The sequence below is a fragment of the Streptococcus sp. AS14 genome, from assembly GCF_000286495.1.
Taxonomy (GTDB): domain Bacteria; phylum Bacillota; class Bacilli; order Lactobacillales; family Streptococcaceae; genus Streptococcus; species Streptococcus sanguinis_P.
Genome location: NZ_ALKI01000011.1, coordinates 1 through 57,671 on the forward strand (window position 1 = coordinate 1; position 57,671 = coordinate 57,671).

Consider the following 57,671-nt stretch of genomic DNA (forward strand, 5'->3'; position numbering starts at 1 on the left):
GCTACCAGGCAGGTTACCTACGCGTTACTCACCCGTTCGCAACTCATCCAAGAAGAGCAAGCTCCTCTCTTCAGCGTTCTACTTGCATGTATTAGGCACGCCGCCAGCGTTCGTCCTGAGCCAGGATCAAACTCTCATTAAAAAGTTTGAGTTCGCACTCATTACTGTCCACTGACAGATTTATTTTCGTTTTTTTGACAGGTTACATATCTCTATGTCACCCTGCACTTGGTTCGTCTTGTTCAGTTTTCAAAGGGCTTTGTCTTTCGCGACAACTATATTAGTATATCACCCAACCACACCTCCTGTCAATACCTTTTCTAATTTTTTTTCGATTTTTATTTAATAAAAAACTTGATGCTCTAACCTGTTCTAGTAAAACAGAAATAAAGTCATCAAGTTTGTTCATTACAAAATCGTATTATCTTGAAAATCTTTTAAGTGATTTTTTAAATCTTTAAGCATGGCTCTTCTTCCTTTAAAGCGCTCGTTGCTCATCAACCTCTGATAATTATCCAATCCAACATCATCAAGAGTTCTTTTATAATTGTCAATCGCTTCTCTGAAGGCAACTAACTCATCCAGAAACAATTCTTTTGATTTCAAACGATGTCCAATCTCACTCACTTCTTCATAAGGCTGGCGGTCCAATTTTCGCTTTTGGCTTTCTTGTTTACGAATTTTATCATGTATATGATTTCTGAATTTTGTTTTGAAATAACGATAGAGTTTTTCCTCATCGTTTTCAATTCCTTTTTCTTTAAGCAGAAGTTCGTATAAAACCAACATTCCTTCTTGCTCCCAATCACTATGTTCCCACAAATGAATATAATAGTCTTTCTTACACTTCCAAACTATCCATTTCACCTTCTCATAAGTAGTTCTAAAATCCATAGTTCCTCCTTAAATTTTACTTAGCTTAATTCTACTGTAAATAGAAAGCGAGGTGGGCTTTTTCTTCTAAAAAGCATCTTTTAGGAGCTCTTCTGACTCGAATAACTGTTTTTAAGTCATTTCAGGTACATATTTAGTCATTTGGGAGGATTGTGCGAAGTATAAAAGCAAGAAAAAAATCAAATGCTTACACATTTGATTTTTTAAACCTAGCTCCGCCAGTAGGACTCGAACCTACGACATCATGATTAACAGTCATGCGCTACTACCAACTGAGCTATGGCGGATTATATAGTCCGTACGGGATTCGAACCCGTGTTACCGCCGTGAAAAGGCGGTGTCTTAACCCCTTGACCAACGGACCATTTCTTGTCCCTCTGCAGAACATATTCCATTATATCAGCTTTTCTTCCTTTGTCAATAATTATTTCAGAAAAATAGAAAAAAGTTGGAATTTCTCCAACTTCTTCTACTCGGAATTTTTTTCTTCCATTTTCGTTTTAATTTCATCATAAGAAAGTGCATGAGCTTCTTTGTCTAATTCAAGTTCAGACTCTTCTGGCATTTTGCCAGTTTCATACAATGATTTAATCTGATTGCTATCCAAAGTTTCATATTTAAGAAGCGCTTCAGCAATCAATTTATGAGTTTCACGATGGGACTGAATAATCTCTGCAGCTTTGTTACGTGCTTCATTAAGAAGTTCTCTTACTTCTTCGTCAATCTCATATGCAGTCTGTTCTGAAATTGATTTTTGAGGACTGGCTGCACCAAACATAGCATGGTTTCCTTCGTATTGAACCGGACCAAGTTTTTCGCTCATTCCATATTCCGTTACCATACTGCGGGCCATCTGAGTTGCCTGTTCAAAGTCATTAGAAGCACCCGTTGTCTGCACATTAAATATAATTTCTTCAGCCACACGGCCACCCATAAGACCAGCTAATTGCTCTTTCATATCTTCTTTAGATAGAAGCATTTGGTCTTCCTTAGGCAAGGCAATCATATAGCCACCAGCGCGTCCACGAGGTACGATAGTTACCTTATGTACGACACGCGCATTTGACAATACTAAACCAACAATAGTATGTCCAGCTTCATGATAAGCAACCATTTGACGATCGCGTTCAGACACCATCTTATCTTTCTTAGAAGGTCCTGCGATTACCCGGTCTTCTGCTTCATCAATATCATCTGCATCAATGACTTTCTTGTTACGACGAGCAGCAACCAAAGCAGCTTCATTCAAGACATTTTCCAAATCAGCACCAACAAAACCTGGTGTCTGCTGAGCAACTAGTTTTAAATCAACATTTTTAGCCAGCGGCTTATTCTTAGCATGAACACGAAGAATGGCTTCCCGACCTTTCACATCAGGACGACCGACCAAGACTTTTCTGTCAAAACGGCCAGCACGCAGCAAGGCTGGGTCCAATACGTCCGAACGGTTAGTAGCCGCAATGATAATGATGCCTTCATTGCCCTCAAAACCATCCATTTCAATCAAGAGCTGATTGAGGGTTTGCTCCCGCTCATCATTACCACCGCCGAGTCCAACTCCACGCTGACGACCGACTGCATCGATTTCATCGATGAAGATAATGGCAGGGGCTGCCTTTTTCGCATCCTCAAACAAAGAACGGACACGGCTTGCTCCGACCCCAACAAACATTTCTACAAAATCAGAACCTGAGATACTGAAGAAAGGAACTCCTGCTTCTCCAGCAACAGCCTTGGCAAGCAAGGTTTTACCAGTTCCTGGAGGGCCTTCTAGAAGGACACCGGCAGGAATACGAGCACCTAACTTGGTGTAGCGTTTCCGATCTTTCAAAAACTCAACAACTTCTACAAGTTCTTGTTTCTCTTCCTCAGCACCAGCTACATCTGAGAAGCGAACCTTAATATCTTCTTTGTTAGCAGCACGCGCCTTATTGCGACCAAAATTCATGGCACCGCGGGCACCACCGCCGCCACCTTGATTCATCATGGACATAAAGAAGAAGATGACAATTACAAAAGGAACGATGGAAGTGAGGATTGTAATCCACATTCCGCTTGAACTTTCGCGCTTTATGCTGATTTCAGTGTTATGCTCAGAAGCTAATTTTTGTAAATCAGAAATTGTAATATCTGACGGTAAAATAATACTTGTAAATCTCTCTACTTTAGAAACGTTTGGAGTGAAAAATAAAATCCCTGTATCTTCTTTCGATTCCTGAGGTGTTTTGTAAGTACCTGAAATCTCAACGACGCTGCCATTTGGCTGGTAGCTCATCTCTGTGACATTATTTTCCTTAATTTCCTTCACTAATTCTGTGTAATTGATTTGTTGACTGCGACCGCCAGTATCTCCTGAGAAGAAATACTGAAACCCTGTCACTAGGACAACAATAATCAGAATATAGAGAAATGGATTTTTTATAAAACCATTGTTTTGCTTATTTTTCATCTATTAATAGTAAACCTTTATTTTGTATAAACTTCTTCTTTCAAGATACCAATATATGGAATATTACGATAGTTTTCATTGTAATCTAATCCATATCCAACAACAAATTCATTTGGAATTGTGAAACATGTATAATCTGCATCAATTTCAACAACACGCCCTTCTGGCTTATCCAAAAGTGTAGCAATTTTAACTGATGCAGCATTTCTTTCCTTAAACAAATTGCACAGATTTTTCAAAGTCTGACCAGTATCAATAATATCCTCAACAAATAGGATATCACGTCCTGTAATGTCTTGATCAATGTCTTTAATAACATTAATGACACCTGAGCTGGCAGTACCACCATGGTAGCTGGAGACCAACATAAAATCAAGCTCAATATGTGTGTCAATATGCTTTATTAGCTCAGCCATAAAAGGTACGGAACCTTTTAAGATTCCAACAAAAATTGGATTCTTACCTTGGTAGTCTTTGGTTAATTGCTGACCAAGCTTTTTTGCAGCATCCACGATTTCTTCATGGGAAATCAATATTTTTTTGATATCTTGTTCTAGCATAATTTTACCCATCTATTTTCTGAATATAAAGTACAGTACTCATTATATCACTTTTTAATGCCTTACTCAAATCACTGATAGCAATATTTAAGATCGCTAAAATTTGATGATTTTGTTCAACTACTACAGATGAATTCCGTTCTTCAAAGGAAACCTTCTTATCAATAAAAAGACGACGAAGTTTCTTGTGATGACCATTCAGCAAAATACTGTCTCTCTCTTTTCGGAAGCGGAGTGTCAGCGAAGTTTCACGCGAAACAAAAATTTTTTGAATATTTTCACCACTCAAAGGAATCCCGAATGAAAATCGATAATGCCCAAACTCGATCAGGTTCTCAAATTCTAACAAAATTGAATCCATTTTTAAATCGGGCTTACGACTGATTTTTCTAATTTCAAAACGCTGGTAATCTTTAACAAGCTCATAGTCTTTTTTCAAAGTGTGCTGATAATTAGCCTTAGTCCGCAGGATGTTTAAAACCTCCTCAAACTGCTGCTTACTCAGATTCAGACCAGGAAAGTTTTCGAGATAGTTCTGCAATAGAAAACGTTGAACCTGGGGGATTTGCTGATTAAAGGCTTGGACATTTTCTATATCTAAATCTCTAGTCAAGTGAGACAAAGCGGTCTGCCAATCTTCAATTTCCTTTCCTAGATACCGCAAAGAATCCTTAAATTGTGGATTTTCTTTTTCTAGATCCGGCAGATAAAGATTGCGAATTCGATTTCTGAGATAATCATTTTGAAAATTACTGCTATCTTCAAAATGTTGAATATCTGGAAAGTCTGACTTATGGAAGGTAAGCAAAGGACGAATCAGCTCCCCGCAAGCAAAAGACTGGACAGCTTTCATGCCGGACAGATGACGAAGTCTAGCTCCACGCAGCAGCCGCATAAAAACAGTCTCAGCTTGATCATCTGCGTGATGGGCAGTTACCAGAGCAGTATAATGCTCTGCCTGCATCACTTTCTCAAAAAAATCATAACGAAACTGCCGAGCAGCATTTTCTGAAAAATTACCAGAAAAACTTGATGTAAAAATCTTTACACCAAGCTGTTCCGCAATCTTTACTAATGCCTTTTCTTCTTGATCTGACTCTGGCCGCTGTTTGTGATTGACATGAGCAATCGCAAGCTCGATAGCCAGTTCTTTTTGAGAATCAATCAACAGCTGCAACAGTGTCATAGAATCCAGTCCACCTGATACAGCAACTAAAATTTTTCGATGGCCTTGGAAATACTTTTTCTCCTGCATTTTTTTAAGAAATTCTTGCTTGATCATTTCAGGACTCCATAGACATCATCTGCTATCTGGGAAATGGTATCGTAGTTTGCATTATTAGTAAAAATGACAATGATAAAAGGGGAATCTGCATAGACAATCGCAGCATCGTGCTTAAAGTCATAGGCGTCACCAATTTTATGAGCTACTTTAGCATCGATATTTTTAGAAATCCGCTGATTATCGTAATTTGTCTGAGACAAGGCATCGATAATCATGCCATTTTGCTCATAGATAGCTTCCAAAACATTTCCAGCCATACGTGAAGATGCTTGTCTTTCTTCCACATCCCATTTCTTTCCAGCTATTTTGTTGATCGTCTGCTGAAAATGTTTATCAGATTGATTGGTCGCATAATAACCTAAAATATTATGGGCGACATTATCTGATTCTTTGGCCACTCGATTTATCAAATCCTGAACTGAATATTCCTTGTCGTCAGCTGACTTGGCAATGCTGCCGCTTCCTTCCGGTTCATAAGCACCTGCGAAATCATTGACTGCTCCAATATACTTGAACTTCTGATCTAAGGAAAGTTTTTTCTGATCCAGCTGTTCCTGCACATAGTAAAGATAAGGCAGTTTTGTCACACTGGCCGAATACATCTCTTGATCTTGATTGATACCTGCTTCTTTGCCAGTGTCCAGCTGTTTGACATAGATAGAGTAGTCCGCCTTGTTATACTTACTGCTCAGAATTTCTTGAACCTTGTCCATTCGATTATCAGTCTCATCCAAAAATTCCATAGAAACCCAGCCCTGTCCTTCAATCTGGGCATAAGTTCCTTTGACAGTCTGGACAATTTGAACAATGTTTACTTTTGTATATGGAGCCACTGTTGTATTGACTTTTTTAGCTCCATTAACATTGGCTTTATCATAAAGAATGAAGCCAGGTTTCAGCCACATTTCTTGATGGATATCTTGAATTGACTGGACAGTATCTTCGTAAATTGTATTTTTATCCGCTATCACAAACTGGCCGTTTTTCAGCTTGAAAATCGGAACTTCTTCTTCATTTACATGAAATTCTGTTATCTGAATGGCTTGATCTGGAACTAGCTTTCCTGCAGTCTTGCTCAGAGTTGAATCTGTAAATGTAGGTGTTTCTTCATAAACGTTAGGATTTGTCGGGATACTATCAAAATAGCGCCCATACGTAGTGCTTGTAAAATGATATTTTTCTTCCTCGTCTAATACGAAATCTTTTTCAGTACTAATAACTGTGATACTGCTAAATAAAGCTGGCAGCAAAAATATCAGTAACAAAAACTTACGCATGTTTTCCCCTTTCCTCTTGATTTTCTTGAAGTTTCAAAGCTTGATTTTTTTCAGTCAGTTCTTCTAATTTCTCATCTGAAAAGGCCAAGAACTGCTCAATTGTTTTTAGTAAATCTTCCATAACTACTGCGGCAATAAATCTGGGATAGTATAAATGTACTCACCCTCTTTTGAAAAAGAGTATTTAGCGCGTGCATACTTAGCAGCATAGCTATCATCTTTTAACTTTGTTGCTATATCTGATTGATAGACCTTTTCTTCGCTGAGCGTCTGATATTTCTTCTGCAGTTTAGAATACTGTTCACGACGCTGCAGCAAGGTTTGATAACTCTGGTACAAATTATAGGTAGGTAGAATAAATAAGAGGATCACCAAAATCAGAACCCAGCCCATAAAACGGTTGCGTTTCCGCCGTTCCTGATCCACATATCTGCGGCGTTGATTTTCATCTTGAATAAAACGATTATTGAGTTGGACGATATTTTTAGGCATCTTCTTCTATCCTTGTTTCACTGACTATTTCGTACATTTTAACTGCATCTTCTTTTTTAGTGCTGTCTTTCATCTCCAGAACCTTTACAGTCAAGAGTTTATTACCAAAGCGTACTTCAATCAAGTCATCCACTTTCAAATCTGTTGAGCTCTTGGCCAAGATACCGTTCACTTTTATTCGACCCTTGTCAGCTACTTCTTTAGCCACTGGACGTCGCTTGATAATCCGTGACACTTTCAAATATTTATCTAATCTCATCCTATTACCTCATTTTCTCTTAATTTATTATTCTACCATTTTTTGAGAAAAATAGAGCTTAAAAAGCCAAACTTCACTGAATTGTAACCTTTATTCTGCCTTGCGCTGTTTAATTTCCAGCATCTTTTCTCCAAAATTAACTAGACCTTCTAAAATCTCGTAATCTTTTTTATTCCTCACATCAAAAATCACTTCAATCAAGCCATTTTTTTCGCCAATTCGAGCCTTTAAATTCGTCATCGAAAGTGCTTCAAAATAGTCCTGCGTCAGATAAAGCTGCTGCGAAATTTTCTCAAAATGAATAATTACTGCATTCTGCTGGCGTTCCACTGACTTTACAAATGCTTGATCTAAATAAAACTTAGCAAGTCCAATCTCCAACAGATAGGCTACAACATCAGGATACTCCCCAAAACGATCAATCAATTCATCCTGTAGATTTTCATAATTTACACGGCTGTCAATCTCACGAATTCTTTTATAAATTTCAATCTTCTGTCTTTCATCAGAAATATAGTCACTAGGCAGATAGGCATCAATCTGCAGATTAATCTCTGCATTGCTCTTTTGACGTTTGTTTTCTCTACCCTGCTTTTTAGCAATGGCTTCTTCTAGAAGCTGTGAATACATCTCAAAACCAACAGAATCAATAAAGCCAGATTGCATGCTTCCTAGGATATTTCCAGCACCCCGAATAGACAAATCTCGCATGGCAATCTTAAATCCAGAACCTAACTCTGTAAATCCTTTAATAGCCTCCAGACGCTTTTCAGAAACTTCTGTTAAGATTTTATCTGGTCTGTACATCAGATAAGCGTAAGCAATCCTATTGCTGCGGCCAACCCGGCCACGAAGTTGATACAAGGTTGACAGTCCCATGTGATCAGCATTTTCTACAAACAAAGTATTGGCATTTGGGATATCAACCCCAGTTTCAATAATAGTTGTAGTCACCAAAATATCGTATTCTCCATTGATGAAATCCAGCAAAGTATTTTCTAAACGAATCTCACTCATTTGACCATGAACATAACCTATAGAAGCTTCTGGAATTAACTCTCTTAACTCTGCAACTTTCTGCTCAATTGTGTCAACCTTATTGTAAAGGTAGTAAACCTGTCCACCTCGGTCTATTTCACGTAAGACAGCTTCTCGAATCACTGTAGGATTGCTTTCTAAAACATAGGTTTGAACAGGATAGCGATTGGTAGGCGGTGTCTCAATAACTGACAAATCGCGAATCCCCAGCATAGACATATGCAGAGTTCGAGGAATAGGAGTTGCTGTCAAAGTTAAGACATCAACTTTCTTTTTCAATTCTTTTAATGTTTCCTTGTGCTTAACTCCAAAACGCTGCTCTTCATCAATGATGATTAAACCTAAATCTGCAAATTCTACATCTTTGGATAAGAGTCGGTGGGTTCCAATAATAATGTCAACTTGTCCCTTCTGCAGCTTCTCCAGAGTCTGTTTTTGTTCCGCCTTACTCCTGAAACGACTAAGTACCTCAACATTGACCGCAAAATCATTAAAACGTTCTTTAAAGTTAGTATAGTGCTGCTGGGCTAAAACCGTTGTTGGCACTAATACAGCTACCTGTTTATGATCATTGACAGCCTTAAAAGCAGCCCGCATAGCTACTTCTGTTTTCCCAAAGCCGACATCACCAACTAAGAGGCGGTCCATCGGACGACTGCTTTCCATATCCTTCTTCACTTCCTGAATACTTCTTAGCTGGTCCTCTGTTTCAACATAGGGAAAATCATTATCAAATTCCTCTTGATTGGAATCATCAGCTGAGAAAGCAAAACCTTTTAGCTGGCTGCGTTCAGCATATAGTTTAATCAAATCATCCGCAATATCCTGAACCTGATGTTGAACTTTTTGCTTACTCTTCTGGAAACGACCGTCATTTAGCTTATTTACCTTAGGTGTTTTTCCATCGCTAGCAACATACTTTGATAGGAGATTAATCTGGTCAACTGGAATCGAAATACGATCAGAATTTTGATATTGAATTGTCAGATAGTCACGGTGGACGCCAGAGATTTCAATCGTTTCTATTCCCAGATAACGTCCTATCCCATGAATATTATGGACAACATAATCCCCTTTTTCTAGCTCATTATAATCTTTCAGTCGTTCAGCATTGGAGATATTCTGACGCCGAATTTTTCGTTTTATTTTCTTGTGAATAATTTCGTACTCTGTAATAAGAACAATTTTCTCATCTACGAAATTAAAGCCTTGAACAAGATTTCCTTCTATAAGCTGAACTGCATTTTTGTGAATCTCAGCCTCTTTTATATAGTCTAAATGAATATCATATTCCTGTAAATTTTTATGTAAACTTTGTAAACCTGACGAAGAATTTGCTTGTAAAATTATTGTATAGCCAGATTTTTTATAACGATTAATCTCTTCCTTGAGCAAGGAAAACTGACTGAAAAATTCTTGCATTGGGTATTGATTGAATTGATACAAAGAATCAAATTTCAGATTTCCCAAACCTTTTTGAAAGCTTGAAAAGAAGGTTGCTGGTGTATATTGACGATAATCTTGGTACTTATCTGCAAAATATTTCTGACTTGATAAAGCTTTACAATTTTGTAAATCATCTGTCAACAAACTAGCTGTTTCCAGTTCAAATTGAGCATGTCGATCCACAATTTTTTGAAAATCATCAAAAAATACAGGACTATGAACAGGCAAATAGTCTAAAATAGTCCATTCTTTCTGATAAAAATAAGAAAGGAATTTACGAATATCTGCATGATGAAACTCTTCTTTGGCACTGATTAGTAACTCTTCTAAGTAAGATTTCAAAGCAGGATCAACAGCTTTTTCTAAAATAGCTTCCAGATTTTCTCGTCCTCGAGCATAATCTTTCTCAGAAAGCAGGATATCAGAAGCAGGTTTAATTAAAATACTTTCTATGTTTTCAATTGAAGTTTGATTTTCTGGATTGAAAATCCGAATACCATCAATTTCATCGCCAAAAAACTCCAGGCGATAAGGTGCCTCTGCTGAGCGCTCAAAAATGTCTAAGATGTCTCCTCTTAGACTATATTCTCCCTGACTTAAAACTTGAGACACCTTCTTGTATCCTGATCTTGACAACATCTTTACAAGATTATTTAGGTCATATTCTTGTCCAACTGTCAAATTTATATTGGTATTTTTAAAATCAATATAATCAGGCAAGAGTAATTTGCTGGCTGCGACATTAGTAACTAGAATTCCAGACTTTTGATGGTCTATTAAAAAGTTTAGAGCATCTAATCTCGAAAATATTTTTTCCTGTGAAGCAAAAACAAATTCTGCTATAGGAGTATCATCTGCTAAGAAAGTATAGACCTTGTCTTCTCCCAACAAAGAAATCAAATCACTAGCCAAACGATCTGCTTCATTTTGACTAGAAATCAGCACAAGGATTTTCTCTGATTCTTCTAATCCAGCTGCTATAGTAATTGCTTTTGTTGATGCAGACAATCCCATTATCAACTGTCTGCTGTTTTTATGGAGATTTTTCTTCCAATCTGAAATTTGCTGGTTTTGACAAAATAAGTCAATCAGGTTCATTTTATTATCCATTGTATTTCTGCATAGTTTGTTCAAAATTGCCTGACTGTAAATAATATTTTACAGCCTTGTCAACCTTATCAAGAGTATTCAGAATCATTATATAATCATCTTTATCAAATTTTCCTAGAACGTGGTGGACCACTGTCATACCTTCTTTTGGACGGCCAATACCTATCTTTATCCGTTTAAATTCTTGACTTCCAATGTGTTTGATAATAGATTTAATACCGTTATGGCCACCAGCTGAACCCTTGCTGCGCAAACGAATCTTACCAACTTCCATATCCAAATCATCATAGATGACCAATAAATCCTCTATATCTAAACCATAGTATGCTAGTAAAGCTTGAACGGCCTTTCCGCTCTCATTCATAAATGTAGTTGGTTTGACAAAATAGACTTTTTCACCATTCAGAAAAGTAGAAGCAATATCTGCTTGAAAGATTTTATCAGCTGTAAATTTTAAATCAAGATCTTTACAGATCTTGTCAACTAGCATAAAACCAACATTATGTTTGGTTTCAATATATTTTTCTCCTGGATTTCCCAGACCGACTATTAACTTTACCATTTTTCTCCTTTATAAAAGCCAAAAGGGCTGGAAAAAAATTTCCAACCTAGAATTTTTAGACTTTACAAATACTTTACACATTAAATCTAAATTCCATAATATCGCCATCCTGAACGATATATTCTTTTCCTTCTTCGCGCAAACGTCCAGCTTCTTTAACTGCTTTTTCGCTGCCATAGTGCACTAGGTCATCATAAGACATAGTCACTGCTCGAATAAAGCCTTTTTCAAAGTCTGAGTGAATAATACCAGCCGCTTGAGGAGCTTTCATTCCACGCTTAAAGGTCCAGGCACGCACTTCTTTTTCACCAGCTGTAAAGTAGGTTCCAAGTCCCAACAGATGATAAGCTGCTCTGGTCAGTTTATCCACACCTGATTCTGTCAAGCCGATAGCTTCCAGAAATTCTGACTTATCCTCATCGTCCAATTCAGAAATTTCTTCCTCTGCACGCGCTGAAATGACAACAACTTCAGCATTTTCTGTAGCTGCGAATTCACGAATCTGCTTCACATAGTCAATATTATCTGGATCTGCTACTTCATCTTCACTTACATTGGCCACATAGAGAACCGGCTTAGTCGTTAAAAGAAAGAGTCCTTTAACGTTTTTTTGTTCTTCTTCCGTGAATTCAATTGTGCGAGCTGACAGACCATCTTCTAGGACAGGCTTAATTTTCTGTAAAACATTAAATTCTGCCACTGAATCCTTATCTTTTTGAGTACGAGCCATCTTCTCTACACGTGTATAGCGTTTATTGATACTTTCTAGGTCTGCTAAAATCAATTCTAGATTAATGGTCTCAATATCAGCCATTGGATCTACAAATTCAGACTCACGGCCCTGTTCCCGCATAACATTTTCATCATCAAAGGCACGTACTACGTGGACGATAGCATCTACTTCACGGATATTGGCCAAGAATTTATTTCCTAGTCCTTCTCCTTTCGAAGCACCTTTCACAATTCCAGCAATATCAGTAAATTCGAAGGTTGTTGGAACTTTCTTCTGTGGTTTGATGAGTTCTGTTAATTTATCCAAACGTGCATCCGGAACTTCTACCCGCCCGACATTTGGATCAATTGTCGCAAAAGGGTAATTAGCTGCTTCTGCACCTGCTTTTGTAATTGCATTAAATAAAGTTGACTTACCAACATTGGGTAAACCAACGATTCCTGCTGTCAAAGCCATTCTTATCTTCTCCATTCATCTTTTCAATCCAAACCATTATACCATAAATCCTTATCCTAAACAGCGGATTTTAGTTATTTTTTCTAGCTTTCTTTACAGAAGTGTAAAATAAACTGAAGATAAAAATGATATAATATAGCTATTATTCTTACTAAAGGAGTTCCACATGAAAAAGAATACTTCTAAAACACTTTTTCTTTCCTTCCTTGCGTTTACTACTTTGTTTATTTTAACTGCCTGTAACAGTCCTAAAAAAGCTTATTTCCAACTGATTGACCAAAATACTAAGAAAAATAGTCGCATCACCTATGAATACAAAAATGATGAACTTCTTATACAACAAATAAACAATACTTTCTACTATGAACCAATTGGCTTGACAAAAGACACGGCTAAAGAGCAGACAGAAGCCTACGCTAAATCTATCAAAGATGTCAAAGGGTTGACTCATGAAATTGATTACAAAGATGAATATTTGACCGAAAAAATTACAATTGATTTTAGAAAAGCTGACATTGAAGAGCTACAAAGAAAACATCTTCTTCAAATATCAAGTAATCAAAAATTAAGTTACATAAGTTATAAAGAAAGCGCTAAAATACTTGAGAAAAAAGGCTATAAAGAAGTTAAAGACGGTAAATTTGAAGAACTTAAATAAAAGCAAAATGGATAGGACTTAAAAAGTCTTATCCATTTTTGATTGAAAAATTAAATCTAAATCTGATCTTCAGCAATGCAACTTAGTTTTCCACAATAGCATTTACGATGAGTTTTCGTCTAATCAATTATTTTCTTCATTTTTCTTTCAAAATCGTGACGACTCATCATCACAAGATGTTCACAATTGGTGCAACGGATTTTGATATCTGCACCAACCCTTGTGATTTCCCAGCGATTCGCCTTTTTCCCAGTCGCTTTAATGGTGCAGGCATGCGGCTTTTTCATTTCTACAAAATGACCAATTTCATACATTTTCTTTCTCCTTTCAAAGAACTATTATTGTCCAGGAAGAAAACTTAAGTATTTATCATACTCTGTGAATAAAAAACGATTAGGACCAAGAATTAAAAATCTTTAACTTGGTCCACTGCTTTTCATCTTAATTAGTTCTGACAGGTGTAATCAGCTGAATAAAGTTTTCTGTGTCTTCACTCGGTACCAAGGTGAAAGGACGAACGGATGAGATAAAACTAATCGTTACTTTTTCACTGTCAATAGCCTTCAAAGCATCAATCAAATAAGTTGGATTAAAGCTAATAGTCAAATCTTCGCCAGTTACACTTTCTGTATCAATTTCTTCGTTAACACGGCCAACCTCTGGTGAATTTACATGGGCACTAACAATACCGCCTGCAATCTCCAGTTTAACTGTTCCATTCTGTGTAGCATTAGACAAGAGACGAGCTCGTTCCATAGCTGCACGTAAATCAGAAGTATTAAAAGTAAGGACACTCGTAAATTCAGTCGGAATCAAACGATCTGTATCTGGATAATTTCCTTCTAAGAGGCGGGTGTAGAAGCTGATATTTTCGCTTCTGAAAAGAATTTGATTGTTAGCAAAGAAAACCTCTACCGTTTCAATTTCATCGGTAAAAACAGCCGTAAATTCACGTAAAGAGCGACTTGGAATGACTACGTCAAAATTATCTCCGTTTTTCTCTAGAGTAATTTTCTTTTGACTCATTCTGTGAGAGTCTGTCGCAACAGCCTTCAAAGAACGGTTATCTGTCAAAACAAAGTGAACACCAGTTAAAATTGGACGGCTTTCCTGAACACTGGCTGCAAAGGCTGTTTCGTTAATGACATCTTTGAGAATTTTTGTTTCAAGAACCAAGGGATTGCTGGCAGAAATTTCCTGGATTCGTGGATACTGGTCAGCGTCTTTACCTTTCAGGGTAATCTCTGATTTGCCGCTCGTCAAGACGATTTGTTTTTGTTCAATTTCTTTAAAATCCAAAATAATATCTGGCAAGCTAGAAACAACATTAATAAAGAAAGTAGCTTCTAATAAAATTGAACCTGTTGAGTTGACAAGCAAGCCTGCATTTTCATTTTGAGTAGAAATAAAGTTTTCAATCGACACTTGACCATTCGAGCCGATTAAAGTAATTCCTTCTTTGGTAACATCGATTTTCACAGTAGAAAGAATAGGAATTGCATTTTTATGGCTGATAGCCCTTTTAGTAGTATTTAACGCTTGTAAGAAGAGATTTTTATTAATAGAAAAATGAATCATGGGATCTCCTTTTTATTTATTTATGATTATAAGATTAATAGTAATAGTAGTTTGTGTGAATTATGTGGAAAAATAGCTTCGTTCTTATTCTAACAAGTTTTGAGACTTGTTCACAAAGTGTGGATAAGTTTTGAAAAAATTCTGTAGTTTTCCACACGCTATTTAATTTTATTCTTGATGCTTTCAATTTCTAAACGCAAATTGTCGTCTGATTCAATCATGGTTTTGATTTTTCCATGTGCATGGATAACAGTCGTATGATCTTTCCCGCCAAATTCACGGCCAATTTTAGGCAGACTGTTGTCAGTTAGCTCACGAGTCAGATACATAGCTACCTGTCTAGCTAAAACGATATTTTGTACTCGACGGCTGCCTTTCATCTCTTTGACACTAACACCATAGAATTTCCCAACCTCAGACTGAATCTTATCAATCGGGATAACTGTTACCTGGCTTGAATCCTGCTTGCGTGCTCGAATAGCTTCCGCGGCGATATCAATAGTGATTTCCTTCAGATGACGAACTCTAGCAATGAGACTGATGTCATTCAAAGCACCTTCTAAGTCGCGGACATTGGAGTCGAACTGTCCTGCAAGATATTCTAAGGTATCATTCGGGAAAATATAATCTAAGTCTTCAATTTTGTTTCTTAGAATTGCAATTCGTGTTTCAAAATCTGGCGGTGTAATATTCTGAGTTAATCCCCATTTAAAACGTGTCACCAAGCGTTCTTCCAAATTGTCCAGATGATCAGGACTGCGGTCGCTGGTTAAAACAATCTGTTTATTTTCTCCGTGAAGAGCATTGAAAGTGTTGAAAAATTCTTCCTGAGTTGAAACTTTTTTTCCTCCCAAAGATTGAATGTCATCAATCAGCAGAAGATCTAGACTACGATAGATTTTTTTAAAGCTATCCATCTCTCCCAATCTTAAATGTTCGAGGAAGTCGTTAATAAAGGTTTCAGCTGGTATATACTTGACACGCGCATCTGGAATATTTTCTAAAATTTGATTGCCAATAGCATTTAATAAATGAGTTTTGCCCAAGCCAGGGCCTCCATAGATAAAAAGAGGATTATAGGTTGTGGCTAGATTCTCAGATACCGCCAAGGCAGCGGCTTTAGCCCAGATATTTCCGTCTCCCTGAACAAAATTATCAAAGGTATATTTTGACTTTAAGCCAGTATCAATAGGTGGCAAGCTTGGCTGAACAGTGCTGATTTGAGGACTGGTTACTGCAGATTTCGGAGTTTCAGTGTTAGTTTCTTCTTCAAAAATATATTTTCCAGCAATCTGATCATTGAAAATTTCAAATCCTGCAGTAAGAATAACTCCTACTAAGTTTTGCTCCCAAAATAGTTGTTTCACCGGACTATCCAGGAAAATAACAGCTTGCTTTTCTTCAACTTTGACAAGCTTGGCTTCAGCAACAAAGAAATCATAAGTTGTCTGTTTTAGCTGAGCATGAGCCAATTCTAAAATACGATTCCAAAAGTCCTGTTCTTTGGTCATAACTTCCCTCCTTTTCTATAATTTTCTGATTCATACGCATCTTATTTTATCATAAAGGTTCAAAGTTTTCCACAAGAACTGGAAAAGAATTCACATTGTTAGCTGAAGTTATCCACAGAATGTGAATAAAGCTAAAATTTCTTATTTTAATAGGCTTCCTAATTGATTTAACAGTGGATAATTTTGTTATTTTAAAAAAAGAAAATAACAGTTTTATTTAAAACTGTTTATAATTCTTTGATATTCTTCTTCGCTTTCAAAAGGAATAATCAGCTTTCCTTTACTCTGGCTTTTTAACTGAATAGAAACTTCCAGACCGAGAATTTTTTTAATTTTTTCCTCTTCAGATTTAGCAAACAGTTCTTTATTAGATTTCTTTTTGATGCTCTTTTTTTTCTGGAGAAGCTTTTCAACTGCTCGAACCGATAAATCTTCTCGACAGATCTTTTCCAGCCATAGTAACTGTTCCTCTTCTTTCAAGGGAACCAGTAGGCGAGCATGTCCTTGAGAAATCTCTTCTTCCTTGATAGCTTGGCGAACTTCTTTAGACAGCTGTAAAAGTCTGACAATATTGCTGATATAGGGTCTAGATTTTCCCATGATTTTAGCAATTTCATCATGTGTCAAGCCTTTGTCAATCAAACTTTGATAAGACTCAGCTTCTTCTATAGGATTCAAGTCTTCTCTTTGAAGATTTTCGATAATGGCCTGCTTCAGCATTTCATCATCAGATAATTCTTTGACGACAGCTGGAATCGTTTCTAGGCCGAGAAAAGAGGCAGCTCTAAATCTCCGTTCTCCTGCTAAAATTTCATAACCAAAAAGTGAAGATTTCCGAAGAATGATTGGCTGAATGAGACCATTTTCTTTGATTGATGCTGCTAATTCTTCAATCTTTTTTTGTGAAAATTGTTTACGAGGCTGATAAGGATTGGTTCGAATGTCTTTAAGTGCAATATATTGAAAGTTTTCCATTTGTATATAGAATAACACACCTTTACGATTGTGTAAAGGTGTGTTGACAATCTTGTAAATAAGTTAATTTGAGCTTAGCTCTTTTGTTGATTTAGTGAGTTTGATTTTGACTGTTTGAGATTTACCATCTCGATAATAAGTAATCTCTACCTCATCTCCAATGCTGTGCTTGTAGAGAGCAGACTGAAGGTCACTAGTGGATTCCACATCTGTATTATCTACTTTTGTAATGATATCATTTTTTTGAAGCTTGCCATCAGCAGGCATCCCTTGCTGAACAGAGCGAACAAGAATACCCGATTTCACTGAAGCAGGAAGATTTAATTTAGAAAAATCAGAAGTTGTCAGATTAGATAAATCCATCATTTGAATTCCTAAAGCAGGACGTGTGACTGTTCCATTTTTTTCAAGTTGATTGATAATATTTACGACATCATTAGATGGAATCGCAAATCCCATCCCTTCAACAGAGGTTTGGCCATTTGTTGAAATTTTACTTGAAGTAATTCCAATAACTTGTCCTTGGATGTTAATCAATGGGCCGCCAGAGTTACCAGGATTAATTGCAGCATCTGTTTGTAGTGCAGTTGTTGAAATATTTTCACCATTTTCAGATTGTAACGTAACGTTTCTGCCTAAACTAGAAATAATTCCTTGTGTTACAGAGTTAGCGTATTCTGTTCCAAGAGGACTTCCGATAGCGATAGCTGTTTCACCAACTGTCAGAGAACCAGAATCTCCAAATTCAGCGACATCAGTTACTTTTTCAGAGCTAATTTTAACGACAGAGATGTCTGAGTAAACATCTGATCCAACTACTTCACCTGGAACCTTGTTTCCATCAGCTAGCAAGATATCTACATTGGTTGATCCGTTCAGAACGTGGGTGTTGGTTACCAGATAGGCTGATTTTCCATCTTTTTTATAAATTACGCCAGAACCTTCACTGGAGATTTGTGATTCATCGTTGGAAGATTCATCATTGATAACGCTGCTGGAAGATTCAGCATAAGTAATTACTGAAACAACGGCATTTTGAACCTTTTTCACAGCTTCTGAAATGTCTGTAGAGTTTTTATATGAAGTAGTTACACTAGTTGTTGAATTTCCATTCATTTTTACACGTGAAGTTAATAATGTAGTAACATAATTTCCTAAACTTCCGCCGATAAAACCTACAATTAATACTGCAAAAAGCAATAAAGCCTTTTTGATGGCATTTGAAGAGTTTTTCATGTTTTCCTCCTTGAATTACAATTGATGAAATTATATTTAGACAAACTTAATTATAACTTAAATCCTCTAAGTTTTCCACATCTTGTGGAAAACTTAGAAAAACTGTTTATAGGCATTAGAAAATACACAGATTAGCTGATTCCCAGATAAATTTTACTTGTTAATAAAGTGTGAAGTATAGATGAATATGATAGAATAAACTTATGAAAATAAAACTTGTAACAGTTGGAAAACTGAAAGAAAAATATTTAAAGGATGGAATTGCTGAATACATGAAGCGTCTCAATCGATTCTGCAAGGTGGAAATGATAGAGCTAGCGGATGAAAAAACACCTGATAAAGCTAGTAATTTAGAAAATCAGCAGATTCTTGAAAAAGAAGGAAATAAAATTCTGGCTAAAATCAATGAGCGTGAATTTGTTATTGCTTTGGCAATTGAAGGAAAGCAATTTCCGTCAGAAAAGTTTAGTCAGCTCATGATGGATACTACAGTGCGTGGCTTTTCTGATATCACTTTTGTTATCGGAGGAAGTTTAGGTTTATCTCCTGCAGTAAAAAAGCGGGCAAATCTTCTGATGAGTTTTGGCAAATTAACGCTACCTCATCAACTGATGCGCCTTGTTTTAATAGAGCAGATCTATCGAGCTTTTATGATTCAGCAGGGGAGTCCTTATCATAAGTAATCTTGACGGCAACCCTATTTTCTGATAGAATGAGATGGTATTGGTCTCATAGCTCAGCTGGATAGAGCATTCGCCTTCTAAGCGAACGGTCGCAGGTTCGAATCCTGCTGAGATCAGAAATGTAAAAAATGCGAAATATTTTACAATATTTCGTGTTTTTTTCTTCTATTTTTTTGGTATAATGTCATTTTGGGGATAAAAAATGACATTTCAGGGAAAATTGTCACTAACTCTTTCTATTTTTCTATAATGATAAATGTAAGGTGACTTACAAGATAAAAAGATAGGAGATAGTTATGAAAATCTATTCTTTTCAAATTGCTGCAAATAGCAATACACTTGTTCAAACCTTTTGGGATATAAGAGGTGTTCCAAATCCATGGGATTGGATTTTTGGAAGATAAGAATTTTAAAGTTTAGGGGAGAAATTTATGTCACTTGAAATAATAGGATTAATTGTTCATCCTTTTATTAATGTAGCTGCATTTTTAGTGATTTTATCAAAAATCACTAAAATTAAGCATACTCACTTTTTTGTAGCTGTTTGCTTTGGTCTTGAGATTATAATTCCGTTTATAATTGCTTTTTTAGGGCATGTGTTTTCATTTGAAATCTCATTTCCATCATATGCACTGTCATTTTTTCTCCCTCTATTTATAGTTTGGTATTTTTGTAGAGTTGAAAAGATTAAAAGATACCAATCTTTCTTACTTTCCTTCTTTTTATGTTTGTCAATTGATAGCTCTACTACTTTCTTTTCAGTTATTATTTCATCTGTTTTAGGAGATGATTTTGTAGCTCAGTACATGGGCTTGTTTCTGACATGTATCAACTTAATATCCTTGTTCTTTATGGTAAAGGTTATTGATATTTTTGATTTCAGAATAGATTATCTTAAAAGAAGTTTCTTTAAATCTCAGATTCTGATGATTAGTAGTTTATATGCAATGAATTGGCTGATTTTAAATCTCTCTCACTGGATTAGTAATATAAAGCATTTCAACAGTTTTAGCAGTATGATTGCTACTATTTGTTTCTTGGCCTTTCTTTCTACCTTGGTGACATTCAAGGACAGCCGTGAGAAATACGAGAAAGAAGAGAGTTTGCGTCAAAAAGAATCTGAACAGCTTCGACTTCAAGAATATACTGATGAAATTGTGAGATTATACTATGAAATAAAAGGATTTCGTCATGATTATGCTAGCATGCTGACAAGTATGCAAGTGGCTATTCAAACTGGAGATATCAAGGAAATTGAGCATATTTATCAAGAGGTCTTGGCTGATGCAAATTTGAACCTGCGTTCAGATAAATATACAGTTTTTGATTTGAATAATGTAGGAGATTCAGCTTTAAGGAGTGTCATGACTGAGACAATCTTTCAAGCGCGTGAACATCAGATCCAGCTGACTTTTGAAGTTAAGGATAAAGTGGAACGCCTTCCAATCAAGTTGTTAGATCTGGTCAGAATTGCTAGTATTTTATTAAATAATGCTATTGAGAGTGCCATTGACAGCCTAGAAAAAATTGTCCATGTTTCTCTGGTTCAACTGGGTGATAGAACTATTTTTGTTGTTCAAAATTCTCGTAAAGAAGGAAAATTGGATTTGGAAGAACTCTATCAGCCGGAATTTTCAACTAAAGGAGAAAATAGAGGCTATGGATTGAATAACATCAAGGAAATTTTAGATAGGTATGAATTTATCACTCTTGATACACAAATTGAGCCAAGAAATTTTACACAGATTTTAACAATTAGGAGATAGAATTTATGAAAGTGTTAGTTTTAGAGGATACCGTATCTCATCAAGTCAGGATGGAAACGACATTAGCAGAAATTGCTGAGGAACTTGCAATTGACATCCAGGTTCAGGTTACAGGAAAAATCAAAGAATTCAAAAAATATATTGAAAATGGAGACGTTAACCAGCTTTATTTTTTGGATATTGACATTAAGGGGGAGGAAACAAAAGGGCTGGAAGTAGCTCAATTTATTCGTCATCATAATCCTTATGCCATTATAGTTTTTGTAACCTCAAAATCTGAATTTGCTACTATGACTTTTAAATATAAAGTATCAGCACTTGATTTTATTGATAAAGATATCAACAATGATGCTTTTAAAAATAGAATCAAAGACAGTATTCTTTACACTAAGAGTACACTAATTGAAAATACCAATATGGTAGATTATTTTGAATATAGTTATCGTGGCAATGATGTTCGAATGCCTTATAACGATATTTTGTATATTGAAACGACAGGGAGCTCTCATAAACTTCGGATTGTCGGTAAAAATTTTCTCAAGGAGTTTTATGGAACGATAACAGATATTCAAGAAAAAGATCAGCAATCTAAACGATTTTTTTCACCACATAAATCTTATCTGGTTAATATTGGCAACATTGTTGATTATGACAAGAAAAATCGAGAAATTATTTTTTACGAAAATCATCGCTGTCCGGTCACTCGTTTAAGAGTGAAATATCTGAAAGATATTTTCGAAAATAAAGGGAAAAGAGTTGACAAAGCTTAAAAACCTGATATAATGGAATATGTTCTGAAAGAGAGCATACCATATGGTCCGTTGGTCAAGGGGTTAAGACACCGCCTTTTCACGGCGGTAACACGGGTTCGAATCCCGTACGGACTATATTATCCGGCATAGCTCAGTTGGTAGTAGCGCATGACTGTTAATCATGATGTCGTAGGTTCGAGTCCTACTGCCGGAGCTAGAGACACTCCTAGTGAGTGTTTTTTTATTGTTCAAAAAAAGACTTTCACTAGCATTTTAATGAAGAGCCTTATTTTTTATATTGGTAAGTAGCTGTTTTTTTTGATATATTTACATTCTCTGTTGCTTCCTACGTAGAAAATTATAGCAAACAAATAAGATTATGCCAGATATGAAGGCAATGCCACCTTCTTTCAGTCCATTAGGAATGAAAGTGAGAACAACATTTCCTTCTCCTTTTTTCACATCCAATTTCATAAAGCCGTTTTGAGCTCGTTTTAGTGTGACAGGCTTCCCGTTAAGAGTGGCTGACCATCCCTTATCATAAGGAATGGTAAAGAATAATGAAGTATCCTTTTCCGCTCTATAATTTGTTTTTACTGTGTTTAAATCAGTAGTTGTGGAAACGGGCTGCTCTTTTAATTTTTGAATGACATTTTGATATTGCTCAGTATTAACGGCAAAAAATTCTGGCGTATCAAATGAAACTTTCGAATTGTCTGGGAATGTAAAGCGAATAGATACTGTTTGACTTTGACTGAAATAGCCAGCATTAAAGAAAGGAAATACGTTATTAGTTGTATAACGTTCTGTAAAGTTATTGACAGTAATGTCAATATCTGTCTGATCATCATTACTAAAATCAATCCCAGCGACATTGACATACAGTTGACTATTAGCAGGTACATTGACAGTATAGACTACGCTAGCAAAGCTTGTATTCTGTTCTCTGTCAACATCCACAGTCACTCTGTTACCAATTTGCTTGACATTTTCATTAGTAGTTATAGCATCTACTTTATCATAATATTTAAAATCAAAGCCAGTCAATTGATTCAAAAATTCTGTTTGATTATCTAGGGTCAAATTTGTAAACTTTACATCATGGTAAATATCATTGGTCAGAAAAGCTAAACCAAGTGCAGCATCATTTTGGTAGAGAGACATTTCTTTTTCAGTTTTTTCAGGAAGAAAACCAAATTTTTGAGGATCTGTTTCAGATAGATTGTAGCGAACACCAAAAATACTGTCCATTAAAATACTGTTGTTTTGATAACGGAGATTCAGATTTGTTCCTGCTGATTTAAAACCAAGTTTATCTAAAGTGGAACTTGCCTGAGTATTTCTGACAGATGAGAACTGGGAAATTCCATTGTAGTTGAATTTCATACTGTCATTTCCCGTTTGTGGATTCAATCTTTCAGTTCTAAAGAAGTCAATATTTTCCTTTTTGGAATAATTGACAAGCTTGTCAATCTCGTCAAGGTGGCTAGCATAAGATGAACGAGTGGCAAATACCCATTCTTTAGCAATTCCTCCAACTTGATAATAGGAATTAAGCGACAATTCAAAAGTAACAAAGAAAAGCAAGACAGGGAGAATGATTTTTGGTTGAATCGAAGATTTTGCTAAGACAAAGCTAATCAAGAGATAAGCCAGCAGAAATTCTAATGTTAGAATATAATTCTCAGGACCCAAAAAGTCATAATGTTTTCTCTGAATAAACGTCATAATGAATCCGAGGCTGAGCAAAGTGAAACTAATGGCAACATTCATTACTTTCACATCTTTCCAACGATTTAAAGTCTCAGCAGCCATATAGATAACTACCAGAGAAAATAACCAAGAATAACGGTGAAGAAACATGTTCGGAGCATGCATTCCCTGCCAAAGTAAGTCTAAATATTGAAGATAAAAACTAGCTATGAAAACTGCAATGAGTAAAAAGTAGCAAAGTTTCACGTGAAACTTAACAGATTTTAAGGTGAAAAATAAGATAGCCAGAATCAATGGGAAGGTGCCGACATAAATCATAGGGATAGAACCATACTTGGTTGTATCAAAACTGCCAATAAAATTTTTAGCAAACACATCTAAGAACCAACTTTTTTCTGTCAGCAAAGAAGAAACTTTTGTCAAGGTTTCACCATGAGTACTTATGTCTAGGTAAGTTGGCAGAATCATGATTAGGCTAGTCAGACCTGCTAAAGCAGATACGATTGTAAAGTCAAGTAAACTTTTAATTCTATTTTTGAAATCCCAAGATAATTGAAGAAGGTACCAAAAGACCAAAAAGATTGCCATCATATATCCAAAATAATAATTTTGGATGAAGAGAATTGACAGTGTTGTAAAGTATAGTACTCTTCCTTTTCCAGCTATCAATCTATGTAAACCTAGCACAATCAAAGGTGCAAGGATAAATACATCCAGCCAGGTTTTAATTTCCAATTGACTGACTGAAAAACTCATTAAAGAAAATGAAGTTGAAAGAGTGATGATGAGTAAAGCTGGAATCTTTTTGAATATTCCTTTGATGCTGATAAAGGTAGAGAGTCCAATTAATCCAAACTTGATTAAGGTAAATAGATAGACGGCATCTGGCATTGATTTCAAATCAAAGAAATAAACCAAGGGAGATAAGAAGCTACCTAAATAATAACTGGATAAAGCATAGAAATTCTGTCCAAGTCCACTGGAGAAAGTATAGAAAATACTATCTGTGCCATGAAGGATATTTCTTAGGTTTATATCAAAAATGACATATTGATGAAAGCCGTCACCAAGCAAGGGAGACGTTTCGCTATTCCAGTAAATTCCGTACATCAAGTAGACAAAGAACATGATGAAAAAAGGAAGAAAGAAGGCACAAAAATAAGGCCAATTTTTTTTAAAATATTCTTTAATGTGATTCATATTTCTTATATAGAAAGAGGCAGAAACGTTGTTTCATGCCTCTGTAAAGCTTTGTAAACGTAAATTGACAAGAGATTAATCTTTCCAAAGTTCTTTGACTTTTGCCTGAACTTCTTGATTTTCCAAGAATTCATCATAGGTTTCGTCAATGCGGTCAATCACACCATTTTTAGACAGGACAATGATATGGTTGGCCAAGGTTTGAATAAATTCATGGTCGTGACTGGCAAAAATAATGGATCCTTTGAAGTTTTTCAAGCCATCATTTAAGCTGGAGATTGATTCCAAATCTAAGTGATTGGTTGGATCGTCCAAGACTAAAACGTTGGATTTAAGCAACATCAGCTTAGATAGCATAACCCGAACTTTTTCTCCTCCTGACAAGACATTGACAGACTTGTTAACCTCATCTCCAGAAAAAAGCATGCGTCCAAGGAAACCTCGGAGGAAGGTGTTGTCATCCTCTTCTTTGCTAGCAAATTGACGCAGCCAGTCAAGGATTGATTCACCACTAGCGAAGTCACGAGAATTATCTTTTGGTAGGTAAGATTGACTGGTTGTGACACCCCACTTGACAGTTCCTTCATACTCAATATCACCCATTAAAGCACGAATTAAAGCTGTTGTTTGGATGTCATTTTGACCAATCAAAGCTGTTTTATCGCCAGGACGTAAAATGAAGTTAATATTATCAAGAATAGTTTCTCCGTCTATCTTGACAGAAAGGTTTTCCACTGTCAAGAGATCATTACCGATCTCACGTTCTGCTTTGAAGCTGATAAATGGGTATTTACGGCTAGATGGAACAATTTCTTCTAACTCAATCTTGTCAAGCATCTTTTTACGAGAAGTTGCTTGTTTTGATTTTGAAGCATTGGCAGAAAAACGAGCAACAAATTCTTGAAGTTGCTTGATTTTTTCTTCTGCTTTGGCATTTCGGTCAGCGAGCAGCTTAGCCGCTAGTTCACTTGATTCTTTCCAGAAATCATAGTTTCCGACATAGAGCTTGATTTTTCCAAAGTCAAGGTCGGCCATATGAGTGCAGACTTTATTCAAAAAGTGGCGGTCGTGGGATACAACAATAACTGTATTGTCAAAATCGATAAGAAAGTCTTCCAGCCAAGTAATAGACTGAATATCCAAACCGTTAGTTGGCTCGTCCAGAAGTAAGACATCAGGTTTACCAAAAAGGGCTTTGGCTAAGAGTACTTTAACCTTGTCTCCGTTAGAGAGCTCGCTCATATTTTGGTAGTGAAGATCTTCCGGAATATTGAGATTTTGCAATAATTGTGAGGCTTCACTTTCAGCTTCCCAGCCACCTAGTTCAGCAAACTCTCCCTCAAGCTCGGCCGCACGTACACCGTCTTCATCAGAAAAATCAGGCTTCATATAAATAGCATCTTTTTCTTTCATGATGTTGTAGAGATGCTCATTTCCCATAATTACAACATCAATAGCCCGTTCTTCTTCATAGTCAAAGTGGTTCTGGCGGAGGACTGAAAGACGTTCATTTGGTCCTAGAGAAATGTGGCCTGTTGTTGGCTCGATATCGCCAGCTAAAATTTTTAAAAAGGTTGATTTTCCAGCGCCGTTAGCTCCAATCAATCCATAAGTATTTCCTTCTGTAAATTTGATGTTGACCTCATCAAACAATTTTCGGTCACTGAAACGTAGTGATACATCTGATACTGTAAGCAATGTCTTTCTCCTATATATATAATCTTCTTCATTTTACTAGAAAATAGAACTTTTTTCAAATAATTCTGAGATAAAAAGTAAAAAACGAAGCCAAAAGAAAAAAGGAGAATAGAATGAACTAAGACTTTTAGGTTTTACAGCCAGAATAGTTTGTCAATTAAGTTTACAAATGTTGTAAAGGGATGTAAATAAAGTTGTAAAAACTGGATTTTTTGCTTTTTTCTAGAAACTTCTTTCTCATTTTCATTGAAAATGATATAATGAACTCATTATAAATTGAGGAGTAATAAATGACTAAACCAATTATTTTAACAGGAGATCGTCCGACAGGAAAATTGCATATTGGTCATTATGTAGGAAGTTTACGGAATCGCGTGCTTTTGCAGGATCAAGGTAAATATGAGATGTTCGTATTTTTGGCAGATCAGCAAGCTTTGACTGATCATGCAAAGGATCCTCAAACAATTGTTGAGTCTATTGGTAATGTAGCTTTAGATTATCTAGCGGCTGGATTGGATCCTGAAAAGGTGACTATTTTTATTCAAAGTCAGATTCCTGAGTTGGCAGAATTGTCAATGTATTACATGAATTTGGTGTCATTGGCTCGTCTTGAGCGTAATCCTACTGTCAAGACTGAGATTGCTCAAAAAGGATTTGGTGAAAGTTTGCCGACTGGTTTTTTAGTTTATCCGATTTCTCAGGCAGCTGATATTACTGCTTTCAAGGCTAATTTTGTACCAGTAGGACATGATCAAAAGCCTATGATTGAGCAGACTCGGGAAATTGTTCGTTCCTTTAACCACGCTTATCAGACAGATGTTTTAGTAGAACCGGAAGGGATTTATCCTGAAAACGAAGCAGCTGGACGTTTACCTGGTTTGGATGGCAATGCTAAGATGTCCAAGTCTCTCAATAACGGCATTTATTTGGCAGATGATATGGATATTCTGCAAAAGAAAGTTATGAGCATGTATACGGATCCGAATCATATCAGAGTGGAAGATCCTGGAAAAGTCGAGGGAAACATGGTCTTTCATTACCTGGATGTTTTTGGCCGCCCAGAAGATGCTGCTGATATTGCTGCAATGAAAGAGCATTATCAAAGAGGTGGTCTGGGAGATGTCAAAACCAAACGCTATCTATTAGAAATTCTAGAGCGAGAGTTAGGTCCGATTCGTGAGCGTCGTGTGGAGTTTGCTAAAGATATGGGTGAGGTTTATCGTATGCTGCAAGAAGGATGCGATAAGGCTCGTCAGACTGCTGCTCAGACTCTTTCAGAAGTCAAGTCTGCGATGGGGATTAATTATTTTAAATAACGAACATTATTGATTATAAATCACAAAAACTATCGTTTTTAGTTTCAAAAATGATGGTTTTTATTTTTTGTGTAATAATGATTGACAATTTCCTATAGAATGGTATGATATTAACAACAAAAAAACCAGCTCTTATTCAAAGAAAACTGAACTTCGATTTTCTTTGGGTATTAGTTTAATAAAAAGGAAAAGAGGAAACTGTGGATGTCTAACTGGGACACTAAATTTTTGAAAAAAGGTTTTACCTTTGATGATGTGCTACTGATTCCAGCTGAAAGCCATGTACTGCCCAATGATGCTGATTTGAGTACCAAGCTTGCTGAGAATCTGACTTTAAATATCCCAATCATTACTGCCGCTATGGACACCGTTACAGAGAGTCAGATGGCTATTGCTATTGCCCGTGCCGGCGGCCTTGGAGTTATCCACAAAAATATGTCTATTGAGCAACAGGCTGATGAAGTTCGCAAGGTTAAACGTTCTGAGAATGGCGTTATTATTGATCCTTTTTTCCTAACGCCAGAGCATACGATTGCTGAAGCAGATGAGTTGATGGGACGCTACCGTATCAGTGGTGTTCCTGTTGTAGAAACTCTTGAAAATCGTAAGTTAGTAGGGATTCTGACTAATCGTGATTTGCGTTTTATTTCTGACTATGACCAGCCTATTTCTCGTCATATGACCAGTGAGAATCTTGTCACAGCTCCTGTTGGTACAGATTTAGGAACTGCAGAGCGCATTTTGCAGGAGCACCGGATCGAAAAGTTGCCTTTGGTTGATGATAAGGGCTGTCTTTCAGGTTTGATTACCATTAAAGATATTGAAAAGGTTATTGAGTTTCCAAATGCCGCCAAAGATGAGTTTGGTCGTCTCTTGGTAGCTGGTGCTGTCGGTGTTACTTCAGATACTTTCGAACGTGCGGAAGCTCTCTTTGAAGCGGGTGCAGATGCGATTGTTATTGATACTGCACATGGCCACTCAGCTGGAGTTTTGCGTAAGATTGCAGAGATTCGTGCTCATTTCCCTGATCGCACCTTGATTGCTGGAAATATTGCAACTGCTGAAGGTGCACGCGCTCTTTATGAAGCAGGTGTGGATGTTGTTAAGGTCGGAATTGGCCCAGGCTCTATCTGTACAACCCGTGTCATTGCTGGTGTTGGCGTTCCCCAAGTAACTGCTATTTATGATGCAGCTGCTGTGGCGCGTGAATATGGAAAAACCATCATTGCTGATGGTGGAATTAAGTATTCTGGAGATATTGTTAAGGCCTTGGCTGCGGGTGGAAATGCTGTTATGCTGGGTTCAATGTTTGCTGGTACAGACGAAGCGCCAGGCGAGACAGAAATCTTCCAAGGTCGGAAATTTAAGACTTACCGTGGAATGGGATCTATCGCCGCTATGAAGAAGGGTTCTAGTGACCGTTACTTCCAAGGTTCTGTCAATGAAGCTAATAAGCTAGTTCCAGAAGGAATTGAAGGTCGTGTGGCATACAAGGGAGCTGCTGCAGATATTGTCTTCCAGATGCTGGGTGGTATCCGATCTGGTATGGGTTATGTTGGTGCTGCAAATCTGCAAGAACTTCACGATAATGCTCAGTTTATTGAGATGAGTGGTGCTGGATTGAAGGAAAGCCACCCTCATGATGTGCAAATTACAAATGAAGCCCCTAACTATTCAGTTCAATAAAAAATAAAACGAGGTCGGGAATTTTTCCTAACCTCTTTTTAAATTTACGATTTAAATTGACACATTTTTACAATTCAAAAGGCTATAAAAGCTGTTCTAACAACAATTCGATATAATTCGTTTACACTATAAGCAATATTTTGTAAATTAAATTTACAAAATCGTAAATCTCATGTAATGCTAGGATTGAGATATAATTTGTCCTTGCTGAATGGTGAAAATTTTAATATCTTGTGGAAGATTTTTTAAATGTTCTAAAGTTGTTGTAGTGATGAAAGTTTGAATATCTTGAGAGATAGTTTCTAATAATTTTAGTTGACGGTTATTGTCAAGTTCGCTCATTACATCGTCAAGCAATAAAATAGGTGTTTCCTTCGTAATGCTTTCTATTAACTTGATTTCGGCTAGTTTCAGTGATAAAACAAGACTGCGATGCTGACCTTGACTACCAAAGTTGGCATCCATCTGGTTGATAAAAAAAGCAATATCATCACGATGGGGACCAACACCTGTATTTTTTTTGAATAGGTCACGTTTACGGTTACTTAATAAGGAAGAGCAGTAAGTTTCTTCTAAACTGTCAATTTGGTGTAAAGGAATAGATGACAGATACTTGACAGTCAATTCTTCCAAATTTTGAGAGATGTCCCAGTGCTTGTCTTGAGCAAAGCTTTCTAATTTTTGCAAAAAATCCAACCGATGCCTTATGACACGACAGCCATATTCAACCAGCTGATCATCAAGGACAGTCAAGAAGGTTTCATCAACTTTGTCATTAGCTTTCAGATAGGCATTGCGTTGTTTGAGGACATGGTTATAATTGGATAAATCTGATAGATAGACAGGCTTAATTTGTCCAAGCTCAATGTCTATAAATTTACGGCGTAGACTGGGGGAACCTTTAATCAACTGTAAATCTTCAGGAGCAAAAAGAACAACATTCATAGTTCCAATGTAGTCTGATAATTTACTTTGTTTCAAGTGGTTGACTTTTGTGATGCGACCTTTTGGTGTCAAGTTAATGTCAAGGGGAACTTTACCAGTCTTTTTTTCTAATATGCCAGAGACAAGGAGTTCATTTTCTATAAAATGAATCAGATCCTTATCTGAGCGCGTGCGGTGGCTTCTGGTCAAGGCTAGGAAATAAACAGCTTCTAAAATATTGGTTTTACCCTGTGCGTTCTGGCCTAGAAAGACATTTAAGCCAGGATGGAAGTCAATATCAGCTTCCTGATAATTTCGGAAATGCTTGATTTTTAATGATTGCAGCCACATGATTAGATACCAGGGAAACGAACAGGGCTTTTAGTAGTTTTCTGCTTTTTAGGTAGCCCTGTATTCTTACGCTTTTCTTTTTTAGAAGTCTGAGATTTTTTTAAATCCTTATTCATGGCTTTGACAAGTTCAGCAACTCGTTTTTTTTCTGCCATTTCTTTCTGGTGTTGCAGAATTTCTTCTTGACTAGGAGCTGTCAGATTAATTTCAATTCCTTGCTCAGGAAGGGAAATCCTATCATTGACACGGAGTTTTTTCCCCCGGCGGTTTTCTGGCTCACCGTTAAAAAGGACTGGATACTCACTTAGAAATGTCTTAATTGCTCCGCCACTTTGGATAATTCCTGTTTCTTTCAAAAGGGCTTGTAGCGTGATGTATTCATCAAATAATTTATATTCCATATTTCACCTCAACCCTGTCATTATACCATATTTGTTAGTAAAAAGTGCTGAGGTGCTTTGAATAAAAGCGTAATTTTTCTCCCATTATCAGAAAACGTTTTAATCAGCAAAAAGCTTGGTAGAACAAACAAATCAAAGGCATTTCATGATATAATAGTAGTCTATATTATTCAGTATGAGGGGCGTCATGGAAATCACTAAAGGAGTTCGTCTCCATTTTATTCAATCAGAGAAATTTAAAACAAACAAAATTAGGGTTCGTTTTTCAGCGCCTATGTCCAAAGAAACAGTAGCTGGTCGGGTTTTAACAGCCAGCATGCTAGAGACTGTCAATGCTGTTTATCCTACTTCGCAGGCCTTCAGAGAACGTTTGGCCAATTTGTATGGAGCTGATTATTCTACGAGTCTTTCAAGGAGAGGATTGGTCCATTATTTAGATATCAATCTTTCTTTTGTGCGGGATAAATTTTTGAGTCGCAAGAATGTCCTGACAGATGCCATGCTTGATTTTTTGAAAGCCAGCTTGTTTTCTCCATTGGTAAGTCAGGACGCTTTTGATGAATCTGCTTTTGAAATTGAGAAGAAAAATATCTTGAATGATTTGGAAGCAGAAATTGAGAATCATTTTTATCATGCTCATCGAGAATTAGACAAACTCTTTTATGAAGAAGAGGAAATGCAGATGCCTCGTGTTGGGACGATTGAATTAATCCAGAAAGAGACAGCTGCAAGCAGTTTTGCTGCTTTTCAGCAGATGCTTCAGGAAAATCAGATTGACTTTTTCTTTATTGGGGACTTTAATGAAGTGGCTGTTCGGGAGAAAATTCAATCTTTCAATTTTGCGCCTCGCCAGCAAGAACTTCAGTTAGTTTATCAGCAAGAATATTCCAATGTTTTGCGAGAAGGACTGGAGCAGAAAGATGTCCATCAGTCAATTATTGAGTTGGCTTATCACTTCCCTATTCAGTACGGAGAGGGTGAGCACCTGCCTTTGGTCGTTTTAAATGCTTTGCTAGGTGGCTTTGCCCATTCGAAATTATTTGTCAATCTTCGTGAAAAGGAAGGGCTGGCATATACAATTTCTAGCAATTTTGATATTTTTTCAGGAATGATGCGGATTTACGCTGGTATTGATCGTAGCAATCGGACCAGAACAGTTGCTTTAATCAACCGACAGATTGTTGATTTGAAGCGTGGGAATTTTAGTCTGGAAGAACTGAATCAAACCAAGAAAATGCTGAGAAATTCAGTATTGTTAGCTCAGGATCGACAGAATACAATCTTAGAGAGAGCTTATATGGCTTCTGTTTTAGGGAAAAAATTCTTATCTCTTGAAGCTTGGCTGGAAGCTTTGGAACAGGTTCGTAAGGATGATATTATCAAAGCAGCTGGTCTCTTAAAATTACAAGCTATTTACTTTATGGAAGGAAAATAATGCAGGGAGAAGTGCTAGAAAAAATCAATTATTCAGCAGTAGGAGAAACTGTCTATCAGACAGTATTAGCAAACGGTTTGCGTGTTTTTCTTCTGCCTAAAAATGATTTTAATGAAACTTATGGGATTATCTCAACTAATTTTGGTTCAGTGGATACAGGGATTGTTTCACGTGAAACCAAGCAGGTCACTCAATATCCGGCTGGAATAGCTCATTTTTTGGAACATAAGCTTTTTGAAGGCCCGCAAGGAAAGGATTTGCTGCTGGAATTTACTAAGCTAGGGGCTGAGAGTAATGCCTTCACAAGCTTTACTCGGACTAGCTATCTATTTTCTGCAACGGATAATATTTCAGAAAATCTACAGCTTTTGCAAGAACTGGTTCATCGGGCTGATTTCACAAAAGAATCCATTTTGCGAGAACAGGATATTATTAGCCAAGAAATTGAAATGTATCAGGATAATCCAGATTATCGTCTCTTTTTTGGAGCCTTGGCCAATCTCTATCCTCAAACACCTCTGTCAGAAGACATTGCAGGAACGAAAGAGTCCATCTCTGAGATTACCGTCGAAAATTTGAAGGAAAATTTCAGTAACTTTTATCATCCTTCTAATATGACTTTGTTTGTAATTGGTAATTTTGATTTGGAACAGATAGCTGCTGAGATTGAAGAACAGCAGGAAAAACTAGTTTTTGCTGGGAGTTCGGAATCTATTGAAAAAATTCCTGTTAGCCTTCACCCAGTGGTATCAACGGATACCTACCGAATGGAGGTGGCTAGTCCAAAACTGGCAGTTGGGATTCGGGGTACAGACTTTGTTGATGAATCGGAGTTGTATCGCTATAAAATCACTTTGAAACTCCTATTTGCCATGATGTTTGGCTGGACTTCCAAGCGTTTTCAGTCCCTCTATGAAAGTGGGAAAATGGATAATTCTTTAACGCTGGAAGTGGAAGTAGAAAAAGATTTTCACTTTGTCATGTTGACGATGGACACTCAGGAACCGGTGGGACTTTCTCATCAATTTCGCTCAGCCATCAAGAATTTTGACAAGGATCCGGATGTGACAGAAGAGCATTTGGATACGATTAAAAGTGAGATGTTTGGTGATTTTCTGCATGGTTTAAACTCACTTGAGTATATTGCAACCCAATATGAACCTCAGTTGATGGGTGAGAATCTGTTTGATTTGCCGAAAATTTTACAGGACATCAGTCTGAATGATGTGATAAAACTAGGTCATCGTTTTATCGATCAGTGTGATATGACAGATTTTACTATTTTTCCAAAATAATTCCAGAATCGTTTTTAAAATTTTGTTAAAATAGTGAAGAATAGAAAAAAGGGAAAAGTACGTATGAGAAAAAAAACGATAGGAGAAGTGTTAAAGCTTGCCCGGACCAATCAAGGGCTGAGCTTAGAGGAATTGTCAAAAAAGACAGATATTCAGCAGGATTTGCTGGAAGTTCTGGAACGAAATGATTATGATTTGCTTCCTAGTCCTTTCTATGCCCGCAGCTTCTTGCGGAAATATGCTTGGGCTGTAGATTTGGATGAATCCATTATTCTGGAGGCTTACGAAGCTGGTGAGATGATTGTCTTTGATGAAGTGGCACTAGCAGCAGATGAGGAATTCAGGAGCAGAAAAAATAAAAATAAAAGCTCTTTTCTGCCCTTGTTCTATTTTCTCTTATTGGCTTCAGCTATTGCTGCTTTCGTGGCATACTATATCTGGAGCTATGCTCATACTAATTCGGTAAATTTTAAAGCATCTAACAGCAATTATAGTCTGGTTTCCTCTACAAGCACTAACAGTCAGATGGCTTCCTTTTCTTCGGCTGATTCTAAGTCAGTTTCTTTCTCAGCTGGCAAATTGACAGTTAGTGGAAACGGAGATAATTTGACTGCTGAGTACAGCGGAGCAAGTCAGCCTGTCAAAGTGACCGTTTCTGTGGAGCAAACGACCAATTTGGTAAGCATAAGCGATTCAGAACTAGCCGAAGGCATCACCTTATCTCCTGAAAAACCAAGCCAGACGGTTTCTCTTGAGCCAGGAAATAAGTATCTTATTACGTTAGCACCTGTTAAAGGAGCAACTGTGACGATAGAGGGACAAAAACTGGATACTTCGGCTTTGACTAGTGATAGTGGAACCATTAGTTTGAACATTACGAAAGGATAAAACGAAGGGAATCCCATGAAAAAAGAAAATATTCCAAATGCCTTAACTCTTGTCAGGATTGCTTTAATCCCTGTATTTGTTGTGATTTTAACATTAGGTCATTCTTACACCATGCATATTTTAGCAACTTTTATCTTTGCTTTTGCCAGTATAACTGATTATCTAGATGGTTATTTGGCTCGAAAGTGGGAAGTGGTAACAAACTTTGGTAAATTTGCTGATCCCATGGCTGATAAGCTTTTAGTGATGTCTGCTTTTATCATGTTGATTGAGATGAAAATGGCTCCTGCCTGGGTTGTAGCTATTATTATTTGCCGGGAATTGGCAGTAACAGGTCTGCGCTTGCTTTTAGTGGAAACAGGCGGTACGGTCTTAGCGGCTGCTATGCCAGGTAAAATCAAGACCTTCACGCAGATGTTTGCTATTATTTTTCTACTGATTCATTGGACTCTGTTAGGACAAATCCTTCTGTATATCGCTTTAATCTTTACGATTTATTCTGGATATGACTACTTCAAGGGAAGTGCCTATCTCTTTAAAAATACCTTTAAATAATATGGAAAATATCATCGAAGTAAGAAATCTTAAGTACAAATACGATAGTGAGTCTGAGAATTACACTTTAAATGATGTCTCCTTTCAAGTAAAAAAAGGGGAATGGCTTTCTATTGTCGGTCATAATGGAAGTGGAAAATCAACCTCAGTTCGTTTGATTGACGGTCTTTTAGAAGCGGAAAGCGGAGATATTATTATCTCAGGCGATAAGCTAATAGCTGAAAATGTCTGGGAAAAGCGCAGACAGATTGGTATGGTATTCCAAAATCCAGATAATCAGTTTGTCGGAGCAACTGTAGAAGACGATGTAGCCTTTGGTTTGGAAAATCAAGGGCTAGCCTATGATCTGATGGTAGAGCGAGTCCAGCAAGCATTAGAGCTTGTCGGTATGCAGGATTTTAAGGAGCGTGAACCAGCTCGTCTTTCTGGAGGCCAGAAACAGCGGGTAGCTGTTGCAGGTGTGGTAGCTCTGAGACCGGATATTATTATTTTGGATGAAGCAACCAGCATGCTGGATCCAGAGGGGCGTTTGGATCTTATCCAGACCGTGAAAAAAATTAAAGATAGTAATCAGCTGACCGTCATTTCTATCACCCATGATTTGGATGAAATAGCCTTAAGCGACCGTGTTTTGGTCATGAAAGAGGGTCAGGTTGAGTCTACCGCTACCCCGAGAGAACTTTTTTCTCGAGAAGATTTGGAAGAGCTAGGATTGGATCAGCCGTTTGTTAATCAGGTAAAGGCGGCTTTGCGTCAGTCAGGCTTTTCTCTGCCAGGCTCTTACTTAACAGAAAAAGAATTGCAGGATCAACTATGGGCATTACTCTCAAAAATGTAAGTTATACTTATCAAGCTGGCACTCCTTTTGAGGGACCAGCGCTTTTTGGAGTGGATTTGGAGATAAAATCCGGCAGCTATACCGCTCTTATCGGTCATACAGGCAGCGGTAAGTCAACCATTCTCCAGCTTTTAAATGGCTTGCTGGTTCCTAATCAAGGTAGTGTTGAAGTAGGCAGTACAGTCATCACGGCTGATTCCGTCAATAAAGACATTAAACAGGTGCGCAAGAAGGTCGGTCTAGTCTTTCAATTTCCGGAAAGTCAAGTTTTTGATGAAACAGTTTTGAAAGATGTGGCTTTTGGTCCTCAGAATTTTGGTGTTTCTAAGGAAGAAGCCGAAGTTTTGGCGCGTGAAAAGCTACACTTGGTCGGGATTTCTGAGGATTTGTTCAATCGCAGTCCTTTCGAACTTTCTGGTGGCCAGATGCGCAGGGTGGCCATCGCTGGTATACTAGCCATGGAGCCTGATATCTTGGTTTTGGATGAGCCGACAGCAGGACTTGATCCATCCGGTCGAAAAGAACTGATGAGGCTCTTTGAAGAGCTGCATCAAGCCGGTATGACCATTGTTTTGGTAACTCACCTAATGGATGATGTAGCCAACTTTGCTGATACAGTCTATGTTTTAGATAAGGGCAGAGTCGTCAAGAGCGGTCAGCCTGCTCAGGTCTTTCAGGATTTGGATTTTATGGAGAGTATTCAATTGGGTGTTCCTAAGATTACAAAATTTGCTCACGAATTGGCGGAGAAAGGGATGACCTTCTCGCATTATCCTATTACAATTGAAGAATTCAAGGAGATCTTGCATGGATAAGTTAATTTTAGGTCGCTATATTCCCGGAAATTCAATCATCCATCGTTTGGATCCGCGGAGCAAGTTGCTGGCGATGTTTCTTTTTATTCTATTAATTTTCTGGGCTAATAATCTTGTGGCCAATCTGCTGTTGTTTGTTTTCGTTTTTAGTTTGGTCTTGCTGTCCAAGGTTCCTTTGAAGTTCTTTTTAAAGGGTATCCAGTCCATGGTTTTTATCATAGCTTTTACTACCTTGTTCCAGCTGTTTTTGACCTCGGGAGGGGCCACAATCTTTCGATTCGCTTTTGTCAGAATTACAGAACTAGGACTGTCACAGGCTGGCATTATTTTTAGCCGCTTTATTCTGATTATTTTCTTTTCTACTCTTCTGACTCTGACAACGACCCCCTTAAGCTTGTCTGATGCCGTGGAGTCTTTGCTGAAGCCTCTGAAGGTTTTCAAGGTGCCAGCACATGAGATTGGTCTGATGCTCTCTATGAGCCTGCGCTTCGTTCCAACTTTAATGGATGATACTACTCGGATTATGAACGCCCAGAGGGCGCGTGGTGTTGACTTTGGCGAGGGAAAGCTTGTTCAAAAGGTTAAATCTATTATTCCCATTCTAATCCCTTTGTTTGCTTCTAGTTTTAAAAGGGCAGATGCTCTAGCTATTGCCATGGAAGCGCGCGGCTATAATGGAGGTGAAGGTCGGACACGTTTTCGCCGTTTGGCATGGAAAAGAAATGACAGCTTGGCTATTATTAGCTTACTTATATTAGGTATTCTACTTTATATATTGAAAAACTGACCTACTGTTTAAAGTGTTTTTAGAGAATAGTATAAGTTAAACCTGTCTATTTTTTGCCTCGTCAAAGAAAATATTTGGCAAAAAAGCTCTAAAAGTCTGTTTTTAACGTCTAAACTAAATGTTCTTGTAACGTTTGACTTGGTAATGTAACTTTTTGGTAATATTTTATGTGTAAGATAGTATTATCACCGAAAGGAGAATTACTTTTTAATGAACAAAAAAACAGCAAAATGGACTTTAACAGGTGCAGTCGCTGCAGCGGCTTTCTTGGTTTCAGGTATTGCAAATGCCGAGACCTATACAGTTGAAGCCGGTGATACTTTATCAGCTATTGCTAACGAAAAAAATACAACTCTTGAGAAATTAGTAGAGTTAAACAAGATTGCAGATCCAAATCACATCCGTGTTGGTCAAATCTTGGAACTTGGAAATAGTGCCAAAACGTCTGAAACAAGCGTAGCAGCAACTGCAACTCCCGTAAATAATTATGCAGCACCTGCAGCAACAGCTAATTCAGCAGCAACTTCAGGAGGCCTTGTACTTAGCAATGGTAATACCGCTGGTGCAACTGGTTCTTATGCAGCATCACGTATGGCAGAGATGACAGGTGTTCCTGCATCAACTTGGGAAGCTATCATTGCTCGTGAATCAAATGGTCAGGTAGATGCTTACAACGCATCTGGTGCTAGTGGTCTTTTCCAAACGATGCCAGGTTGGGGATCAACGGCTACTGTTGATGATCAAATCCAATCAGCATATAGTGCCTACAGTGCTCAAGGACTTTCAGCTTGGGGCTACTAAGATAGAAATAAAAAAAACCACAGATTTCTGTGGTTTTTTGGTTTACATAAAATTGACAATTTATAAGCATAAAATAATAGTGTAGATAAAGATTTAAAGGGAACAATCTTATCTAGATTGACAAATGTGTAAAGTTATGAAAAGCGTTCATTCAATATTTTTAAAATGTGCTTGGGAGAATTAGCCAGCAAATCTGCTCCATTTTCTAGTAACTCTTTTTGGCTGCCAAACCCCCAAAGGACTCCTAGAGTTGAGATTCCTACTTCTTTACCGCCGATTATATCAAACTTTGTATCGCCTATAATTATGGTTTCTTCTGGATTTGCATCTAGTGTTCGCAGAGCTCGGCGCAAAACATCTGCTTTGTGAAATGAATCTGGCAGTGAGCCAAAAATATCATCAAATTGCTCAGAGATGGCTAGATTTGCTAATAAATCTTGTGCTGTGGGTTGATTTTTACTTGTTGTTACATAAATCTGATAGCCGGCTTCTTTTAACTGTGCCAGCAATTCTGGTATCCTCTCATAGAGACGGACGCCCCAGATGCCTTTTTCCTTATAGAAGCTGCGGTAATAGTTAATCGCTTCTGGAACTTGACTTTCTTCAAGAACAGAGGCGAAGCTTACTTCCAGAGGCGGCCCCATAAAACTTTTTATAATACTTTCTTCAGGGCACTCTTTTCCAAGTTGTTTGAAGCTGTATTCAAAGGATTCTTGGATGCCCTTTGAACTGTCAACTAGGGTTCCATCCAAATCAAAGAAGATATATTTCAAATGACTCATCTTGTCTCCTTGTTTACTATCTAGTAAATCTTCTTGACAAATTTGTCAAGGTTATTCTCCGAAGATTTCTTTTGAAAGTCTGCGACCTGTCGGTGTTGTAGCTAGGCCACCTTCAGCTGTTTCTCTGAAAGCAGTAGGCAGACTTGATCCGACTTGATACATGGCGTCAATGACTTCGTCAACAGGAATTTTAGATTCGATTCCTGCAAGAGCCATATCAGCTGCAATAAAGGCGTAACTGGCTCCCATAGCATTTCGCTTGACACAAGGCACTTCGACCAGACCAGCTACTGGATCACAAATCAAGCCCAGCATGTTTTTAATGACAAAACAAATAGCTTGACTGGCTTGAAAAGGTGAACCTCCAGCAGCGAGAACTAAAGCAGCTGCACTCATAGCAGAAGCGGAGCCAACCTCAGCTTGACAGCCACCTTCAGCACCCGAAATTGAGGCGTTATTGGCAATAACTAGGCCAAAAGCGCCTGCAGCTAATAGAAAGTTTAGCTGTTCTTCTTCTGAGAGCCCTAATTTTTCAATGGCAGATGTAAGAACAGCTGGCAAACAGCCAGCGCTGCCGGCAGTAGGTGTTGCACAAACTAAACCCATTTTAGCATTATGCTCATTGACAGCAATAGCATTTTTTGCAGCAGTCAGCACAGTGTAATCTGATAAAGTCTTTCCTGACTGGATATAGTGGTCAAGTTTTGCTGCGTCTCCGCCAGTCAAGCCGCTGCGAGACTTGCTCTCATCCAGTCCAAGAAGGACAGAGGCTTTCATGACTTCCAGATTGCGACCCATCAGTCGCAGGACTTCATCTCTTTCACGACCAGTTAATTCATACTCGGTAGCAATCATCAATTCAGCAACATTTCCTTGGTAATCCAAGTCAGCTCGCTCTACCAATTCTTTGATGGAATAAAACATATTTTCTCCTATTTAAAGAAATTCACATTGTGCAGATGAGGAATACTACGGATTTCATTGATGGCTTCTTCACAGCTGCGGCTGTCAACTTCAATAATCATAATTGCTTTTTCTCCAGCCTTCTCACGGGTAACATTCATCTGAGCTATATTGATATTGTAGCGTGACAGAGCTTCGGTGACATGGGCAATCATACCTGGGACATCCTGGTGGACAATAATGATGGTCGGAGTATTCATGCTTAGAGATACTGAAAAACCATTCAACTCTGTTACTTGAATGTTGCCGCCACCGATAGAGACTCCAGTCACACTGATTGTTTTATGGTCATTTTTGATTGTAATCTTTGTCGTATTTGGGTGGGGTGCATTGCTATCCTTTTGAATCGTCCAGACAATCTTGATACCGCGTTTATGGGCGATTTCAAGGCTGTTAGGAATCTCAGGGTCATCTGTCTCCATGCCTAGAATCCCTGCTACAAGAGCCAAGTCAGTTCCGTGACCTCGGTAAGTTTTGGCAAAAGAGTTAAAGAGCTGGAATTCTACTTCCGTAGGCTCATCGTTAAAAATAGAGGAGACAATTTTTCCGATACGAACGGCGCCTGCTGTATGACTGCTTGATGGGCCTATCATCACGGGTCCGATAATATCAAAAACAGATTGAAATCTTAGTGAAGTCATGATTTCTCCTTGCAGCTAATTTATTATTTTCATTATAACAAAGTTAAGGGCTTTCTGCTGATTTTTTAAATGAATTAAAAGTGGATATTATAAAATTTCGTTAGATAGGAAAGTAAACGAGAAAATCAATAACTTTACAATGTTGTAAACATTCTTTACAGATAATAAATTTAGTTGAATTTATGATTTGTTTTCCTAGTCCTTTCGTGCTATAATAGGCCTTGCTCAAGCGACCTTCAATCGTTGAAAGCACAGCACGACCTTCAATCGTGAAATAACGAAAAGATGGGAGAACACAATGAGTGATAACTCTAAGATTCGTGTCGTTGTTGGTATGAGCGGAGGTGTCGATTCATCAGTAACTGCTTTGCTCTTAAAAGAACAAGGTTACGATGTGATTGGCATCTTCATGAAAAACTGGGACGACACAGATGAATTTGGTGTCTGCACAGCCACAGAAGACTACAAGGATGTAGCTGCTGTTGCAGATCAGATTGGCATTCCTTACTACTCTGTCAACTTTGAGAAAGAGTACTGGGATCGCGTTTTTGAATACTTCTTGACGGAATACCGAGCTGGTAGGACTCCAAATCCAGATGTCATGTGTAACAAGGAAATCAAGTTTAAAGCCTTCCTTGACTATGCCTTGACACTGGGTGCAGATTACGTTGCAACAGGTCATTATGCTCAGGTAAAGAGAGATGAAGATGGCCTAGTACACATGCTGAGAGGTAAGGATAATAACAAGGATCAGACTTACTTCCTAAGCCAACTGTCACAGGAACAACTGCAAAAGACCATGTTTCCTCTGGGGCATTTAGAAAAGCCAGAAGTTCGAGCGATTGCTGAAAGAGCTGGTTTAGCTACAGCTAAGAAAAAAGACTCGACAGGTATTTGCTTCATTGGTGAGAAGAATTTTAAAGAATTTCTGAGTCAATATTTACCAGCCCAGCCGGGTCGCATGATGACCTTGGAAGGCAGAGATATGGGCCAGCATGCTGGGTTGATGTATTATACCATTGGCCAGCGAGGTGGTCTTGGAATTGGTGGTCAGCATGGTGGAGATAATGAACCTTGGTTTGTGGTTGGAAAAGACCTCAGCCAAAATATTCTTTATGTTGGTCAGGGCTTTTACCATGACAATTTGATGTCAACCAGTCTTGACGCTAGTCAGGTTCATTTCACAAAAGAAATGCCAGAAGAATTTACTATGGAATGTACAGCTAAGTTCCGTTATCGTCAGCCTGATTCCAAAGTGACAGTTACTGTAAAGGGTGATAAGGCAGTTGTCAACTTTGATCAGCCTCAAAGGGCTGTTACTCCAGGTCAAGCAGTTGTCTTTTATGATGGCGATGAGTGCTTAGGTGGTGGCTTGATTGACAGAGTTTATAAGAATGGTCAAGTCTTGCAGTACATTTAGATTGACAATTCAACATAATTTGCTAAAATAAGATAAGCAATACCTATGATGGTCAAAGCTCATGGATGTTGCAGGCTTTTTTGTCCTGCACCTCTAGAGATTTGGCCTTTTTTGGTGAAAAAATGAAGGAAAAAGAAATGTCACACAATTTTACTGAAAGTTATGATATTATCGTGATTGGAGCAGGGCATGCTGGGGTTGAGGCATCGCTTGCTGCTAGTCGAATGGGTTGTAAGGTTCTTTTGGCAACCATCAATATTGAGATGCTGGCTTTTATGCCCTGCAATCCCTCTATAGGAGGATCTGCGAAAGGCATTGTCGTTCGTGAAGTAGATGCTTTGGGCGGAGAGATGGCCAAGAATATTGACAAGAGCTATATTCAGATGAAAATGCTCAATACTGGTAAAGGACCCGCTGTTCGGGCTCTTCGGGCGCAGGCAGATAAAGAGCTTTACTCCAAAGAAATGCGGAAGACTGTCGAAAATCAAGAAAATCTGACCTTGCGGCAAACCATGATTAATGAAATCTTGGTAGAAGATGGTAAGGTCATTGGGGTTAAGACAGCGACCCATCAGGAGTATGCGGCTAAAGCCGTCATTGTTACGACCGGAACAGCCTTGCGGGGAGAAATTATCATTGGTGATCTCAAGTATTCATCTGGTCCTAATCACAGTCTGGCAGCCATTCCTTTAGCAGATAACCTGCGTGATCTAGGTTTTGAAATTGGTCGTTTTAAAACTGGAACGCCTCCGCGTGTTAAGGCATCATCTATCAATTATGATGTGACCGAGATTCAGCCAGGTGATGAAAAGGCCAATCATTTCTCTTACACTTCTCGTGATGAGGACTATGTGAAAGATCAAGTTCCTTGCTGGTTGACTTATACCAATGCAGAAAGTCACGAAATTATCCAAAATAACCTGCACCGGGCTCCTATGTTTTCAGGTATCGTTAAGGGAGTGGGGCCACGCTATTGCCCGTCTATCGAGGATAAGATCGTCCGTTTTGCGGATAAAGAACGACACCAGCTTTTCTTAGAGCCTGAGGGACGTGATACGGAAGAAGTTTATGTGCAGGGGCTGTCAACCAGTCTGCCAGAAGATGTACAAAAGGACTTGGTTCACTCTATCAAAGGTTTAGAAAATGCTGAGATGATGCGGACAGGCTATGCCATTGAGTACGATATGATTATGCCCCACCAGTTGCGGGCAACCTTAGAAACCAAGAAAATTTCAGGACTCTTTACAGCAGGTCAGACCAATGGGACTTCTGGTTACGAAGAAGCTGCAGGTCAAGGGATTATTGCTGGGATTAATGCGGCCTTGAAAATCCAAGGTAAGCCGGAGTTGATCTTGAAGCGCAGTGATGGTTACATTGGAGTCATGATTGATGATTTGGTGACCAAGGGGACGGTAGAACCTTACCGACTCTTGACCAGTCGAGCTGAGTACCGTCTGATTCTCCGTCATGACAATGCTGACATGCGTTTGACAGAGATGGGACGAGAAATTGGTCTGGTAGATGATGAGCGCTGGGCTCGTTTTGAGATTAAAAAGAATCAATTTGATAATGAGATGAAGCGTTTGGAATCCATCAAGCTAAAACCTGTCAAGGAAACAAATGCTAAGGTAGAAGCCCTTGGTTTTAAGCCTCTGACGGATGCAGTGACTGCCAAAGAATTTATGCGGCGTCCGGAAGTGTCTTACCAAGATGTAGTTCAGTTCATTGGTCCGGCTGCAGAGGAGCTTGATGAGAAGATTATCGAGCTGATTGAGACAGAGATTAAGTACGAAGGCTATATTTCCAAAGCTCTCGATCAGGTTGAAAAGATGAAGCGTATGGAAGAGAAGCGGATTCCAGCTAACATTGATTGGGATGATATTGACTCGATTGCGACAGAAGCGCGACAGAAGTTTAAGAAAATCAATCCAGAAACAATTGGTCAGGCTAGTCGTATTTCTGGTGTCAATCCAGCAGATATTTCTATTTTGATGGTTTACCTAGAAGGCAAGTCTAGAAGTATTTCTAAAAATCAAGCGAAGTAACTCTTGTAAAAGGCTGAGTTTCCTTTGGGAAGCAGCCTTTTTGTGTAAAGTTACAAGGGGTTGACAAGATTGTAAACTTTGAAAGACTGTTTTTCGCTTCCTTTACCATTGTTAAATGCTTTGATTATTGGGAGAAATTCGCTTTTTTCTAGGATTTATGGTAAAATGGCGGAATAAGAGGTCTATGATGAAAAAATTTCGTTTTGCCCCAATTCACTTGGCGATGGCGGGTCTAATTTCCTTTATAATCTTAGCCATCTGTCTGAGGCTTTTTGGTGATAGTTTGGCCATGCTAGCTGCTCTCATGCTTGTGCTGGCTCTTTTGATTGTGCTTTTTATCCAGCAACAGAGAGTATCCGAGCTAGATGAGATTGAGCAGATTCATTATGTCAATCATCAAGCAGAAGGAAGCCTCGCTTCCTTGCTGGATAAGATGCCAGTTGGTGTCATTAAAATCAGTGAAGATAGTAGTGATGTAGAGTGGTTTAATCCATATGCAGAACTGATTTTTACAACCGAAGATGGTGATTTTGATGCTGATATGCTCAAGAATATCATGAAGGCTGCTTATTCAGACTCTGGTCATTATGCTACGGTTGGAGACAAGAAATATTCGGTTTACTTGGACCGTGCATCCAGTGTGTTTTATTTTTTTGATGCATCCAATGAATACGAAGCCACTGTTGGTCTGGTGACAACGCGCCCGGTGATTGGGATTATCTCTGTGGATAATTATGATGATTTGGAAGATGTCGTTTCAGACACGGATATCAGTCATATCAATAGCTTTGTGGCCAACTTCGTAGCAGAATTTTCTGAGCAGTTTCACATGTTTTACCGTCGGGTTGGCATGGATCGGTTCTATCTTTTTACGGATTACACAGTGCTGGAACAGCTGATGGAAAATAAATTTTCTATCATTGATCAATTCCGGACGGAAGCTAAAAATCGAGAGCTGTCACTGACACTTAGTATGGGCTTTTCTTATGGTGATGGCAATCATGATGAAATCGGTCGGGTAGCCCTGCTTAACCTCAACTTAGCTGAAGTTCGGGGTGGGGATCAAGCTGTCGTCAAAGAAAATAACGACAACATGAACCCAATTTTCTTTGGTGGAGGAACGGCGTCAGCTGTTAAGCGGACGCGCACCCGAACTCGGGCTATGATGACTGCGATCTCTGATAAGATTAAGAGTGTGGATCAGGTATTTGTAGTCGGACATAAAAATCTGGATATGGATGCCTTGGGTTCTTCTCTTGGTATGCAGCTTTTTGCTAGTAATATCATCGAGAAAACTTATGTGGTCTATGATCCGTCTCAGATGGCTTCTGATATTGAGCGGTCCATTACAAAGCTCCAGCAGGAAGGGGCTGACTATCTGGTGCCGCTTTCTGAAGCAGTAAATATGGTGACCAATCGTTCTCTTTTGATTATGGTTGATCACTCCAAGATATCTCTGACTCTGTCTAAGGATTTCTTTGATCAATTCAGTCAGATTATCGTAGTCGACCACCATCGCCGTGATGAAGATTTTCCGGAAAATGCTGTGATTGCCTATATCGAAAGTGGGGCTAGCAGTGCTAGTGAGTTGGTGACGGAGCTGATTCAGTTCCAGAATTCTAAAAAGAACCGTCTCAGTAAGATGCAAGCCAGCATTCTCATGGCGGGGATTATGCTTGACACCAAAGGATTTTCATCTCGAGTCACCAGTCGGACCTTTGATGTGGCCAGCTATCTACGAACTCGGGGCAGTGACAGTGTTGTGATTCAGGACATTTCAGCTACGAATTTTGAGGAATATCGTGCGATTAATGAGCTGATTTTAAATGGTAAGAAGATTTTGCCTAATGTCATTGTAGCAGCTGGTCCAGAGGAGAACACTTATGATACGGTTGTCATCAGTAAGGCAGCTGATACCATGCTCTCCATGTCAGGAATTGAAGCTACTTTTGTCGTGAGCAAGAATACCAAAGGTTATGTGTCTATTTCGGCTCGCAGTCGCAGCAAGATCAATGTTCAGCGAATTATGGAAAAGCTGGGCGGTGGCGGTCATTTCAATCTGGCAGCAGCTCAAATTGAAGGTAAAACAGTTTCCGAGGTCCTTCAGTCGCTGAATCAAGAAATTATGGACCAAGTCATTAAAGAGGAAGTAATAATAGACGAGGAGAAAAAAGGATGAAAGTAATTTTTTTAGCAGATGTAAAAGGCAAGGGCAAAAAAGGCGAAATCAAGGAAATGCCGACTGGCTATGCTCAAAATTTTCTGATTAAGAAAAATTTAGCCAAGGAAGCAACAGCGCAGGCTATTGGTGAACTGCGCGGCAAGCAAAAGTCCGAAGAAAAAGCTCACGCAGAACTAGTGGCAGAAGCTCAAGCTATTAAAGCTAAGTTAGCAGCAGAAGCTACTCTTGTTCAATTTACTGAAAAAGTTGGTCCGGACGGCCGTACCTTTGGCTCTATTACCAGCAAGAAAATAGCAGAAGAGCTACAGAAGCAGTTTGGCATTAAAATTGATAAGCGCCATATTAAGGTGGACTCACCGATTCGTTCCATTGGTCTGATAGATGTTCCAGTGAAAATTTATCAGGATATAACTGGGGTGATCCGTTTGCGGGTTAAAGAAGGATAATAGTGATTTGAAGGAAGGATTTACCGATGGCAGAGATTGATGAACTCCGAGCTCAGCCTCAGGATATTTTAGCGGAGCAGTCCGTCTTAGGAGCCATTTTCATTGATGAGAGCAAACTGGTCTTTGTTCGTGAGTATATCGAGCCTGCTGACTTCTTTAAGTATGCCAATCGCTTGATTTTCAAGGCTATGATTGACTTGGCTGACCGCGGGGATGCCATTGATGCAACGACGGTTCGCAATATTTTGGATAGTCAGGGTGATTTGCAGAATATCGGCGGTCTCAGCTACTTGGTGGAAGTGGTCAATTCTGTGCCAACCTCTGCCAATGCTGAATACTATGCTAAAATCGTTGCAGAGAAGGCCATTCTAAGGCGGCTGATTTCGCGTCTGACAGAGTCTATCAATCAAGCCTATGATGGCGACCGGCTGTCAGAGGAAATTATCGCCGGAGCTGAAAAAGCACTGATTGATGTCAGTGAAACAGCTAACCGCAGTGGCTTTAAAAATATCCGTGATGTGCTGAATCTTAACTTTGGCAATCTGGAGGCTCGATCTCTGCAGACATCAGATATCACTGGGATTGCGACTGGCTATCGTGAGCTGGACAAGATGACGACTGGTCTGCATGAGGAAGAATTAATCATTCTGGCGGCTCGGCCAGCGGTCGGAAAGACAGCCTTTGCCCTTAATATCGCTCAGAATATCGGAACCAAGCTGGATAAGACTGTGGCCATTTTCTCTCTGGAAATGGGTGCGGAGAGCTTGGTGGACCGGATGTTGGCTTCAGAAGGGGTGATTAACTCTCATTCCATTCGTACGGGGCAACTGACAGATGAAGAGTGGCAAAAATATACCATTGCGACAGCTAATCTGGCCAATGCTAGTATTTATATCGATGATACACCAGGGATTCGGATTACGGAGATTCGCTCGCGGGCTCGAAAACTGGCCCAGGAAACGGGCAATCTAGGGCTGGTCTTGATTGACTATCTGCAGCTGATCACAGGAACTGGTCGTGAAAATCGCCAGCAAGAAGTTTCGGAAATTTCCCGACAGTTGAAAATCTTGGCGAAGGAGCTCAAGGTGCCGGTCATTGCGCTGAGTCAGCTCTCGCGTGGCGTGGAGCAGCGGCAGGATAAGCGACCAGTGCTGTCTGATATTCGGGAATCAGGTTCCATTGAGCAGGATGCGGATATCGTTGCCTTCCTTTACCGGGATGATTATTATGATCGAGCTGGTGAGGAGGAAGAAGGCATTCCCAACAACAAGGTTGAAGTCATTATCGAGAAAAACCGGAGTGGAGCGCGTGGTACAGTAGAGTTAATTTTCCAGAAAGAGTATAATAAATTCTCAAGTATTTCCAAAAGAGAGGACGAATAAAGATGAGTGATGCATTTACAGATGTGGCAAAAATGAAAAAAATCAAAGAAGATATCAAGGCGCATGAGGGACAAATCGTTGAGATGACGCTGGAAAACGGTCGTAAGCGCCAAAAAAGCAAGCAAGGCCGTCTGATTGAAGTCTATCCGTCTTTGTTTATCGTGGAATATTCCAATGAAGGCGGTCAGCCAGGGGAAATCTCTAATACCTATGTAGAGTCTTATACTTATTCTGACATTTTGACAGAAAAGAACCTCATCCGTTATTTTGATGAATAGAAAGGTCCGGTGGGCCTTTTTACTTATATTTGAAGCAATTCCTCAGTCAAATCGACTTATATAGAGGATGATAAGCAAAGAAAACAGGTGGTCATCATGATTAAAAATTTGGTTTTTGATTTGGGCAATGTTCTGATTGAATGGAATTCTGAGAAAATCTTGACATATTTTGAACCTGAGAAAGAGCGGCAGCAGGTTCTTAGGCAGGTCATTTTTGAATCAGGTGTCTGGCATCAGACAGACAAGGGAGAGCTGAGTTTGAAAGGAGCTTGTGAGGAAGTCCTGGCTCAGCTGGATGTTTCTTATCATTCCGCCATTAAGAATATCTTTTATCATTGGTATGAGGTTGTGCATGTTTACAGTGATTTACAGGAAAGAATTCGGCTATGGGTTGACCAGGGCTATCGAATCTATATCTTGTCAACCACTTGTGAGATTTTTTATCATATTGAAAAAGCTGGTTTGTTGACTATTTTTCCACTGCTGTCGGGCTATATCCTTTCCTCAGAGGTTGGTGTCGTCAAGCCAGAAGTAGAGATTTACCACAAGCTCTTGAAAAAATATGGTCTGGATCCAGTGGAATCCGTCTTCATTGATGATATTCAGGCTAACTTAGACACGGCAGCTGAATTGGGCTTTGAAACCATTTTATCCACAAGTGAGACTGAGAATATCATGGCTATGGAGACTTTGCTGGCTGCGAAAGGGAAGTTTGGCTGATTGATGATAGTTTGCTTTACTTATAGTTGAAAAAGAGTGAGTCCAAGCTCCAATCTTGACATTTGCTGATGATTGCGCTATCATAGTCCTATATATGGGAGTCTGTGTACAGTCTGAGAGGAAGTGTAAGCTTCGACCGCACCTGATCTGGGTAATGCCAGCGTAGGAAATATACCGAAAAAATGTGGTATTTGTGCGCCTTTTCCGTATATGGAAAAGGCCTTTTCTTTTATCATCTTTTCAAAAGCTTGATGATTGAAAGAATTGCAGGGCCCAAAATAAATGAAGGGAGGAAAACTAATCAATGAAAGCACTACAAAGGCTGATGCGGCAGCAAATCGGTCTCTTAGGGATGCTGGGTGTACTTGTCATCTGGCAGGTCATGGGCTGGCTCAAGCTCTTGCCCAAGTTTATCCTGCCGACACCTCTGGAAATTGGTCAGGCCTTTATCAGAGATGCTGGCTTTCTAGCAAGTCATAGCTGGGCCACCTTAAAAGTAGCCTTGCTGGGTTTAGTCTTGGGCGTCATCTTGGCTTGTATGCTAGCTATACTCATGGACAGCATGAGCTGGCTCAATGATCTGATTTATCCCATGATGGTCGTGGTGCAGACGATTCCGACCATTGCTTTGGCGCCAATTCTGGTTCTCTGGCTGGGTTATGGGATTTTGCCCAAGATTGTGCTCATTATTCTGACGACGACTTTTCCGATTATCGTCAGTATTCTGGACGGTTTTCGGCATTGTGACCGGGATACTCTGACTCTCTTTGAGCTTATGCAGGCCAATCGCTGGCAGATTCTCTGGCATTTTAAAATTCCAGCTAGTTTGCCTTATTTCTATGCGGGTCTGAGGGTGAGTGTTTCCTACGCCTTCATTACGACTGTGGTTTCTGAATGGTTGGGTGGTTTTGAAGGCTTGGGTGTTTATATGATTCAGTCTAAGAAACTTTTCCAGTACGATACCATGTTTGCCATTATCATATTGGTTTCGGTTATCAGTCTTCTGGGGATGAAGCTGGTGGCTGTCAGTGAAAAATATGTCATTAAGTGGAAATAGGAGCTCAGCTCTGCCATTTTCCAAAGAAAGAAAAGAGGATAATGATGAAAAAAAGTTATAAAGTGTTGCTGGCAGGTTTAGCTGCCGTGTCTATCTTTGGTCTAGCGGCTTGCAGTCAGTCAGGCTCGGAGTCAGCTAAGAAGGATAAAAAGATTGATTTTATCCTAGACTGGTCACCTAACACCAACCATACCGGCCTTTATGTGGCTCAAGAAAAGGGCTACTTCAAGGAAGCAGGCGTGGATGTGGATATCAAGTTGCCGCCTGAAGATAGCAGTTCGGATTTGATTATCAACGGCAAGGCACCTTTTGGCATTTATTTCCAGGACTCCATGGCTAAAAAATTGGATAAGGGCGCAGAAATCACAGCCGTTGCAGCCATTGTAGAGCATAATACTTCGGGCATTATTTCCAAGAAGTCTGTAGGGATTACTGGACCTAAGGACCTAGCTGGCAAGAAATACGGCACTTGGAATGATCCAGTGGAGCTAGGCATGCTCAAAACTTTGGTTGAAAGCCAAGGCGGCCAGTTTGATGAAGTGGAAAAAGTTCCTAACAACGATTCTAACTCTATTACGCCGATTGAAAATGGTTTGTTTGATGCGGCCTGGATTTATCATGGCTGGGACGGCATCATGGCTCAAACTCAGGGCATGGATACAAATTTCTTTTATATGAAGGACTATGTAAAGGAGTTTGACTACTATTCTCCAGTGATTATTGCTAATAATGACTATCTCAAGAAGAATCCGGACGAGGCGAAAAAGGTCTTGCAGGCCATCAAGAAGGGCTATCAATATGCCATGGAGCACCCTGAAGAAGCGGCGGATATTTTAATCAAGCATGCGCCAGAGTTGAAAAATAAGCGTGACTTTGTCTTGGCTTCCCAAAAATATTTGTCCGAGCAATATGCATCGGATAAGGATAAGTGGGGTCAGTTTGAGGCTAGCCGCTGGAATGCCTTTTACAAATGGGCTAAGGATAAGGGTATCGTGGACAATGACTTGAGTGACAAGGGATTTAGCAACGATTATATAAAATAATGACAGAAATTAAACTTGAAAATGTAAGCTATGCTTATGATGAGCAGCAGATTTTGAAAGATATCAGCCTACAGGTGGAAGCTGGCCAGGTCGTAGCGATTTTGGGACCAAGTGGAGTCGGGAAAACGACCCTCTTTAATCTGATTGCTGGGATTTTGGAGGTCCAGTCGGGAAGGATTGTCCTAGACGGGCAGGAAAATCCCAAGGGTCGGGTGAGTTATATGCTGCAGAAGGACTTGCTGCTGGAGCACAAGACAGTGCTGGGCAATGTCATCTTGCCCCTGCTTATCCGAAAAGTATCAAAAAAGGAAGCGACGGAGCAGGCGACTGAGATTTTGAGAGAGTTTGGCCTCTTTGATGTGGCAGACAAGTATCCACATGAGCTAAGTGGGGGTATGCGGCAGCGCGTGGCCCTGTTGCGGACCTATATGTTCGGCCACAAGCTATTTCTTCTGGACGAGGCCTTTAGTGCTTTGGATGAGCTGACCAAGATGGAGCTACACGCTTGGTATCTGGATATTCACCGTAGGCTGGGTCTGACGACTCTTCTCATTACTCATAGCATCGAGGAAGCTCTGGCTCTCAGCGACCGCATCTATATTCTGAAAAATCGGCCTGGACAAATCGTAGCAGATTTCCAACTGACCTGGTCAGTCCGCGAGGATAAGGAATTGCAGAAGCTGCGATACAAGCAGGAGATTTTGAGGATTTTGGGAGTGTGAAGTAACTGCCTGAATTCCTTTGCTTTCAAGAAACAACTTCAATCAAGCCTTTTGGCTTGATTTTTTGTATGAGCCCCTTTACTTTTGACTTTATTCATGGTACAATAGCCCTTGTGTGAAATAGCAGCAGGAAAGCATGGAGCTCGTCAACAGAACATCAGCTATAAAAGTAGCCTTAGCTGTTTGGGCGAAAATGTTCTGCACGAATCAGGGCTTTCTAAGTGACTATTTCCTCAAAAATATTTTACAGGAGGACATTTTTATGTCACGTTATACAGGACCATCTTGGAAACAAGCTCGTCGTTTGGGTCTTTCTCTTACTGGTACAGGTAAAGAATTGGCTCGCCGTAACTATGTACCTGGTCAACATGGACCAAACAACCGCAGCAAATTGTCAGAATACGGTTTGCAATTGGCTGAAAAGCAAAAACTTCGTTTCACTTACGGTGTAGGTGAAAAACAATTCCGTAACTTGTTTGTTCAAGCTTCAAAAATCAAAGAAGGAATTCTTGGTTTCAACTTCATGCTTCTCTTGGAGCGTCGCTTGGATAATGTTGTTTACCGTCTTGGTCTTGCGACTACTCGTCGTCAAGCTCGTCAATTCGTAAACCACGGTCACATTCTTGTTGACGGCAAACGCGTTGATATCCCATCATACCGCGTAACTCCAGGTCAAGTGATCTCAGTTCGTGAGAAATCATTGAAAGTTCCAGCAATCCTTGAAGCTGTTGAAGCAACTCTTGGACGTCCAGCATTCGTATCATTCGATGCTGAAAAATTAGAAGGTTCATTGACTCGCCTTCCAGAGCGTGATGAAATCAACCCAGAAATCAACGAAGCACTTATCGTTGAATTCTACAACAAAATGCTTTAATTTGTATTTGTTCAGAAGTCGGTTTCCCGGCTTCTTTTTTATACTCTCAATGAAATAATAAAGCTAATTCCTACTAAAAAATGTCAATGGCTTGAGACAGCTGTTTTGGGAAATTATCTGATTTCTTTCTACTCCTATCCAATCAGGTGAGACACTCTGTAAAGATTTTTTCCAGCTTTTTTACGGAAGATTTGCTGAAATGGTGTATAATGGGGACAAGACACAAACAGAAAATTGTATGAAAGGAGTAGCGATGAAGGTTCTAGTGACAGGAGCGACTGGCTTTCTAGGAAAGTATGTTGTTGAAGAGCTGGCTGAACAAGGCTATCAGGTACGGGCTTTTGGTCGTAATCTGAAGGCTGGTCGGCAGTTAGAAGGTTCTTTAGTAGAGTTTTTTGCTGGAGATTTTACCAGAGAAGAAGAAATTTTTGCAGCCTGTGAAGGAGTGGATGCAGTGGTGCATGCTGGTGCCCTCTCAACGATTTGGGGACCATGGGAGCAGTTTTATCAGACCAATGTGGTAGGAACCAAGTTGGTTATGGAAGCCTGCCGACATTTTGGAGTGCAACGACTGGTCTATATTTCCTCTCCGAGTGTTTATGCTGCGGCGCGTGACCAATTCGCTATCAAAGAAGAGGCTGCTCCTCAGGAGAATGAGCTAAATTTCTATATAAAAAGCAAGCTCATGGCTGAGCGGATTGTCCGAAGCTATCCTCAAATTCCATCGGTTATCTTACGTCCTAGAGGGCTTTTTGGTATTGGAGACACCAGTATTTTTCCTAGAATTCTGCGCTTGAGCCAAAAACTGGCGATTCCACTCATCAGAAATGGCCAGCAAATGATGGACATGACCTGTGTGGAAAATGTGGCCTTGGCTGTTCGTCTGGCTTTGGAAATGCCAGAAGCGCAAGGACAAGTTTACAACATTACCAACGGAGAATCCCGTAGTTTCAAGGATATGCTGGATGAAGCTTTAGATAGTTTACAGGTTCGTAAACATTATATTAAGTTACCTGCTGCTTTTCTAGGTCTTCTGGCACAGGGCTTTGAAAGCTTTTATCGCTTTTTTCACATTGAAAAAGAGCCGCCTCTTACTCTTTACACCTATTACTTAATGCGTTACAGTCAAACGCTGGATATATCAGCAGCAGTAAGGGATTTGGGCTATCAACCCAAGTTGACAATCAGTGAAGGGATTGCAAAATATGTCCAACATTATCGAGAAAATTGAGTATCTTCAGCCTGGGCGCTGCAGCAGTCACTTGCAGCAGATGTTTAAGGGAGTTGCCAAGAAAAAAATAATTTTTCCAGCTGGTGTTTTCCTCTTGAAGCATCGTGAGAAAGGCTTTATTCTCTATGACACTGGCTATTCTCCAGCTATTCTGAAGCCCAATTTCAAATACTGGCTTTATGGTCTGGGAACGCCTGTTGATATGTCAGAAGAGGAGCGTGTAGATCGTCTGCTTGAGCAAAAAGGAATTGCGCCAGAAGATATTTCTTATGTCATCTTGTCGCACTTGCATCCAGATCACATCGGCGGAGCCGCTTTCTTTCCCAAGGCCCGCTTCATTCTGACCAAGACCGTTTTCAAAACGTATCAGCATGCCAAACTGAAGGATTTGATTTTTAAGGAATTTCTTCCGCAGGATTTTGAGAGTCGGTTGGAAGTGGTGGAACCTCAGCAGGTGCAAGCAGCATTCCTCTATCGCAAGACAGTCGACTTGTTTGGGGATGGCAGTATATATCTGGCCTCAGTTGATGGCCATGCTGCTGGTCAAGCGTGTCTCTTTTTGCCAGATTATCATCTGTTTATCGGAGCTGATTTGTGCTGGGGCGTGGATCTGTTGCCGTATACAGAGCAGATGCGTTTCTTGCCGTCACTGATCCAAGATAGCAAGGAAGAATACATGGCCGGTGTGGCCTTGCTTCGGCAGTTACTTGCTGTTGGCTATCAGGTGCTAGTCAGTCATGATCCGGCTGAGAGAGCGGAGCAGATTTTGTATGAAACTAGGAACATTTCTAAAAACCTTTAGCGTCATGCGCTGGGTGCATCGATTTAAAGATCGACAGGCCTTGGAATGCTATCAAATCAAGGCTTTAGCAGCCTATCGGGAATTTCTGCAGCAGGAATCACCTTATTTTAAATCAGGTATTCCAGCAGATTTTAAGATGAATAAGGCCTTCATGATGGAGCATTTCAATGAGCTCAATACTCAGGGACTGGATCGTGATGAGTTGCTAGCTTTGGCCCTAGAGAGTGAGCGGACACGTGATTTCAGTCCCATGATAGGAGAAATCGCTGTCGGCTTGTCTTCGGGGACATCCGGTCACCGAGGCTTGTTTGTCACCACTGAAAAGGAGCGCAGTATGTGGGCGGCAGCCATCTTGGCCAAGATGCTGCCTAAAGGCAAACTCTTTGGACATAAAATAGCCTTCTTTCTTCGGGCAGATAACCAACTCTATCAGACTGTCAATTCAGGCTTGATTTCTCTGGAGTACTTTGATACTTTTCAGGGAGCCGAAGAGCATGTAGAGCGCTTGAATGCTTATCAGCCGACAATTTTGGTAGCACCAGCATCAATGCTCTTAGAGCTGGCAAAACAAGTCCAGGCAGGGAATTTGCAGATTGCCCCTAGCAAAGTCGTATCAGTGGCAGAAATTTTGGAAGAGCCAGATCAGCAGAGTATTCAAGAAGGATTTGGTCTAAAAAAGGTGGATCAGGTTTACCAAGCGACCGAGGGCTTTTTAGCCTGCAGCTGTGCCTACGGTAATCTTCATCTAAATGAAGACATTGTCCATGTAGATAAGCACTACTTGGATGATAGGCGCTTTTACCCAATTATTACGGATTTCAAGCGGACTTCTCAGCCAATTTTTCAATATGAGCTGAATGATATCTTGGTGGAAAATCCTGAACCTTGCCCCTGCGGTTCGGTCTTTACACGGATTGATAGGATTGAGGGGCGTTCAGATGATATTTTTATTTTTGAAAATGCTGCAGGTCAGTCGGTGGAGGTCTTTCCAGACTTTATCCGCCGTTGTCTGCTCTTAGTTGATGGGATTGGAGAATATCAAGTCGCTCAGAAAAAGGACTATTCGCTGACCATTGCTATCGAACATCGTAGTCAGCAGCGAGAAGACGAGCTTGTCCAGCAATTTCAAAACTTAGCGACTGATAAGGGCTTTCTTATGCCTGCTATTTCTTTTGAAGGTTATCAGCGGGACAGAAGCCGTAAGTTGAAACGTATCTATCGGGCTTAAGAATGCTCCAAGTGGAAAAATATATGAATCAGAGGCTGAAGCGCTTTGGCAGTTTACCCAACTGTCAAGCAGTCTCAAGTCTGACAAGAAGGAGTTTAATATGACTGCAGTAAAGAATCATATAAAGATAGTTGGTTACGGTACGCATCTACCTAGAAATACCGTGACTTTTAAGGATCAGACTCGATATCGGGTGGTGGAAAATGAAGAAACCCAGCTTTCTATGGCTGTTAAGGCGATTGAAAAAGCCCTGCAGCAAGCGGGCTTGACTATCAAAGACATCGATTGTATCGTGTCAGCCAGTGCAGTGGGCGTTCAGCCTATTCCTTGTACCGCTGCCCTGATTCATGAGTTGGTAGCTAAGGGGCTGTCCATTCCAGCCATGGATATCAACACGACCTGCACCAGTTTTATCTCGGCTTTGAGTCTCATGTCTCATTTGTTGGAGGCTGGTGAGTACCAAAGGATCCTCATCGTGTCCAGTGAGGTTGGAAGTTTGGGTCTCAATCCCAATCAGAGGGAAAGTTTTGAGTTGTTCAGTGACGGAGCGGCAGCTTTGATTTTTGAAGCAACAGAGGAAGAAAGAGGGGTCATCTCCAGCTTGCAGCGGACCTGGTCTGAGGGAGCTCATGATACAGAGATTCGCGGTGGTTTGACATCGTTTCAGCCTAAGGAGTATTCAGATGCTACCAAGACTCACTACATGTTTGACATGAATGGCAAGAAGATTCTCTTGCTCTCTGCCAGAAAAATTCCAGAAATGTTTAAAGAATTTAAAGAAAAGAGTGGCCTTAGCCTATCTGACTTGGATTATATCATTCCGCATCAGGCGAGTCGGGCTCTGCCAATGGTCATGCGCAGCTTGGGTATTCCTGATGATAAATACCTTAATATTGTGCAAGACTATGGGAATATGGTGTCAGTAGCAGTGCCTTTTTCTCTCTGCTATGCTCTGGAGCGTAATCTAGTCAAGGAAGGGGACACCATCGCTCTGATGGGAACAGCAGCTGGTATGACAGTTAATATGCTGGCTATGAAACTATAATATAAGGAAAATAGGGTGTACAGAACCAAAAGAGGTTTTGTACACCCTGTTTAATTTTTCAAAATATGAAAAGAGCTGGAACCCATTGGGTTCCAGCAACTTCTTACAGCATTTTCAAAAGAAATTCTGCTATTTGTTCAGGACTTTCTTTTTTTCCTCTAGCAATCCACATTTGGCAGACACCAAAGAAGGCATTGGCTAGAAAGACCCGGCTGTATTCTTTTTCAAAATGATTGTAAACACGTCTACTAAAACGGTCCTGCAGACTATCCGCCAGCATCACCTGCAGCTTATGGCGCAGGAAATTTTGAATCTCTTTCGTGCCATTTTCTGTCAAAAGAGCAGCCAAGAGTGGCTCTAGCTGGAGGAACTGAAAGACCTCTGTAA

General features: G+C 39.3%; 54 protein-coding genes, 5 tRNA genes, 1 rRNA gene and 1 riboswitch (1 of these 61 running past the window's edge). Of the genes, 33 read left to right on the forward strand and 27 right to left on the reverse strand.

Going from position 1 to position 57,671, the window contains the following annotated elements; translation table 11 throughout:
- The 14 genes from HMPREF1150_RS0111160 to ychF form a co-directional block, all read right to left on the reverse strand.
- Positions 1 to 142, reverse strand: a 16S ribosomal RNA gene (locus HMPREF1150_RS0111160); the annotation flags it as partial.
- Between the two features lie 266 nt (positions 143 to 408).
- On the reverse strand, positions 409 to 894 hold the full coding sequence (locus tag HMPREF1150_RS07530; RefSeq protein ID WP_002894314.1) for a sigma-70 family RNA polymerase sigma factor: 486 nt from the start codon (positions 892 to 894) through the stop codon (positions 409 to 411).
- Positions 895 to 1,107: 213 nt separating this feature from the next.
- Positions 1,108 to 1,181, reverse strand: a tRNA-Asn gene (locus HMPREF1150_RS07525).
- A gap of 5 nt (positions 1,182 to 1,186) precedes the next feature.
- A tRNA-Glu gene (locus tag HMPREF1150_RS07520) sits at positions 1,187 to 1,258 on the reverse strand.
- A 105-nt stretch (positions 1,259 to 1,363) separates the two neighbouring features.
- Positions 1,364 to 3,343, reverse strand: coding sequence for an ATP-dependent zinc metalloprotease FtsH (gene ftsH, locus HMPREF1150_RS07515; RefSeq protein ID WP_009659530.1), 1,980 nt, complete (start codon positions 3,341 to 3,343; stop codon positions 1,364 to 1,366).
- Positions 3,344 to 3,360: 17 nt separating this feature from the next.
- Positions 3,361 to 3,903 (reverse strand): hypoxanthine phosphoribosyltransferase, encoded by a 543-nt coding sequence (gene hpt / locus HMPREF1150_RS07510; protein ID WP_032905419.1) that lies wholly within the window; start codon positions 3,901 to 3,903, stop codon positions 3,361 to 3,363.
- A gap of 4 nt (positions 3,904 to 3,907) precedes the next feature.
- Entirely contained in the window at positions 3,908 to 5,185 is a 1,278-nt protein-coding gene (gene tilS, locus HMPREF1150_RS07505) for a tRNA lysidine(34) synthetase TilS (RefSeq protein ID WP_009659557.1), read from the reverse strand.
- Entirely contained in the window at positions 5,182 to 6,465 is a 1,284-nt protein-coding gene (locus HMPREF1150_RS07500; protein ID WP_009659563.1) for a serine hydrolase, read from the reverse strand. The genes tilS and HMPREF1150_RS07500 overlap by 4 nt, the downstream gene beginning before the upstream one ends.
- A complete protein-coding gene (locus HMPREF1150_RS12275) occupies positions 6,458 to 6,586 on the reverse strand; it encodes an SP_0009 family protein (protein ID WP_009659523.1) in 129 nt (42 codons plus the stop codon). Before HMPREF1150_RS12275 ends, HMPREF1150_RS07500 begins: the two co-directional genes overlap by 8 nt.
- 2 nt (positions 6,587 to 6,588) lie before the next feature.
- Positions 6,589 to 6,957, reverse strand: a complete 369-nt coding sequence (locus tag HMPREF1150_RS07495) for a septum formation initiator family protein (protein ID WP_009659562.1) — start codon at positions 6,955 to 6,957, stop codon at positions 6,589 to 6,591.
- Entirely contained in the window at positions 6,950 to 7,216 is a 267-nt protein-coding gene (locus tag HMPREF1150_RS07490) for an RNA-binding S4 domain-containing protein (RefSeq protein ID WP_002916261.1), read from the reverse strand. The genes HMPREF1150_RS07495 and HMPREF1150_RS07490 overlap by 8 nt, the downstream gene beginning before the upstream one ends.
- Before the next feature lie 90 nt (positions 7,217 to 7,306).
- Complete coding sequence (gene mfd, locus HMPREF1150_RS07485) at positions 7,307 to 10,810, reverse strand: transcription-repair coupling factor (RefSeq protein ID WP_009659526.1); 3,504 nt, start codon at positions 10,808 to 10,810, stop codon at positions 7,307 to 7,309.
- Positions 10,803 to 11,372, reverse strand: a complete 570-nt coding sequence (pth, locus tag HMPREF1150_RS07480; protein WP_002931704.1) for an aminoacyl-tRNA hydrolase — start codon at positions 11,370 to 11,372, stop codon at positions 10,803 to 10,805. Before pth ends, mfd begins: the two co-directional genes overlap by 8 nt.
- Positions 11,373 to 11,445: 73 nt before the next feature.
- Entirely contained in the window at positions 11,446 to 12,561 is a 1,116-nt protein-coding gene (ychF, locus tag HMPREF1150_RS07475; RefSeq protein ID WP_009659529.1) for a redox-regulated ATPase YchF, read from the reverse strand.
- A 166-nt stretch (positions 12,562 to 12,727) separates the two neighbouring features.
- On the opposite strand from ychF, the gene HMPREF1150_RS07470 reads away from it, so the two are divergent.
- Positions 12,728 to 13,219 (forward strand): DUF1307 domain-containing protein, encoded by a 492-nt coding sequence (locus tag HMPREF1150_RS07470; RefSeq protein ID WP_009659537.1) that lies wholly within the window; start codon positions 12,728 to 12,730, stop codon positions 13,217 to 13,219.
- A gap of 119 nt (positions 13,220 to 13,338) precedes the next feature.
- Here HMPREF1150_RS07470 and HMPREF1150_RS07465 read toward each other — a convergent pair whose 3' ends face one another.
- From HMPREF1150_RS07465 to HMPREF1150_RS07445, 5 genes are all read right to left on the reverse strand, one after another.
- Entirely contained in the window at positions 13,339 to 13,533 is a 195-nt protein-coding gene (locus HMPREF1150_RS07465; RefSeq protein WP_002894296.1) for a DUF951 domain-containing protein, read from the reverse strand.
- Positions 13,534 to 13,660: 127 nt separating this feature from the next.
- Entirely contained in the window at positions 13,661 to 14,797 is a 1,137-nt protein-coding gene (gene dnaN, locus HMPREF1150_RS07460) for a DNA polymerase III subunit beta (protein WP_009659533.1), read from the reverse strand.
- A gap of 158 nt (positions 14,798 to 14,955) precedes the next feature.
- Positions 14,956 to 16,308, reverse strand: coding sequence for a chromosomal replication initiator protein DnaA (gene dnaA / locus HMPREF1150_RS07455; protein WP_009659520.1), 1,353 nt, complete (start codon positions 16,306 to 16,308; stop codon positions 14,956 to 14,958).
- Positions 16,309 to 16,521: 213 nt separating this feature from the next.
- Complete coding sequence (locus HMPREF1150_RS07450; protein WP_009659547.1) at positions 16,522 to 17,283, reverse strand: ParB/RepB/Spo0J family partition protein; 762 nt, start codon at positions 17,281 to 17,283, stop codon at positions 16,522 to 16,524.
- Positions 17,284 to 17,346: 63 nt separating this feature from the next.
- Positions 17,347 to 18,519, reverse strand: coding sequence for a S1C family serine protease (locus HMPREF1150_RS07445; protein WP_009659560.1), 1,173 nt, complete (start codon positions 18,517 to 18,519; stop codon positions 17,347 to 17,349).
- A 203-nt stretch (positions 18,520 to 18,722) separates the two neighbouring features.
- Between HMPREF1150_RS07445 and rlmH the strand changes: the two genes are divergently transcribed.
- The 7 genes from rlmH to HMPREF1150_RS07415 all read left to right on the forward strand — a co-directional run bounded on the left by rlmH (position 18,723) and on the right by HMPREF1150_RS07415 (position 21,934).
- Positions 18,723 to 19,202, forward strand: coding sequence for a 23S rRNA (pseudouridine(1915)-N(3))-methyltransferase RlmH (gene rlmH / locus HMPREF1150_RS07440; RefSeq protein ID WP_009659559.1), 480 nt, complete (start codon positions 18,723 to 18,725; stop codon positions 19,200 to 19,202).
- Between the two features lie 42 nt (positions 19,203 to 19,244).
- Positions 19,245 to 19,318: transfer RNA gene (locus HMPREF1150_RS07435), tRNA-Arg, on the forward strand.
- A gap of 180 nt (positions 19,319 to 19,498) precedes the next feature.
- Positions 19,499 to 19,606, forward strand: coding sequence for a hypothetical protein (locus tag HMPREF1150_RS0111165; protein WP_032905413.1), 108 nt, complete (start codon positions 19,499 to 19,501; stop codon positions 19,604 to 19,606).
- 27 nt (positions 19,607 to 19,633) lie between these two features.
- A complete protein-coding gene (gene comD, locus HMPREF1150_RS07430; RefSeq protein ID WP_009659535.1) occupies positions 19,634 to 20,968 on the forward strand; it encodes a competence system sensor histidine kinase ComD in 1,335 nt (444 codons plus the stop codon).
- Positions 20,969 to 20,973: 5 nt separating this feature from the next.
- Positions 20,974 to 21,738: a competence system response regulator transcription factor ComE gene (gene comE / locus HMPREF1150_RS07425; protein WP_009659539.1), complete on the forward strand. Its 765-nt coding sequence runs from the start codon at positions 20,974 to 20,976 to the stop codon at positions 21,736 to 21,738.
- Between the two features lie 45 nt (positions 21,739 to 21,783).
- Positions 21,784 to 21,855 (forward strand) — tRNA-Glu (locus HMPREF1150_RS07420).
- Between the two features lie 5 nt (positions 21,856 to 21,860).
- Positions 21,861 to 21,934 (forward strand) — tRNA-Asn (locus HMPREF1150_RS07415).
- A 113-nt stretch (positions 21,935 to 22,047) separates the two neighbouring features.
- Here HMPREF1150_RS07415 and HMPREF1150_RS07410 read toward each other — a convergent pair.
- Together HMPREF1150_RS07410 and HMPREF1150_RS07405 are read right to left on the reverse strand one after the other, a co-directional pair.
- Positions 22,048 to 24,633: a YfhO family protein gene (locus tag HMPREF1150_RS07410; protein ID WP_009659532.1), complete on the reverse strand. Its 2,586-nt coding sequence runs from the start codon at positions 24,631 to 24,633 to the stop codon at positions 22,048 to 22,050.
- A gap of 75 nt (positions 24,634 to 24,708) precedes the next feature.
- Entirely contained in the window at positions 24,709 to 26,331 is a 1,623-nt protein-coding gene (locus tag HMPREF1150_RS07405) for an ATP-binding cassette domain-containing protein (RefSeq protein ID WP_002899531.1), read from the reverse strand.
- Between the two features lie 290 nt (positions 26,332 to 26,621).
- Here HMPREF1150_RS07405 and trpS point away from each other — a divergent pair, with 290 nt between their 5' ends.
- Positions 26,622 to 27,647: a tryptophan--tRNA ligase gene (gene trpS / locus HMPREF1150_RS07400; RefSeq protein WP_002910932.1), complete on the forward strand. Its 1,026-nt coding sequence runs from the start codon at positions 26,622 to 26,624 to the stop codon at positions 27,645 to 27,647.
- 204 nt (positions 27,648 to 27,851) lie between these two features.
- A complete protein-coding gene (gene guaB, locus HMPREF1150_RS07395) occupies positions 27,852 to 29,333 on the forward strand; it encodes an IMP dehydrogenase (RefSeq protein ID WP_002910933.1) in 1,482 nt (493 codons plus the stop codon).
- 180 nt (positions 29,334 to 29,513) lie between these two features.
- Here the strand turns inward: guaB and recF are convergent, their stop codons facing one another.
- Both recF and yaaA read right to left on the reverse strand, forming a co-directional pair.
- On the reverse strand, positions 29,514 to 30,608 hold the full coding sequence (gene recF / locus HMPREF1150_RS07390; RefSeq protein WP_009659538.1) for a DNA replication/repair protein RecF: 1,095 nt from the start codon (positions 30,606 to 30,608) through the stop codon (positions 29,514 to 29,516).
- Between the two features lie 2 nt (positions 30,609 to 30,610).
- Positions 30,611 to 31,009, reverse strand: a complete 399-nt coding sequence (yaaA, locus tag HMPREF1150_RS07385; protein WP_009659525.1) for a S4 domain-containing protein YaaA — start codon at positions 31,007 to 31,009, stop codon at positions 30,611 to 30,613.
- A 187-nt stretch (positions 31,010 to 31,196) separates the two neighbouring features.
- Here yaaA and HMPREF1150_RS07380 point away from each other — a divergent pair, with 187 nt between their 5' ends.
- The 8 genes from HMPREF1150_RS07380 to HMPREF1150_RS07345 all read left to right on the forward strand — a co-directional run bounded on the left by HMPREF1150_RS07380 (position 31,197) and on the right by HMPREF1150_RS07345 (position 38,423).
- Positions 31,197 to 32,444, forward strand: coding sequence for a pitrilysin family protein (locus tag HMPREF1150_RS07380; RefSeq protein ID WP_009659540.1), 1,248 nt, complete (start codon positions 31,197 to 31,199; stop codon positions 32,442 to 32,444).
- Positions 32,444 to 33,739 carry a pitrilysin family protein gene (locus HMPREF1150_RS07375; RefSeq protein ID WP_009659565.1) on the forward strand — a complete coding sequence of 432 codons (1,296 nt, stop codon included), beginning with the start codon at positions 32,444 to 32,446 and terminating at the stop codon, positions 33,737 to 33,739. Before HMPREF1150_RS07380 ends, HMPREF1150_RS07375 begins: the two co-directional genes overlap by 1 nt.
- Before the next feature lie 33 nt (positions 33,740 to 33,772).
- Positions 33,773 to 34,627 carry a cytoskeleton protein RodZ gene (rodZ, locus tag HMPREF1150_RS07370; RefSeq protein ID WP_083842638.1) on the forward strand — a complete coding sequence of 285 codons (855 nt, stop codon included), beginning with the start codon at positions 33,773 to 33,775 and terminating at the stop codon, positions 34,625 to 34,627.
- A gap of 15 nt (positions 34,628 to 34,642) precedes the next feature.
- Complete coding sequence (pgsA, locus tag HMPREF1150_RS07365; protein ID WP_009659548.1) at positions 34,643 to 35,182, forward strand: CDP-diacylglycerol--glycerol-3-phosphate 3-phosphatidyltransferase; 540 nt, start codon at positions 34,643 to 34,645, stop codon at positions 35,180 to 35,182.
- A gap of 1 nt (position 35,183) precedes the next feature.
- A complete protein-coding gene (locus HMPREF1150_RS07360; protein ID WP_009659546.1) occupies positions 35,184 to 36,020 on the forward strand; it encodes an energy-coupling factor ABC transporter ATP-binding protein in 837 nt (278 codons plus the stop codon).
- On the forward strand, positions 35,996 to 36,835 hold the full coding sequence (locus tag HMPREF1150_RS07355; protein WP_009659572.1) for an energy-coupling factor ABC transporter ATP-binding protein: 840 nt from the start codon (positions 35,996 to 35,998) through the stop codon (positions 36,833 to 36,835). The genes HMPREF1150_RS07360 and HMPREF1150_RS07355 overlap by 25 nt, the downstream gene beginning before the upstream one ends.
- A complete protein-coding gene (locus HMPREF1150_RS07350; RefSeq protein WP_009659524.1) occupies positions 36,828 to 37,622 on the forward strand; it encodes an energy-coupling factor transporter transmembrane protein EcfT in 795 nt (264 codons plus the stop codon). Before HMPREF1150_RS07355 ends, HMPREF1150_RS07350 begins: the two co-directional genes overlap by 8 nt.
- 210 nt (positions 37,623 to 37,832) lie before the next feature.
- Positions 37,833 to 38,423 (forward strand): LysM peptidoglycan-binding domain-containing protein, encoded by a 591-nt coding sequence (locus HMPREF1150_RS07345; protein ID WP_009659542.1) that lies wholly within the window; start codon positions 37,833 to 37,835, stop codon positions 38,421 to 38,423.
- Between the two features lie 134 nt (positions 38,424 to 38,557).
- On the opposite strand, the gene HMPREF1150_RS07340 is transcribed toward HMPREF1150_RS07345, so the two are convergent.
- The 3 genes from HMPREF1150_RS07340 to sdaAB are packed head-to-tail and all read right to left on the reverse strand — an operon-like array spanning position 38,558 to position 40,809.
- A complete protein-coding gene (locus HMPREF1150_RS07340; protein ID WP_009659522.1) occupies positions 38,558 to 39,205 on the reverse strand; it encodes an HAD family hydrolase in 648 nt (215 codons plus the stop codon).
- Between the two features lie 51 nt (positions 39,206 to 39,256).
- A complete protein-coding gene (sdaAA, locus tag HMPREF1150_RS07335) occupies positions 39,257 to 40,129 on the reverse strand; it encodes an L-serine ammonia-lyase, iron-sulfur-dependent, subunit alpha (protein ID WP_009659543.1) in 873 nt (290 codons plus the stop codon).
- A gap of 8 nt (positions 40,130 to 40,137) precedes the next feature.
- Positions 40,138 to 40,809, reverse strand: a complete 672-nt coding sequence (gene sdaAB / locus HMPREF1150_RS07330) for an L-serine ammonia-lyase, iron-sulfur-dependent subunit beta (RefSeq protein ID WP_009659545.1) — start codon at positions 40,807 to 40,809, stop codon at positions 40,138 to 40,140.
- A gap of 298 nt (positions 40,810 to 41,107) precedes the next feature.
- Between sdaAB and mnmA the strand changes: the two genes are divergently transcribed.
- From mnmA to HMPREF1150_RS07255, 15 genes are all read left to right on the forward strand, one after another.
- Positions 41,108 to 42,229 (forward strand): tRNA 2-thiouridine(34) synthase MnmA, encoded by a 1,122-nt coding sequence (gene mnmA / locus HMPREF1150_RS07325; RefSeq protein WP_009659571.1) that lies wholly within the window; start codon positions 41,108 to 41,110, stop codon positions 42,227 to 42,229.
- A 137-nt stretch (positions 42,230 to 42,366) separates the two neighbouring features.
- Entirely contained in the window at positions 42,367 to 44,274 is a 1,908-nt protein-coding gene (mnmG, locus tag HMPREF1150_RS07320; RefSeq protein WP_032905420.1) for a tRNA uridine-5-carboxymethylaminomethyl(34) synthesis enzyme MnmG, read from the forward strand.
- Positions 44,275 to 44,431: 157 nt separating this feature from the next.
- On the forward strand, positions 44,432 to 46,453 hold the full coding sequence (locus tag HMPREF1150_RS07315; RefSeq protein ID WP_032905415.1) for a DHH family phosphoesterase: 2,022 nt from the start codon (positions 44,432 to 44,434) through the stop codon (positions 46,451 to 46,453).
- Positions 46,450 to 46,902 carry a 50S ribosomal protein L9 gene (gene rplI / locus HMPREF1150_RS07310; RefSeq protein WP_002918016.1) on the forward strand — a complete coding sequence of 151 codons (453 nt, stop codon included), beginning with the start codon at positions 46,450 to 46,452 and terminating at the stop codon, positions 46,900 to 46,902. The genes HMPREF1150_RS07315 and rplI overlap by 4 nt, the downstream gene beginning before the upstream one ends.
- A gap of 26 nt (positions 46,903 to 46,928) precedes the next feature.
- Positions 46,929 to 48,284, forward strand: a complete 1,356-nt coding sequence (gene dnaB, locus HMPREF1150_RS07305) for a replicative DNA helicase (RefSeq protein ID WP_002894241.1) — start codon at positions 46,929 to 46,931, stop codon at positions 48,282 to 48,284.
- 2 nt (positions 48,285 to 48,286) lie between these two features.
- Entirely contained in the window at positions 48,287 to 48,562 is a 276-nt protein-coding gene (locus HMPREF1150_RS07300) for a Veg family protein (protein ID WP_002894239.1), read from the forward strand.
- A gap of 96 nt (positions 48,563 to 48,658) precedes the next feature.
- A complete protein-coding gene (locus HMPREF1150_RS07295) occupies positions 48,659 to 49,282 on the forward strand; it encodes an HAD family phosphatase (RefSeq protein ID WP_009659561.1) in 624 nt (207 codons plus the stop codon).
- An 84-nt stretch (positions 49,283 to 49,366) separates the two neighbouring features.
- Positions 49,367 to 49,468, forward strand: a riboswitch (TPP riboswitch).
- Positions 49,469 to 49,586: 118 nt separating this feature from the next.
- Complete coding sequence (locus HMPREF1150_RS07290; RefSeq protein ID WP_009659564.1) at positions 49,587 to 50,339, forward strand: ABC transporter permease; 753 nt, start codon at positions 49,587 to 49,589, stop codon at positions 50,337 to 50,339.
- 41 nt (positions 50,340 to 50,380) lie between these two features.
- Positions 50,381 to 51,382, forward strand: coding sequence for an ABC transporter substrate-binding protein (locus tag HMPREF1150_RS07285; protein WP_009659555.1), 1,002 nt, complete (start codon positions 50,381 to 50,383; stop codon positions 51,380 to 51,382).
- On the forward strand, positions 51,382 to 52,104 hold the full coding sequence (locus tag HMPREF1150_RS07280) for an ABC transporter ATP-binding protein (RefSeq protein WP_009659566.1): 723 nt from the start codon (positions 51,382 to 51,384) through the stop codon (positions 52,102 to 52,104). Before HMPREF1150_RS07285 ends, HMPREF1150_RS07280 begins: the two co-directional genes overlap by 1 nt.
- A gap of 262 nt (positions 52,105 to 52,366) precedes the next feature.
- Positions 52,367 to 52,978 carry a 30S ribosomal protein S4 gene (gene rpsD / locus HMPREF1150_RS07275; RefSeq protein WP_002899562.1) on the forward strand — a complete coding sequence of 204 codons (612 nt, stop codon included), beginning with the start codon at positions 52,367 to 52,369 and terminating at the stop codon, positions 52,976 to 52,978.
- A gap of 199 nt (positions 52,979 to 53,177) precedes the next feature.
- Positions 53,178 to 54,209, forward strand: coding sequence for an NAD(P)-dependent oxidoreductase (locus HMPREF1150_RS07270; RefSeq protein WP_032905417.1), 1,032 nt, complete (start codon positions 53,178 to 53,180; stop codon positions 54,207 to 54,209).
- The gene (locus tag HMPREF1150_RS07265; RefSeq protein WP_009659519.1) at positions 54,184 to 55,011 is read left to right on the forward strand and encodes an MBL fold metallo-hydrolase; all 828 of its coding nucleotides are present in this window, start codon (positions 54,184 to 54,186) and stop codon (positions 55,009 to 55,011) included. Before HMPREF1150_RS07270 ends, HMPREF1150_RS07265 begins: the two co-directional genes overlap by 26 nt.
- Complete coding sequence (locus tag HMPREF1150_RS07260) at positions 54,980 to 56,239, forward strand: F390 synthetase-related protein (RefSeq protein ID WP_009659521.1); 1,260 nt, start codon at positions 54,980 to 54,982, stop codon at positions 56,237 to 56,239. The genes HMPREF1150_RS07265 and HMPREF1150_RS07260 overlap by 32 nt, the downstream gene beginning before the upstream one ends.
- A 19-nt stretch (positions 56,240 to 56,258) precedes the next feature.
- Positions 56,259 to 57,284 (forward strand): 3-oxoacyl-[acyl-carrier-protein] synthase III C-terminal domain-containing protein, encoded by a 1,026-nt coding sequence (locus tag HMPREF1150_RS07255; RefSeq protein WP_156788987.1) that lies wholly within the window; start codon positions 56,259 to 56,261, stop codon positions 57,282 to 57,284.
- 103 nt (positions 57,285 to 57,387) lie between these two features.
- Here the strand turns inward: HMPREF1150_RS07255 and HMPREF1150_RS07250 are convergent, their stop codons facing one another.
- Positions 57,388 to 57,671 carry the 3' portion of a TetR/AcrR family transcriptional regulator gene (locus tag HMPREF1150_RS07250; protein ID WP_002894223.1) on the reverse strand. Its footprint extends 247 nt past the window's final position, so only the last 284 of its 531 coding nucleotides appear in the window; the start codon falls outside the window, past its right edge — the gene reads right to left on this strand; the stop codon is at positions 57,388 to 57,390.

Bases quoted from the DNA above. Each gene is read 5' to 3' on its own strand.
- HMPREF1150_RS07530 (WP_002894314.1), bottom strand. From the start codon at position 894: ATGGATTTTAGAACTACTTATGAGAAGGTGAAATGGATAGTTTGGAAG.
- ftsH (WP_009659530.1), bottom strand. From the start codon at position 3,343: ATGAAAAATAAGCAAAACAATGGTTTTATAAAAAATCCATTTCTCTAT.
- hpt (WP_032905419.1), bottom strand. From the start codon at position 3,903: ATGCTAGAACAAGATATCAAAAAAATATTGATTTCCCATGAAGAAATC.
- tilS (WP_009659557.1), bottom strand. From the start codon at position 5,185: ATGATCAAGCAAGAATTTCTTAAAAAAATGCAGGAGAAAAAGTATTTC.
- HMPREF1150_RS07500 (WP_009659563.1), bottom strand. From the start codon at position 6,465: ATGCGTAAGTTTTTGTTACTGATATTTTTGCTGCCAGCTTTATTTAGC.
- HMPREF1150_RS12275 (WP_009659523.1), bottom strand. From the start codon at position 6,586: ATGGAAGATTTACTAAAAACAATTGAGCAGTTCTTGGCCTTTTCAGAT.
- HMPREF1150_RS07495 (WP_009659562.1), bottom strand. From the start codon at position 6,957: ATGCCTAAAAATATCGTCCAACTCAATAATCGTTTTATTCAAGATGAA.
- HMPREF1150_RS07490 (WP_002916261.1), bottom strand. From the start codon at position 7,216: ATGAGATTAGATAAATATTTGAAAGTGTCACGGATTATCAAGCGACGT.
- mfd (WP_009659526.1), bottom strand. From the start codon at position 10,810: ATGGATAATAAAATGAACCTGATTGACTTATTTTGTCAAAACCAGCAA.
- pth (WP_002931704.1), bottom strand. From the start codon at position 11,372: ATGGTAAAGTTAATAGTCGGTCTGGGAAATCCAGGAGAAAAATATATT.
- ychF (WP_009659529.1), bottom strand. From the start codon at position 12,561: ATGGCTTTGACAGCAGGAATCGTTGGTTTACCCAATGTTGGTAAGTCA.
- HMPREF1150_RS07470 (WP_009659537.1), top strand. From the start codon at position 12,728: ATGAAAAAGAATACTTCTAAAACACTTTTTCTTTCCTTCCTTGCGTTT.
- HMPREF1150_RS07465 (WP_002894296.1), bottom strand. From the start codon at position 13,533: ATGTATGAAATTGGTCATTTTGTAGAAATGAAAAAGCCGCATGCCTGC.
- dnaN (WP_009659533.1), bottom strand. From the start codon at position 14,797: ATGATTCATTTTTCTATTAATAAAAATCTCTTCTTACAAGCGTTAAAT.
- dnaA (WP_009659520.1), bottom strand. From the start codon at position 16,308: ATGACCAAAGAACAGGACTTTTGGAATCGTATTTTAGAATTGGCTCAT.
- HMPREF1150_RS07450 (WP_009659547.1), bottom strand. From the start codon at position 17,283: ATGGAAAACTTTCAATATATTGCACTTAAAGACATTCGAACCAATCCT.
- HMPREF1150_RS07445 (WP_009659560.1), bottom strand. From the start codon at position 18,519: ATGAAAAACTCTTCAAATGCCATCAAAAAGGCTTTATTGCTTTTTGCA.
- rlmH (WP_009659559.1), top strand. From the start codon at position 18,723: ATGAAAATAAAACTTGTAACAGTTGGAAAACTGAAAGAAAAATATTTA.
- HMPREF1150_RS0111165 (WP_032905413.1), top strand. From the start codon at position 19,499: ATGAAAATCTATTCTTTTCAAATTGCTGCAAATAGCAATACACTTGTT.
- comD (WP_009659535.1), top strand. From the start codon at position 19,634: ATGTCACTTGAAATAATAGGATTAATTGTTCATCCTTTTATTAATGTA.
- comE (WP_009659539.1), top strand. From the start codon at position 20,974: ATGAAAGTGTTAGTTTTAGAGGATACCGTATCTCATCAAGTCAGGATG.
- HMPREF1150_RS07410 (WP_009659532.1), bottom strand. From the start codon at position 24,633: ATGAATCACATTAAAGAATATTTTAAAAAAAATTGGCCTTATTTTTGT.
- trpS (WP_002910932.1), top strand. From the start codon at position 26,622: ATGACTAAACCAATTATTTTAACAGGAGATCGTCCGACAGGAAAATTG.
- guaB (WP_002910933.1), top strand. From the start codon at position 27,852: ATGTCTAACTGGGACACTAAATTTTTGAAAAAAGGTTTTACCTTTGAT.
- recF (WP_009659538.1), bottom strand. From the start codon at position 30,608: ATGTGGCTGCAATCATTAAAAATCAAGCATTTCCGAAATTATCAGGAA.
- yaaA (WP_009659525.1), bottom strand. From the start codon at position 31,009: ATGGAATATAAATTATTTGATGAATACATCACGCTACAAGCCCTTTTG.
- HMPREF1150_RS07380 (WP_009659540.1), top strand. From the start codon at position 31,197: ATGGAAATCACTAAAGGAGTTCGTCTCCATTTTATTCAATCAGAGAAA.
- HMPREF1150_RS07375 (WP_009659565.1), top strand. From the start codon at position 32,444: ATGCAGGGAGAAGTGCTAGAAAAAATCAATTATTCAGCAGTAGGAGAA.
- pgsA (WP_009659548.1), top strand. From the start codon at position 34,643: ATGAAAAAAGAAAATATTCCAAATGCCTTAACTCTTGTCAGGATTGCT.
- HMPREF1150_RS07360 (WP_009659546.1), top strand. From the start codon at position 35,184: ATGGAAAATATCATCGAAGTAAGAAATCTTAAGTACAAATACGATAGT.
- HMPREF1150_RS07355 (WP_009659572.1), top strand. From the start codon at position 35,996: ATGGGCATTACTCTCAAAAATGTAAGTTATACTTATCAAGCTGGCACT.
- HMPREF1150_RS07350 (WP_009659524.1), top strand. From the start codon at position 36,828: ATGGATAAGTTAATTTTAGGTCGCTATATTCCCGGAAATTCAATCATC.
- HMPREF1150_RS07345 (WP_009659542.1), top strand. From the start codon at position 37,833: ATGAACAAAAAAACAGCAAAATGGACTTTAACAGGTGCAGTCGCTGCA.
- HMPREF1150_RS07340 (WP_009659522.1), bottom strand. From the start codon at position 39,205: ATGAGTCATTTGAAATATATCTTCTTTGATTTGGATGGAACCCTAGTT.
- sdaAA (WP_009659543.1), bottom strand. From the start codon at position 40,129: ATGTTTTATTCCATCAAAGAATTGGTAGAGCGAGCTGACTTGGATTAC.
- sdaAB (WP_009659545.1), bottom strand. From the start codon at position 40,809: ATGACTTCACTAAGATTTCAATCTGTTTTTGATATTATCGGACCCGTG.
- mnmA (WP_009659571.1), top strand. From the start codon at position 41,108: ATGAGTGATAACTCTAAGATTCGTGTCGTTGTTGGTATGAGCGGAGGT.
- mnmG (WP_032905420.1), top strand. From the start codon at position 42,367: ATGTCACACAATTTTACTGAAAGTTATGATATTATCGTGATTGGAGCA.
- HMPREF1150_RS07315 (WP_032905415.1), top strand. From the start codon at position 44,432: ATGGTAAAATGGCGGAATAAGAGGTCTATGATGAAAAAATTTCGTTTT.
- rplI (WP_002918016.1), top strand. From the start codon at position 46,450: ATGAAAGTAATTTTTTTAGCAGATGTAAAAGGCAAGGGCAAAAAAGGC.
- dnaB (WP_002894241.1), top strand. From the start codon at position 46,929: ATGGCAGAGATTGATGAACTCCGAGCTCAGCCTCAGGATATTTTAGCG.
- HMPREF1150_RS07300 (WP_002894239.1), top strand. From the start codon at position 48,287: ATGAGTGATGCATTTACAGATGTGGCAAAAATGAAAAAAATCAAAGAA.
- HMPREF1150_RS07295 (WP_009659561.1), top strand. From the start codon at position 48,659: ATGATTAAAAATTTGGTTTTTGATTTGGGCAATGTTCTGATTGAATGG.
- HMPREF1150_RS07290 (WP_009659564.1), top strand. From the start codon at position 49,587: ATGAAAGCACTACAAAGGCTGATGCGGCAGCAAATCGGTCTCTTAGGG.
- HMPREF1150_RS07285 (WP_009659555.1), top strand. From the start codon at position 50,381: ATGATGAAAAAAAGTTATAAAGTGTTGCTGGCAGGTTTAGCTGCCGTG.
- HMPREF1150_RS07280 (WP_009659566.1), top strand. From the start codon at position 51,382: ATGACAGAAATTAAACTTGAAAATGTAAGCTATGCTTATGATGAGCAG.
- rpsD (WP_002899562.1), top strand. From the start codon at position 52,367: ATGTCACGTTATACAGGACCATCTTGGAAACAAGCTCGTCGTTTGGGT.
- HMPREF1150_RS07270 (WP_032905417.1), top strand. From the start codon at position 53,178: ATGGTGTATAATGGGGACAAGACACAAACAGAAAATTGTATGAAAGGA.
- HMPREF1150_RS07265 (WP_009659519.1), top strand. From the start codon at position 54,184: ATGTCCAACATTATCGAGAAAATTGAGTATCTTCAGCCTGGGCGCTGC.
- HMPREF1150_RS07260 (WP_009659521.1), top strand. From the start codon at position 54,980: ATGAAACTAGGAACATTTCTAAAAACCTTTAGCGTCATGCGCTGGGTG.